The 57671-nt window shown below is 67.2% G+C and carries 51 protein-coding genes and 3 tRNA genes (1 of these 54 running past the window's edge); 25 read left to right on the top strand and 29 right to left on the bottom strand.

What is annotated here, in order from left to right; all coding sequences use genetic code 11:
- From MT347_RS12525 to MT347_RS12515, 3 genes are all read right to left on the bottom strand, one after another.
- On the bottom strand, nucleotides 1-685 hold the 5' end (the start) of the coding sequence (locus tag MT347_RS12525; RefSeq protein ID WP_243501519.1) for an aldehyde dehydrogenase family protein. Its footprint begins 866 nt before the window's first position; the window shows 685 of its 1551 coding nt (coding positions 1-685); it begins with the start codon at nucleotides 683-685; the stop codon falls past the left edge of the window.
- Nucleotides 686-1193: 508 nt separating this feature from the next.
- Entirely contained in the window at nucleotides 1194-1718 is a 525-nt protein-coding gene (locus MT347_RS12520) for a hypothetical protein (RefSeq protein WP_243501518.1), read from the bottom strand.
- Between the two features lie 81 nt (nucleotides 1719-1799).
- Entirely contained in the window at nucleotides 1800-3086 is a 1287-nt protein-coding gene (locus MT347_RS12515) for a GAF domain-containing protein (protein ID WP_243501517.1), read from the bottom strand.
- 195 nt (nucleotides 3087-3281) lie between these two features.
- On the opposite strand from MT347_RS12515, the gene MT347_RS12510 reads away from it, so the two are divergent.
- Nucleotides 3282-3641 (top strand): PadR family transcriptional regulator, encoded by a 360-nt coding sequence (locus MT347_RS12510; RefSeq protein WP_243501516.1) that lies wholly within the window; start codon nucleotides 3282-3284, stop codon nucleotides 3639-3641.
- Nucleotides 3638-4768: a hypothetical protein gene (locus tag MT347_RS12505; protein WP_243501515.1), complete on the top strand. Its 1131-nt coding sequence runs from the start codon at nucleotides 3638-3640 to the stop codon at nucleotides 4766-4768. The genes MT347_RS12510 and MT347_RS12505 overlap by 4 nt, the downstream gene beginning before the upstream one ends.
- A gap of 180 nt (nucleotides 4769-4948) precedes the next feature.
- Here the strand turns inward: MT347_RS12505 and MT347_RS12500 are convergent, their stop codons facing one another.
- Nucleotides 4949-6376: a CCA tRNA nucleotidyltransferase gene (locus tag MT347_RS12500; protein WP_243501514.1), complete on the bottom strand. Its 1428-nt coding sequence runs from the start codon at nucleotides 6374-6376 to the stop codon at nucleotides 4949-4951.
- Between the two features lie 145 nt (nucleotides 6377-6521).
- Nucleotides 6522-8033 carry a methyltransferase gene (locus tag MT347_RS12495; protein WP_243501513.1) on the bottom strand — a complete coding sequence of 504 codons (1512 nt, stop codon included), beginning with the start codon at nucleotides 8031-8033 and terminating at the stop codon, nucleotides 6522-6524.
- A gap of 100 nt (nucleotides 8034-8133) precedes the next feature.
- Here MT347_RS12495 and MT347_RS12490 point away from each other — a divergent pair, with 100 nt between their 5' ends.
- The 4 genes from MT347_RS12490 to trxA all read left to right on the top strand — a co-directional run bounded on the left by MT347_RS12490 (nucleotide 8134) and on the right by trxA (nucleotide 13379).
- On the top strand, nucleotides 8134-10341 hold the full coding sequence (locus tag MT347_RS12490; RefSeq protein WP_243501512.1) for a DUF6049 family protein: 2208 nt from the start codon (nucleotides 8134-8136) through the stop codon (nucleotides 10339-10341).
- Entirely contained in the window at nucleotides 10338-11933 is a 1596-nt protein-coding gene (gene murJ / locus MT347_RS12485) for a murein biosynthesis integral membrane protein MurJ (RefSeq protein ID WP_243501511.1), read from the top strand. Before MT347_RS12490 ends, murJ begins: the two co-directional genes overlap by 4 nt.
- Nucleotides 11934-12006: 73 nt before the next feature.
- A complete protein-coding gene (gene trxB / locus MT347_RS12480; protein ID WP_243501510.1) occupies nucleotides 12007-12993 on the top strand; it encodes a thioredoxin-disulfide reductase in 987 nt (328 codons plus the stop codon).
- 62 nt (nucleotides 12994-13055) lie between these two features.
- A complete protein-coding gene (gene trxA, locus MT347_RS12475) occupies nucleotides 13056-13379 on the top strand; it encodes a thioredoxin (protein WP_243501509.1) in 324 nt (107 codons plus the stop codon).
- A gap of 392 nt (nucleotides 13380-13771) precedes the next feature.
- Here the strand turns inward: trxA and MT347_RS12470 are convergent, their stop codons facing one another.
- From MT347_RS12470 to rpmH, 9 genes are all read right to left on the bottom strand, one after another.
- The gene (locus MT347_RS12470; protein WP_374206535.1) at nucleotides 13772-14119 is read right to left on the bottom strand and encodes a tryptophan synthase subunit alpha; all 348 of its coding nucleotides are present in this window, start codon (nucleotides 14117-14119) and stop codon (nucleotides 13772-13774) included.
- Between the two features lie 82 nt (nucleotides 14120-14201).
- Nucleotides 14202-15179 carry a ParB/RepB/Spo0J family partition protein gene (locus MT347_RS12465; protein WP_243501507.1) on the bottom strand — a complete coding sequence of 326 codons (978 nt, stop codon included), beginning with the start codon at nucleotides 15177-15179 and terminating at the stop codon, nucleotides 14202-14204.
- A complete protein-coding gene (locus tag MT347_RS12460) occupies nucleotides 15179-16105 on the bottom strand; it encodes an AAA family ATPase (protein ID WP_308194234.1) in 927 nt (308 codons plus the stop codon). The genes MT347_RS12465 and MT347_RS12460 overlap by 1 nt, the downstream gene beginning before the upstream one ends.
- Before the next feature lie 4285 nt (nucleotides 16106-20390).
- The gene (gene rsmG, locus MT347_RS12455) at nucleotides 20391-21020 is read right to left on the bottom strand and encodes a 16S rRNA (guanine(527)-N(7))-methyltransferase RsmG (protein WP_243501506.1); all 630 of its coding nucleotides are present in this window, start codon (nucleotides 21018-21020) and stop codon (nucleotides 20391-20393) included.
- 7 nt (nucleotides 21021-21027) lie between these two features.
- Entirely contained in the window at nucleotides 21028-21531 is a 504-nt protein-coding gene (locus tag MT347_RS12450; RefSeq protein ID WP_374206534.1) for a protein jag, read from the bottom strand.
- 15 nt (nucleotides 21532-21546) lie between these two features.
- Nucleotides 21547-22623 carry a membrane protein insertase YidC gene (gene yidC / locus MT347_RS12445; RefSeq protein WP_374206537.1) on the bottom strand — a complete coding sequence of 359 codons (1077 nt, stop codon included), beginning with the start codon at nucleotides 22621-22623 and terminating at the stop codon, nucleotides 21547-21549.
- Nucleotides 22623-22979: a membrane protein insertion efficiency factor YidD gene (gene yidD / locus MT347_RS12440; RefSeq protein ID WP_243501503.1), complete on the bottom strand. Its 357-nt coding sequence runs from the start codon at nucleotides 22977-22979 to the stop codon at nucleotides 22623-22625. The genes yidC and yidD overlap by 1 nt, the downstream gene beginning before the upstream one ends.
- A complete protein-coding gene (gene rnpA, locus MT347_RS12435; protein WP_243501502.1) occupies nucleotides 22976-23314 on the bottom strand; it encodes a ribonuclease P protein component in 339 nt (112 codons plus the stop codon). Before rnpA ends, yidD begins: the two co-directional genes overlap by 4 nt.
- Nucleotides 23315-23322: 8 nt before the next feature.
- Entirely contained in the window at nucleotides 23323-23460 is a 138-nt protein-coding gene (gene rpmH / locus MT347_RS12430) for a 50S ribosomal protein L34 (protein WP_013584598.1), read from the bottom strand.
- A gap of 27 nt (nucleotides 23461-23487) precedes the next feature.
- Between rpmH and dnaA the strand changes: the two genes are divergently transcribed.
- From dnaA to MT347_RS12380, 10 genes are all read left to right on the top strand, one after another.
- Nucleotides 23488-25182: a chromosomal replication initiator protein DnaA gene (dnaA, locus tag MT347_RS12425; protein ID WP_374206533.1), complete on the top strand. Its 1695-nt coding sequence runs from the start codon at nucleotides 23488-23490 to the stop codon at nucleotides 25180-25182.
- Nucleotides 25183-25634: 452 nt separating this feature from the next.
- Nucleotides 25635-26786 (top strand): DNA polymerase III subunit beta, encoded by a 1152-nt coding sequence (dnaN, locus tag MT347_RS12420; protein WP_243501500.1) that lies wholly within the window; start codon nucleotides 25635-25637, stop codon nucleotides 26784-26786.
- A gap of 45 nt (nucleotides 26787-26831) precedes the next feature.
- A complete protein-coding gene (recF, locus tag MT347_RS12415; RefSeq protein WP_243501499.1) occupies nucleotides 26832-27986 on the top strand; it encodes a DNA replication/repair protein RecF in 1155 nt (384 codons plus the stop codon).
- On the top strand, nucleotides 27979-28467 hold the full coding sequence (locus tag MT347_RS12410) for a DUF721 domain-containing protein (RefSeq protein WP_243501498.1): 489 nt from the start codon (nucleotides 27979-27981) through the stop codon (nucleotides 28465-28467). Before recF ends, MT347_RS12410 begins: the two co-directional genes overlap by 8 nt.
- Nucleotides 28468-28586: 119 nt before the next feature.
- Nucleotides 28587-30623, top strand: coding sequence for a DNA topoisomerase (ATP-hydrolyzing) subunit B (gene gyrB, locus MT347_RS12405; protein ID WP_243501497.1), 2037 nt, complete (start codon nucleotides 28587-28589; stop codon nucleotides 30621-30623).
- Between the two features lie 34 nt (nucleotides 30624-30657).
- Nucleotides 30658-33282 carry a DNA gyrase subunit A gene (gene gyrA, locus MT347_RS12400; RefSeq protein WP_243501496.1) on the top strand — a complete coding sequence of 875 codons (2625 nt, stop codon included), beginning with the start codon at nucleotides 30658-30660 and terminating at the stop codon, nucleotides 33280-33282.
- Nucleotides 33279-33680, top strand: a complete 402-nt coding sequence (locus tag MT347_RS12395) for a DUF3566 domain-containing protein (protein ID WP_243501495.1) — start codon at nucleotides 33279-33281, stop codon at nucleotides 33678-33680. The genes gyrA and MT347_RS12395 overlap by 4 nt, the downstream gene beginning before the upstream one ends.
- A 68-nt stretch (nucleotides 33681-33748) precedes the next feature.
- Nucleotides 33749-33822, top strand: a tRNA-Ile gene (locus tag MT347_RS12390).
- A gap of 13 nt (nucleotides 33823-33835) precedes the next feature.
- Nucleotides 33836-33908, top strand: a tRNA-Ala gene (locus MT347_RS12385).
- Between the two features lie 62 nt (nucleotides 33909-33970).
- Nucleotides 33971-34402: an NUDIX hydrolase gene (locus tag MT347_RS12380; protein WP_243501494.1), complete on the top strand. Its 432-nt coding sequence runs from the start codon at nucleotides 33971-33973 to the stop codon at nucleotides 34400-34402.
- A gap of 3 nt (nucleotides 34403-34405) precedes the next feature.
- On the opposite strand, the gene MT347_RS12375 is transcribed toward MT347_RS12380, so the two are convergent.
- Nucleotides 34406-34879 carry an aminoacyl-tRNA deacylase gene (locus MT347_RS12375; protein ID WP_243501493.1) on the bottom strand — a complete coding sequence of 158 codons (474 nt, stop codon included), beginning with the start codon at nucleotides 34877-34879 and terminating at the stop codon, nucleotides 34406-34408.
- Nucleotides 34876-35448, bottom strand: coding sequence for a DNA helicase (locus tag MT347_RS12370; protein ID WP_243501492.1), 573 nt, complete (start codon nucleotides 35446-35448; stop codon nucleotides 34876-34878). The genes MT347_RS12375 and MT347_RS12370 overlap by 4 nt, the downstream gene beginning before the upstream one ends.
- Nucleotides 35449-35548: 100 nt before the next feature.
- On the opposite strand from MT347_RS12370, the gene MT347_RS12365 reads away from it, so the two are divergent.
- Together MT347_RS12365 and MT347_RS12360 are read left to right on the top strand one after the other, a co-directional pair.
- The gene (locus MT347_RS12365) at nucleotides 35549-36106 is read left to right on the top strand and encodes a peptidylprolyl isomerase (RefSeq protein ID WP_243501491.1); all 558 of its coding nucleotides are present in this window, start codon (nucleotides 35549-35551) and stop codon (nucleotides 36104-36106) included.
- 18 nt (nucleotides 36107-36124) lie between these two features.
- Nucleotides 36125-37051, top strand: a complete 927-nt coding sequence (locus tag MT347_RS12360) for a rhomboid family intramembrane serine protease (RefSeq protein WP_243501490.1) — start codon at nucleotides 36125-36127, stop codon at nucleotides 37049-37051.
- Between the two features lie 51 nt (nucleotides 37052-37102).
- On the opposite strand, the gene MT347_RS12355 is transcribed toward MT347_RS12360, so the two are convergent.
- Nucleotides 37103-37342: a cell division protein CrgA gene (locus tag MT347_RS12355; RefSeq protein ID WP_243501489.1), complete on the bottom strand. Its 240-nt coding sequence runs from the start codon at nucleotides 37340-37342 to the stop codon at nucleotides 37103-37105.
- A gap of 54 nt (nucleotides 37343-37396) precedes the next feature.
- On the opposite strand from MT347_RS12355, the gene MT347_RS12350 reads away from it, so the two are divergent.
- Genes MT347_RS12350 through MT347_RS12340 form a run of 3 tightly spaced genes read left to right on the top strand, consistent with a single transcriptional unit; the run spans nucleotide 37397 to nucleotide 39014 of the window.
- Nucleotides 37397-38206: a class E sortase gene (locus tag MT347_RS12350; protein ID WP_243501488.1), complete on the top strand. Its 810-nt coding sequence runs from the start codon at nucleotides 37397-37399 to the stop codon at nucleotides 38204-38206.
- The gene (locus MT347_RS12345; protein ID WP_243501487.1) at nucleotides 38206-38361 is read left to right on the top strand and encodes a hypothetical protein; all 156 of its coding nucleotides are present in this window, start codon (nucleotides 38206-38208) and stop codon (nucleotides 38359-38361) included. Before MT347_RS12350 ends, MT347_RS12345 begins: the two co-directional genes overlap by 1 nt.
- Nucleotides 38358-39014, top strand: a complete 657-nt coding sequence (locus MT347_RS12340) for a gamma-glutamyl-gamma-aminobutyrate hydrolase family protein (RefSeq protein ID WP_243501486.1) — start codon at nucleotides 38358-38360, stop codon at nucleotides 39012-39014. The genes MT347_RS12345 and MT347_RS12340 overlap by 4 nt, the downstream gene beginning before the upstream one ends.
- On the opposite strand, the gene pknB is transcribed toward MT347_RS12340, so the two are convergent.
- Genes pknB through MT347_RS12305 form a run of 7 tightly spaced genes read right to left on the bottom strand, consistent with a single transcriptional unit; the run spans nucleotide 38986 to nucleotide 47890 of the window.
- Nucleotides 38986-40686 (bottom strand): Stk1 family PASTA domain-containing Ser/Thr kinase, encoded by a 1701-nt coding sequence (gene pknB / locus MT347_RS12335; protein ID WP_243501485.1) that lies wholly within the window; start codon nucleotides 40684-40686, stop codon nucleotides 38986-38988. The two genes, MT347_RS12340 and pknB, sit on opposite strands and share 29 nt — an antisense overlap.
- Nucleotides 40687-40713: 27 nt before the next feature.
- The gene (locus MT347_RS12330; protein ID WP_243501484.1) at nucleotides 40714-42468 is read right to left on the bottom strand and encodes a serine/threonine-protein kinase; all 1755 of its coding nucleotides are present in this window, start codon (nucleotides 42466-42468) and stop codon (nucleotides 40714-40716) included.
- On the bottom strand, nucleotides 42465-43919 hold the full coding sequence (locus MT347_RS12325) for a penicillin-binding protein 2 (protein WP_243501483.1): 1455 nt from the start codon (nucleotides 43917-43919) through the stop codon (nucleotides 42465-42467). The genes MT347_RS12330 and MT347_RS12325 overlap by 4 nt, the downstream gene beginning before the upstream one ends.
- Nucleotides 43920-43968: 49 nt before the next feature.
- Nucleotides 43969-45372: an FtsW/RodA/SpoVE family cell cycle protein gene (locus MT347_RS12320; protein WP_243501482.1), complete on the bottom strand. Its 1404-nt coding sequence runs from the start codon at nucleotides 45370-45372 to the stop codon at nucleotides 43969-43971.
- Complete coding sequence (locus tag MT347_RS12315; protein WP_243501481.1) at nucleotides 45369-46607, bottom strand: PP2C family serine/threonine-protein phosphatase; 1239 nt, start codon at nucleotides 46605-46607, stop codon at nucleotides 45369-45371. Before MT347_RS12315 ends, MT347_RS12320 begins: the two co-directional genes overlap by 4 nt.
- A gap of 9 nt (nucleotides 46608-46616) precedes the next feature.
- Complete coding sequence (locus tag MT347_RS12310; protein ID WP_243501480.1) at nucleotides 46617-47156, bottom strand: FHA domain-containing protein; 540 nt, start codon at nucleotides 47154-47156, stop codon at nucleotides 46617-46619.
- Nucleotides 47153-47890 (bottom strand): DUF3662 and FHA domain-containing protein, encoded by a 738-nt coding sequence (locus MT347_RS12305; RefSeq protein WP_243501479.1) that lies wholly within the window; start codon nucleotides 47888-47890, stop codon nucleotides 47153-47155. The genes MT347_RS12310 and MT347_RS12305 overlap by 4 nt, the downstream gene beginning before the upstream one ends.
- A gap of 154 nt (nucleotides 47891-48044) precedes the next feature.
- Here MT347_RS12305 and MT347_RS12300 point away from each other — a divergent pair.
- Nucleotides 48045-48128 (top strand) — tRNA-Leu (locus MT347_RS12300).
- A 381-nt stretch (nucleotides 48129-48509) separates the two neighbouring features.
- On the opposite strand, the gene MT347_RS12295 is transcribed toward MT347_RS12300, so the two are convergent.
- Entirely contained in the window at nucleotides 48510-48752 is a 243-nt protein-coding gene (locus tag MT347_RS12295) for a hypothetical protein (RefSeq protein WP_243501478.1), read from the bottom strand.
- 193 nt (nucleotides 48753-48945) lie between these two features.
- Nucleotides 48946-49284, bottom strand: a complete 339-nt coding sequence (locus tag MT347_RS12290) for a hypothetical protein (protein WP_243501477.1) — start codon at nucleotides 49282-49284, stop codon at nucleotides 48946-48948.
- Between the two features lie 269 nt (nucleotides 49285-49553).
- Between MT347_RS12290 and MT347_RS12285 the strand changes: the two genes are divergently transcribed.
- The 3 genes from MT347_RS12285 (at nucleotide 49554) to MT347_RS12275 (ending at nucleotide 54079) form a co-directional block, all read left to right on the top strand.
- On the top strand, nucleotides 49554-51680 hold the full coding sequence (locus tag MT347_RS12285) for a hypothetical protein (RefSeq protein WP_243501476.1): 2127 nt from the start codon (nucleotides 49554-49556) through the stop codon (nucleotides 51678-51680).
- A gap of 334 nt (nucleotides 51681-52014) precedes the next feature.
- Nucleotides 52015-52959 carry a DUF4238 domain-containing protein gene (locus MT347_RS12280; protein WP_279391318.1) on the top strand — a complete coding sequence of 315 codons (945 nt, stop codon included), beginning with the start codon at nucleotides 52015-52017 and terminating at the stop codon, nucleotides 52957-52959.
- Between the two features lie 736 nt (nucleotides 52960-53695).
- Nucleotides 53696-54079, top strand: coding sequence for a hypothetical protein (locus MT347_RS12275; RefSeq protein ID WP_243501474.1), 384 nt, complete (start codon nucleotides 53696-53698; stop codon nucleotides 54077-54079).
- Here the strand turns inward: MT347_RS12275 and MT347_RS12270 are convergent.
- The 3 genes from MT347_RS12270 to MT347_RS12260 form a co-directional block, all read right to left on the bottom strand.
- The gene (locus MT347_RS12270; RefSeq protein WP_243501473.1) at nucleotides 54076-55200 is read right to left on the bottom strand and encodes a hypothetical protein; all 1125 of its coding nucleotides are present in this window, start codon (nucleotides 55198-55200) and stop codon (nucleotides 54076-54078) included. The genes MT347_RS12275 and MT347_RS12270 overlap by 4 nt on opposite strands.
- Nucleotides 55197-56222, bottom strand: a complete 1026-nt coding sequence (locus tag MT347_RS12265) for an ImmA/IrrE family metallo-endopeptidase (RefSeq protein ID WP_243501472.1) — start codon at nucleotides 56220-56222, stop codon at nucleotides 55197-55199. The genes MT347_RS12270 and MT347_RS12265 overlap by 4 nt, the downstream gene beginning before the upstream one ends.
- Nucleotides 56223-57421: 1199 nt before the next feature.
- The coding region (locus MT347_RS12260; protein ID WP_243501471.1) for a histone-like nucleoid-structuring protein Lsr2 at nucleotides 57422-57671 on the bottom strand (250 nt) is incomplete at its 5' end.

Raw genomic sequence — 57671 nt, 5'->3', positions numbered from 1 at the left:
CGAAGCCGTTGACGATGTTCACGACACCGGCCGGAAGCAGGTCGCCGATGATGTCGAACAGGAAGAGCAGGGATGCCGGAGTCTGCTCGGCCGGCTTGATCACGACGCAGTTGCCCGCCGCGAGGGCCGGGGCGAGTTTCCATGCCGCCATGAGAATGGGGAAGTTCCACGGGATGATCTGTCCGACCACACCGAGCGGCTCGTTGAAGTGGTACGCCACGGTGTTCTCGTCGAGCTGGCTGAGCGAGCCCTCCTGCGCCCGCAGCACGCCCGCGAAGTAGCGGAAGTGGTCGACGGTCAGCGGGATGTCGGCGGCGAGCGTCTCGCGCACCGGCTTGCCGTTCTCCCACGTCTCGGCGACGGCGATCCTTTCGAGGTTCTCCTCGATCCGGTCGGCGATCTTGTTCAGGATGACGCTGCGCTCGGCGGGCGTCGTCTTCTTCCAGGTCGCGAAGGCCTTCCAGCCAGCCTCGACCGCGCGATCGATGTCGTGCGCGTCGCCGCGCGCGACCTCGCAGAAGGGCTTGCCGGTGATGGGGGTGATGTTCTCGAAGTACTCCCCGCTGTGCGGCTCGAGCCACTCCCCGCCGATGTAGTGCCCGTACCGCGAGCGGTATTCGGCGACGGATCCGCGGGTTCCGGGGGCGGCGTAGACGCTCGAGACGCCTTCTTCGACGATGGTCATGCGTGTCTCCTTCGACGGTCATGAGTCGCCGCGTCTGCTCCGGGCGGCGATGCGCCGACGCTACGCCGAGGGAGGTTGCATCGAGTTGCACGAGGTGCGCGGGTGCCGGGCTGAGGTTCTCCTGAGCTCGCAAAATGGCGCGATCCTCGCAAGTTCCGGCAGCGGTCTTGCGAGCCCCCCTTGGATCTGCGAGCAAAGCGCAGCAGGCACTTCCGCCGCGCCAGCGGGACGAACATGCCGCGACGAGCTCCGTAGCTCGCAAAATGGCGCGATCCTCGCAGATTCCGGCAGCAATCGCGCGTGAAGATTCCGCGGATCTGCGAGCAAGCCGCACAGCGAAGCTCCGCGCACACCAATGGGGAGCCGCACGCCGGCCAGCCGCACGCCGGCCAGCCGCACGCCCAGCCGCACGCGAACCGGACACCGGACACCGGGCGCTCGAACGACGGATGCCACGACCCCGGGGCCGTGGCATCCGTTCTGCGCGCGAAAGGACCGCGCGAAAGGACTACGCGTCGGCGTCGGCCAGCACCGACCGCAGCGGCGGGACGTTCACTTCGTGCAGGTCGACATCGTCGAGGCGCTCGATGCTCTGGACGCGAGGGGCGATCACGCGGTCGTCTGCGACGATCCAGCTGCCGACGAGGAGGAAGCGGTCGTTGCCCGCCGTGATCGGACCGGTGAGCGCGAAGGTCTGGTGCGTCGGGGTGAGGAACGTCACACGGACGGGTGTGCCGTGGGGCAGAGTCGAGGGATCGACGACGTCGGCCTCGAGCGCGGGCTGCGGGGCCTCGATGCCGAGGTCGATGCGCTGGATCTCGGAGCTCGTCGCGAGGATCACGTCGCCGACCAGGGGCTGACCGCCCACGCCGATGCGCACGGTGCCCTCGAGGGCGTAGAGGCCGTATCGCGGCGAACGGACGACCACACGGGCGACGTCGCCTGCCTTGACCTCGGCCAGCGCCTCGCGGATGCGCGCCACGTCGCGACGGGCACGGGCTGTCGAGAAGATGTCGAGCGCGTTTTCGTCCATATGTTCAGAGTAACGAGGGCCTCCGACATCGGGCCCACCGAGGGGTGAACGCGCCCGGAAGCACGGTCGCTCCCGTGCCGTTCACTCGCGCTGCAGCCGCTCGATCCGGGCGACGAGGCCGGCACGCTTCGGCGAACGCGGCGGCAGCATCGACAGGCACAGCCGCAGCACCTCCTCGTCGTCGCAGGCGTCGGCGGTGTCGGCGTAGCCGAGCAGTACGTCGACACCGGCCTCGGCGATCAACGCCTCACGCAGGGCCGACCGCACCGATTCGCGTACCTCCACCACCCCCGGCGCCTCGGACTCGGGCAGCACGGGGCCGGAGTACGCCGCGAGCGCGACACGGTGGGCTCCGCGGTCGAGCAACGAGAGTACGTGCTGCGCGTCGGTCTCGAGTCCCTCCAGCAGGCGATAGGGACGGGATGCCGGAACCAACCGCGAAGCGAGCGGAACCAGGGCGCGACGCAGTCGCACCATCTCGGGGCGCAGGGTCTCGACGGCGGAATGGCCGTAGACGGCCTCGCTCAGCGCCTCGGCCGAGAGGCCCTCGCGGTGCACGGCGAGCAGGAGGAGGATCTCGGCGTGCCGCGCGCTCAGCTCGAGCAGCGACCCGCCGACCTCGAGCACCGCGCGATCGCGGCCGAGGATCCGCAGCACGGCTCGCGCCGGTGCGGATCGGCGCGGGGGAGGGGGCTGCTGCGCGCGCAGGCGGGCGACGAGCAGTTCGCTCTCGATCGCCCGGGCGGTGGCATCCACGAGCAGCTGCGCCTGCGGGGTGACAGCCTCGGACCCTCCCGTGACGTCGATGACGCCGAGCAGACGCCGGGTCTCGGGATCGTGCACGGGCGCCGCGGTGCACGACCAGGGCTGCACGAGCCGGTTGAAATGCTCGGCGCCGCGGATCTGCACCGACCGGTCGAGGGTCAGCGCCGTTCCCGGGGCCGATGTGCCCACGGCATCCTCCGCCCAGTTCGCCCCCGCAACGAAGCCCATGTCGCCCGTGAGTGTGCGGATGTGCCGGTCGCCCTCGACCCAGAGCAGGCGACCCGCGGCGTCGCCGACGGCGACGACGACGCCCGACTCCTCGGCGGTTCCAGGAAGCAGGAGGGCGCGCACCATGTCCATGACCCCGGCAAGGGGATGAGCCCGGCGGTACGCCTCGAGTTCCTCCGACGCCAGCTCGAGCGCGGGGAGTCCCTCGGGCCCGACGAGGGATGCCATCGACCGCCGCCACGACTCGGTGACCAGCGGACGCACGTCATCGAGGCGTCGATCCTCGTTGCCGGCGAGGAGTTCGTCGTGGGCGCGCGCGATCAGCAGTCCCGAGGTCTCGGGGGAGATCGCGGGTCGCGACCAGGAGGAGGGCACAGGACTCCCATCGGCGGTGACGGAGGTGGATCTCAGTGTAGGTCGGCGGATGCGGCTGAGGCGCGGTTTCGCAGGCCGCTCGCAGGCATGGCATCGCTCCGACCCGGGGAGTCCGGACATGCGGGAATTATCCGCACTACGCACTACCGCGCACTGCGTGGTACTGTCCCAGGCAGACAAGCGAAAGGGGGGCGCGTGGACACGACGCAGCTATTGAAAGGGGTGCTGGACGCCGCCGTGCTCGCGGTCGTGCAGCACGACGACGGATACGGGTACGACATCGTGCGACGACTGCGCGAAGCAGGCCTCGGCGAGGTGGGAGACGCCTCGGTGTACGGCACACTGCGGCGTCTGTATTCAGCGGGGGCGCTGTCGAGCTACGTCGTGCCCAGCGATGGGGGACCGCACCGCAAGTACTACGCCATCAACCCGCAGGGTCGCGAACTGCTCGACACGCAGCGTGCGAGCTGGACGCAGTTCTCGTCGGCTATGACCAGCCTGCTCGACGACACCACCCACTCGAAGAAGCTGCGCACGATCGGAGACGCACGATGATCACCACACCCGTCCGTGACGATATCCGCGCCTTCGCGTCCGAGGTGCGCGCGCACCTCGACGACCTGCCCGCCGACGAGGTCGACGACCTGCTCGACGGTCTCGAGGCCGATCTGTCCGATCAGGCCGCCGAGGCCGGCGATGGTTTCGAGCTCCCGGATGCCACGACCTACGCCGCGGAGCTGCGGTCGGCCGCGGGGCTCCCCGAACGCAGCGGGACCTCCCGCGCCACGCGGACGCCGGTTGCGCAACGCCTCGCGCGACTCGGGCGCTCCATCGACACCCAGGTGCGACGAAACCCGGCTGGCGCATGGACCCTCGATCTGACGGCATCCCTCCGCCCGCTGTGGTGGATCCTCCGCGCGGTCGTGCTCTACCTCGTCGTCGCGCCGTTCTTGTGGTCGGGCTACGCATGGATGACGGGTCCGCTCGCGTATCTGATCGGCGCCGTGCAGTTCCCCGGAATCGTGCTGATGGGGGCTCTGCTTCTTGTCAGCGTGCAGTGGGGGCGCGGGCGCTGGGTGCCGAATCGGATCCTGCGCAGCATCCGCACCGGTGTGAGTGTCGTGGCACTGCTTCTCACCCCGTTCACGCTCATCGCACTCATGGGGAGCCTGCAGTCGACGGTGTGGAACGCATCGAACAACATCTCGGCGGTCATCCCCTACACCCCCGGCCTCGCGGTCGACGGCGAACGGGTCCGCAACATCTACGCCTTCGACGCCGAGGGCAATCCGATTCCCGCGGTGCAACTCTTCGACCAGGACGGAGATCCGCTCACGACCGTCGGTCGCGATGAGGGACCGCAGCGGTACGACTCGTACTTCTTCGGGGGAGGTGGTCCCGTGCCGGTGCCGTACCTCATCCCGGGTGGCAGCGACGCGTGGAACGTGTTCCCCCTCCGGGAGATCCCAGACGGCCAGGTCACGTGGAACGAAATGGACGACCTCGCCAAAGCCGCGCAAACATCGTTCCCCTTCCTGCGGGTGCAGCCGCTGCCCGCGGATACCGTGCCCTCCTCGACCCCGTCGATGGATGCCGCCGCGGAAGGCACCGTGACACCGGCGCCGACGCCCACCGTGGGAGAAACTCCGACGCCGACCTCGGACGAGGTGGTGACCCCGTGAGCGACGAGCCGCGCATCGTGAGCATCGACCTCACCCACCTCGTCATCGACGCACTGGAGCAGTCACGCGACGCCGAGGAGTAGGCCACGGAGACTCGGGGCGTGATTCGGCGAGTGGGGGCGCACGAATCACGCCCCGTCCGCACGATTCACGACCCGAACATCGGGCGCGGGCGCGGGCTCAGCCCCGCGCGGCCCACCACTCCCGAAGGCGCTTCTCGGCCTCGTCCACGCCGACGACGCCCTCGTCGAGGCGCAGGTCGAGCAGGAAGCGGTAGGCCTCGCCCACCTCGCGGCCAGGCTTCACCCCCAGCACCTCCTGGATGCGGTTGCCGTCGAGCTCCGGGCGGATCGAGTCGATCTCCTCCTGCTCGCGAAGGGCGATGATGCGGTTCTCGATGTCGTCGTAGGCGGATGCCAGGCGCTGCGCCTTGCGCTTGTTACGCGTGGTCACATCGGCGCGCGTGAGGATGTGCAGGCGCTCCAGTTCGTCGCCGGCGTCGCGCACGTATCGGCGCACCGCGGCATCCGTCCACGCTCCCTCGGCGTAGCCGAAGAATCGCAGGTGCAGCTCGACGAGGCGCGTGACGACCGTCGTCGTCGCCGCGTCGAAGCGCAGCGCCTGCAGCCGTTTGCGGGCCATCCGAGCGCCCTTGATGTCGTGGTGGTGGAAGGTCACACCGCCGCCGTCTTCGAGACGCCGCGTGGCGGGCTTACCGATGTCGTGCAGGAGTGCGGCCAGGCGGAGGGGCACGTCGGGAGCGGCATCCGGATGCCGGCTCTTCTCGAGCGAGATGGCCTGCCGCAGCACGGTGAGCGAGTGCTCGTAGACGTCTTTGTGGTGGTGGTGCTCGTCGACCTCGAGACGCAGGGCCGGCACCTCGGGGAGGAACTCCTCGATCAGCCGTGTCTCCACGAGCACGCGGATGCCGCGGACCGGGTCGTCCGTCTGAAGGAGACGCACGAGCTCGGCCTGCACGCGTTCGGGGCTGATGATCTCGAGCGATCCGCGGAGCTCGGCGATCGCGTCGAGCGTCTCGGGGTCGACGGTGAAGTTGAGCTGCGACGAGAACCGGGCGGCGCGCAGCATGCGCAACGGGTCGTCGCCGAAGCTGACCGCGGGGTCGATGGGGGTGCGCAGACGCCCGGCGATGAGGTCTTCGACGCCGCCGGTCGGGTCGACGAGCGCTCGCGCGGGCACGCGCAGAGCCATCGCGTTGACGGTGAAGTCGCGGCGGCTGAGATCGGCCTCGAGCGTGTCGCCGAACTCGACGGTGGGCTTGCGGGTGACGCCGTCGTAACTGTCAGCACGGAACGTGGTGATCTCGACCTGCTCGCCCCGGATGCGGGCACCGATCGTTCCGTAGGCGCGCCCGATGTCCCACTGCGCCGACGAGACGGGCGTGATGAGCGCGAGGATCTCGTCGGGTCGAGCGTCGGTGGTGAAATCGAAGTCGTGGGTGGTGCGACCCAGCAGGGCGTCGCGCACGGGACCGCCGACGATCGCCAGATCGCGCCCCGCATCGGCGAAGACGCGGGCGACGGTGGCGACGACGGGGTGCGCGGCGAGCTCCTCGAGGCGCGCGAGACCCTCGGCCATGTTCAGCATGCCTTCGAGCCTATCCGCGGCCACCGACAGCGACCGGCCGCTCCGCCACCACCCCCGCGAGTGTCCAGAACACACGGAGGCCGCCGTTCGACATCCGGGTGTCGGGAACACCGGAACTGCGAGCCGCGCGGCCGCCGCCGCAGCCTCAGTCCGCGAACGCCACGAACCCGGTCATCAGCATCTCGCGCACGCGCGGGAGCAGGTCGGCGCGCAGGTGCGCGGCATCCACTTCCATCAACTGGGCGATCGCGTCGATCAGCACCCCGACGGCCAGGTCGCCGTCGCAGGCGCCCACCAGGGCGGCGAGGGCCGGATCGACCTCGATCCGCCGCGCGAATCCCCCGCCCTGGTGCAACTCGATGACCGACGGATCACCCTCGCCCGGGCGGTGGTGCCGCGCCTCGGTGACGTCCGGCGCCACCTGCAGCACACTCGCCGCGAGATCGTCGTCGTCGAGCATCGCCGCCCGGTCGTGTGCAGCGAGGCAGGCGGCCAGGTGCGGTCCGAACGCAGCCTCCCCGCCGCCCGCGACACGCTCGTACCGCATGAGCGTCGGGCCGCCGGCGAGGGGCTTGCGCAGGAGCACGTACCCGAAGCCGACGGCCGTGACGCCCCGACCGGCGAAGTCCTCCAGCCACGAGTCGATCAGCCGCGCGTACGCGGGCGTACCGGGCACGGTGCCGCCGTCGCGCACCCACAGCTCGGCGTAGGCGAGCGGGTCGAGCACCTCCCGCTCGATCACCCAGGCGTCCATCTCCTCGCCGACCCACGAGCGCACGCGATCGAGGCCCGGTTCCCCCTCGCGGTACTCCCAGTTGCCGAGCGACTGCGCGACGCCGCCGGGAGACAGATGAGCCGCGACACCGCCGATCACCGCCGACACCAGCGCGTCCCCTTCTAAGCCGCCGTCGCGGTACTCGTATGCCGGCACTCCCTCGACGCGGGGCGTGATGACGAACGGGGGGTTGGATGCCACCCGGTCGAACGTCTCGCCCACCACGGGGTCGAAGAGAGACCCGTGCCGCGTCTCGATGCCGTCGACGCCGTTGAGCAGCGCGTTCAGCCGCGTGAACCGCAGCGCCCGCTCGGAGATGTCGGTCGCGACGACGTGATCGACCAGACGACGCAGTCGCAGGGCCTGGATGCCGCACCCGGTGCCGACGTCGAGAGCCGTCCTCGCGCGGCGGGTCAGCTGCAGGCGAGCGAGTGTCTGGGAGGCGCCGCCGACGCCGAGCACGTGATCCTCGGGGAGCGGACCCTGCAGGGCGGCCTCGTCGAGGTCGCTCGCGATCCACCACTCGACCTCGCCGGCGTCGTCGGAGAACGCCTGCGGCCGCACGATGACGGCGGGGTGCACGGCGTCACCCTCGGTGCGCGCGAGTCCGAGGGCGACCGCCCCGTCGACACCGAGGCTGGGGAGGGCGGCCGCCGCCTGCTCGGGGCGCACGGTGAGGCCGAGTCCCCACAACCGCCCCAGCACCGCGAGGGCGTCGGTACGGTCGCCGAGTGCCCGTTCCGCGGGTCGACGCAGGCCCCGGGCCACGGCGTCGTCCGCCTGGGGCCCCCAGGCCTCGCGAAGAGCGACGCTCGTGTAGCCCGCGGCACGGAGGTCGGCGGCGAGCGCGTGGCACAGGCGGGGTTCGGGTTCGGGGAGCACCGGTCCATTCAATCGTCTGCGCGAGGCTATCGGGGGGCTTCAAGGGACGCGGGCCTAGACTCATCGCGGTGCGAGGCCGCCTCGCGCCACCGACGCTCGTATGACCGTAACTTCCCCGCCTTCGGGCTCACCCGTGCTGCGGCGCCCCCTCGCGCGCCGGCTCCTGGCGACCCTCGCCGCGGGTGCCCTGGCCCTCGGCGTGGTCCTGCCGTCGGCCGTCGCGGTCGCTGCGACCCCCGATCCGTCGCCGTCGGCCGAAGCCTCGTCGCTCTCGGCCGCGCCCGCAGCGAACGGCATCCTGCGCCCGGGTGAGCCCCTGTCGGTCGTCGTCACCCTCTCGGCCGGGTCCTCGGCCGTCTCCCCGACCCCGGTCGCCCTCTCGATCGGGTCTGCGCCCCTGGGCGACGACGCCTCCCTCGACCGGTGGCTCGGCGGCGACGCGACGGGACAGACCCTGCGGCAGGTGGCGACGGCGACCGTGGATGCCACCGCCTCCGGCGCCCAGAGCTCGAGCACGGTGACCGTTCCCGCGGCCGATCCCGCCCTCTCGTCGCGCGGCGCCGGGGTGTACCCGGTGCGGGTGACCGCGGCGGGCCTGACCGCGTCGAGCGTGGTCGTCGTCCCGGCCGACGGCCCGGCGACCCCGGTCGCCCTGGTCGTGCCCATCACCGCGGCCCCCCTGACGCGGGGACTGCTCACCGGCAACGAGCTGGCGGAGCTGACGGCCGTCGACGGTGCGTTGTCGGCTCAGCTCGACGCCGTGGACGGCACCCTCGCCACCCTCGCGGTGGACCCGGCGATCCCCGCCGCGATCCGCGTGCTCGGCTCCGCGGCACCGCCCACGGCCGTGGCGTGGCTGCAACGCCTGCTCGCGCTCCCGAACGACCGGTTCGCCCTGCAGTTCGGCGATGCCGACATCGCCGCACAGTTACAGGCCGGCCTGAGCGCCCCGATGGGTCCGATCTCGCTGCAGTCCTACATGTCCGAAGCCGACTTCACCGGTCCCGCGCCGGCGGTGTCCACGGTCTCGAGCCCTCAGCCGGTTCCCTCCACGAGCCCGGGGCAGACGACCTTCCCGTCGCTGTCCACGCTGGTCGACATCGGCTCGGCGACGCCGAACATCTTCTGGCCGGCGACGGGGTCGGCAGGAGCCGAGACGGTGGCGTCGCTGGCAGCCCTGGGTACGCCCGAGGAGCCCACCCGTGTCCTGATCGCTTCCACGAGCGTGGCCGGCGGCGCCCGGCCCGTCGCCGCGACGGTCGGGGGAGTGTCGACCCCGGTCTACGACGCCAAGGTGTCACGCGTCCTCGCCGCCGCGGCCGGCCAGAACGACGCGACCCGCCGCGGAGCGTCCCTGGCCGCCGCCCAGGGGTATCTGGCGATCGCCCGCGCCGCGGCCGGGGACCAACCCGTTCTGGCCATGCTCGACCGCGGCACCGACCGCTCGCGCGGGAGCCTCCGCGCCACGCTCGGCCTGCTCTCGTCGGCGCCGGGGCTCACCGCATCGACCTTCGCCGAGGTCGCTGGCCGGCCGGCATCCGAGATCTCGTTGGCCGGGCCCACCGTCGACGCGACGCGCGTGGCCGAGGTGGGCGAGCTGGTCTCCGACGAGCAGGCGGTCGACCGGTTCGCGACGATCCTCGAGCAGCCCGAGCTGCTCACCGGCCGCGAGCGAGCGGAGCTGCTGCAGGTCATCAGCGTCTCGTGGACGGGGGATGCCGCCCGCCAGGCCGTCGCCGACCACCGCGCCGGCACGCAGACCACGTTGGACTCCGTCGGCATCCTGTCGTCCGATTTCCGGCTGGTCAGTTCGAGTGCGCCGCTGCGGCCCTGGGTGCGCAACGACCTGCCGTGGCCGGTGACGGTGGTCCTCGCCGTGCGCCCGGACGATGCGCGCCTGCGCGTGCAGGACCGTACGACGATCGAGGCGCAGGCCGCGGCCAATACTCGTGTCGAAGTGCCCGTCGAGGCCCGCATCGCCAACGGTGAGGTCAGCGTCGACTTCCAGCTCTACAGTCCCACCGACGAACCGGTCGGATCGCCGCAGCGAGTCGATGTCGAGGTGCGCGCCGAGTGGGAGAGCATCGGGCTGATCGTGATCGTCGTGCTCGTGGTCGGCTTCCTCAGCCTCGGCGTGGTGCGGACGATCGCGCGTCGCCGCCGCACCCGCGCCGAGGGCGAGAACTCGGATGCCGACACCCCCACCGACGGCATCGGGGTCAAGGACCCGGATGCCGACGGGCGCAGCCCGGCCGAGTCCGCCGACGAGTTCACCCCCGCACCCGACGATAAGGACCTTCGCCCGTGAGCAGTATCGGACGGGCGAGCGTGCTCATCGGAGCCGGCACCATCGTGTCGCGCGTGATCGGCCTGGTGCGCGGCATCGTGCTGGTCGCGGCCATCGGCACGATCGGCGGCGCGGGCGACGCGTTCGCCGTCGCCAACCAGCTGCCCAACAACATCTACGCGATCATCTCGACGGGTCTGCTGACGGCCGTCGTCGTCCCTCAGATCGTCAAGGCGGCCGCGCATGCCGACGGCGGTCAGGCCTTCATCTCCAAGCTCTTCACTCTCGGCACCGTCGGACTCATCGCCGCAGCGGTGCTCGCCACGATCGCCGCGCCCCTGCTCGTGCAGGTGTACGCGAGCGAGTTCACCGACGCCCAGCTCGCGCTGTCGACGGCGTTCGCCTACTGGTGCCTGCCGCAGATCTTCTTCTACGGTCTCTACGCGCTGCTCGGCGAGATCCTCAACGCGCGACGCGTGTTCGGCCCGTACACGTGGGCCCCGATCGTGAACAACGTCGTCTCGATCGCCGGATTCGGCGCGTTCATCGCCCTCTTCGGCCCGCAGGCCGAGGTCGAGGCATGGACGCCGACGATGATCGCCGTCCTCGCCGGAACGGCCACGGCGGGCATCGTCGTCCAGGCCGCCGTGCTGATGTTCTTCTGGCGACGAGCGGGCCTCGCACTGCGTCCCGACTTCCGGTGGAAGGGCGTGGGGCTGCGCGACATCAGCCGTTTGGCGGGCTGGACGTTCCTCATGGTGGTCGCCGGGCAGCTCGCCGGCATCGTCCAGTCCAACGTCTTGTCCAGCGCATCCGGCGAGGACCCCGCGATGTTCGCGTCCCAGAACGCGTGGCTGCTGTTCATGCTGCCGTATTCGATCATCGTCCTCTCGATCGGAACCCCCTACTTCACCCAGCTGAGTGAGCATGCGTCCGCCGGCAGGGACGATGACGTCCGCACCGACATCTCCCGCAGCATCCGCACCCTCGGGTTCTTCATCGTCGCCTCCACCGCCGCCCTCGCCGCCGCCGCCGTGCCGGCCAGTCGCATCTTCACCCGCTCCGCCGACGAGGCCGCCGCGGTGGCACCCGTCCTGCTGTGCTTCCTCGTGTGCCTCGTACCCCTCGCCGTCCTCTTCGTCGTGCAGCGCACGTTCTACGCCTACAACGACACCCGCACGCCGTTCTCCTTCACGGTCCTGCAGTGCGCGCTCGTCGTGGCGGGTGCTCTGCTCGCCGGGGCGGTTCTCCCGCGCGGTGAGCTGGCAGCGGGGGTGGCGTTGACCCAATCCATCGCCAGTGTGATCCAGGTCGTGGTGGCGACGGTGCTGCTCCACCGCCGCCTGGGAGGCATCGGCGCGGCATCCTGGCTCCTCACTCTCGGCAAGTTCGCCGTCGCCGCGCTTCCGTCGGCAGCGGCCGGCTGGGGCGTGTGGATGCTGCTCGGAGCGGATGCCGGATGGACACTGTCGAACCCGCTCGCCGGTGCGCTGGGGGCCGGGATCATCGGCGTCGTCGTCCTCGCCGTGTACGTCGGCATCCTCGCCCTGTTCCGCACTCCCGAGCTCGCGCCGGCGCTCGCGCTCGGCCGGCGGTTCCTCCCCAAGCGCTAGCCCCGCGGCCGTGGAATACCCCGCGGCTAGCATGGGTTTCATCCGACGGAATCAACGAGAGGAAGGCGCAACCGTGCGTCACGTCATCATCATCGGGTCGGGCCCGGCCGGCTACACCGCCGCCATCTACGCCGCCCGAGCGAATCTGGAACCCCTCGTCGTCGCGAGCTCCGTCGAAGCCGGTGGAGACCTCATGAACACCACCGAGGTCGAGAACTTCCCCGGGTTCCCCGACGGCATCCAGGGTCCTGACCTCATGGCCAAGATGCAGGCCCAGGCCGAGCGTTTCGGCGCCGAAGTCCTGTACGACGACGTCGTCTCGCTGCAGCTCGACGGCCCCGTCAAGACGATCACGCTCGGCAGCGGCAAGGTCGAAGAGGCCGTCTCGGTCATCTACGCCACCGGCTCCGCCTACCGCAAGCTGGGTCTTGAGGGCGAAGAGCGTCTGTCGGGCCGAGGTGTGTCGTGGTGCGCCACGTGCGACGGCTTCTTCTTCCGCGACCGCACCATCGCCGTCGTCGGCGGCGGTGACTCGGCGATGGAAGAGGCGAACTTCCTCACCAAGTTCGCGTCGAAGGTCTACGTCATCCACCGCAAGGACTCTCTGCGCGCCTCCAAGATCATGCAGGAGCGCGCCTTCGCGAACCCCAAGATCGAGTTCATCTGGAACAGTGCGGTCGACGAGATCCTCGGTGAAGATGCCGTCAACGGCGTGCGTCTGCGCTCCACCATCGACGACACGACGAGCGAGCTCCCCCTCGATGGGCTGTTCGTCGCGATCGGTAACGACCCGCGCACCCACCTGGTGCACGACAAGCTCCAGCTCACCGACCAGGGCACCATCTGGGTCGACGGTCGCTCCTCGCGCACGTCGGTCGAGGGCGTCTTCGCCGCCGGCGACGTGATCGACCCGACATACCGTCAGGCCATCACCGCCGCGGGCAGCGGAACTGTCGCGGCCCTCGACGTGGAGCACTTCCTCGCCGCGCGCGGCGAGGCCGGCGAGCCCGCCGTGTCGGAGAGCCCCCTGGAGGGGCTTCCGGACGCCGCCGTCGTCTGAGGAACAAATCCACGCTCACCGGCGTTTTCACACACTGAAGCTTCCAACTAAGGAGATATGCAATGACCGCCAAGGCGACGACTTCTGCCACGTTCGAGCAGGACGTCCTGCAGGCTGAGGGACCCGTGCTCGTGGACTTCTGGGCCGAGTGGTGCGGACCCTGCCGCATGGTCGCTCCGGTGCTCGACGAGATCCAGAACGAGAACGCCGGCAAGATCACGGTGCTCAAGCTCAACGTCGACGAGAACCCCGACCTCGCGATGAAGTACCAGATCACCTCGATCCCCGCGATGAAGGTGTTCCAGGGCGGCGAGGTCAAGACGACCATCATCGGCGCCAAGCCCAAGTTCGCGCTCGAGCAGGACCTCGCCGCGTTCATCGGCTGACACGTGTTTTTTCGAAAGCCCCGACTCCGTACGGATTCGGGGCTTTCGGCATGTTCGAGCTTCTCGGATGCCGCGTCTCCGGCTGATCCGGAGTGTTCCCCGACAGGGATGCCGCTTCCTCTACCGGTGCGCCCGGGCCGCCGGCGCGGTTCATCCGGCTTCGCCACGGACGGCGGAGCGCCATCACCCGCGCGACACCGCACGGCCGTCGTCCGCGGGCGCGACCGCTGGCCTCGTGGTCCTGCCCTGCGTTCCCGGGTGCGACGGTCCGGGGTTCGAGGCCGCCGTCACGTGAAGGGGAGAGACGCCGCCACACCCCCCTTCCCGCGGCCCTTGGGGGCACGCCTGCTCGTGGCGGGGGGCCCACCGAACCGGCGGCGTGCTGAGAGCCCTCAGGACGCGTCGAGGCGCACACTGGTGTCCCAGCGGCGGTGAGGCTCTTCGTCGCCCAGGATGCGCCACACGGCACGTGTCAGGGGCGGGTAGTCGAGCGAGATCTGGCGGAGCACACGGTAGTTCCGCGACCGGTTGGGTCGCTGACCGCCGTTCTCCGCGATGTTCTCCGCCCGCAGGGTGAGGACCACAAGCTCATCGACGGTCGGGAGGTCTTCCATGAAGTCCCAGGGGTCTTCACCCCCGCGGAGACGTTCGTGGACGAGCACGGCCAACTCATCGGACGCCTCGGCGCGCAGCAGCTCGAGGCTGGCGCGGCGACGTGTGGTGTCGTCGTTCGCTGTCACCATTCCAGCGTACGTTGAGCCGTCGGCACCGGCGTCGCTCGGTTGTTCGCCGACCGCGTGACGCGCCCGCCGCGATCGGCCGTCAGCCCGTGTACCCCTCGTCACCGAGGGTCGCGAGGATCCGATTCAGGTCCTGGATCGAGGAGAAATCAATGCTGATCTGCCCTTTTTTAGCGGTCAGCGAGACTCGTACCTTTGTGTCGAAGCGATCGCCGAGTCGCTCGGCGATGCTGTCGAGCCCCATCTGACGTGCTCCGGCCTGGGGCTTGTGACGAACGGGCACCACGCCTGGCATCTTCGCGGCGGCCTCGGCCGCGCGGACGGAGAGATCCTCGTTGACGATCTTGTCGGCGAGCTTCTGCATCTCTTTCGGGTCGTCCAGCGAAAGGATGGCGCGAGCGTGGCCCGCGCTCAGCACGCCCGCGGCGACGCGCTGCTGCACCGCAATCGGGAGCTTGAGCAGACGAATGGTATTGCTGATCTGCGGCCGTGAGCGTCCGATGCGGGTCGCCAGTTCTTCCTGGGTGATACCGAAGTCCTCGAGCAGCTGCTGGTAGGCCGATGCCTCTTCCAGCGGGTTGAGCTGCGAACGATGCAGGTTCTCAAGCAACGCGTCGCGCAGCAGATACTCGTCTTCGGTCTCGCGGACGACCGCGGGGATGGATGCCAGCCCCGCTTCGCGGGAGGCCCGCGTGCGACGCTCACCCATGATGAGTTCGTACGTTCCATCGCCCTTGTCGCGGACGACGACAGGCTGCAGCACACCGAACTCACGCACGGAGTGCACGAGTTCTGCGAGATCATCGGAGTCGAAGTGCGTACGCGGCTGACGAGGATTCGGCACGATCGACGCGGGGTCGACATGGATCAAGCGCGCGCCCGGAACGGTGACGAGTTGGTCACCGTCCGCGGGAGTCGACGCGTCCGGAGACGGTGACGAGTGCGCCTTGTCCGCGGAGGATGCTCCAGGGAAGAAGACGTCGACGGGCCGCGCCTCCGACGGTTCGGCGGTGGGGATGAGCGCGCCGATACCGCGGCCCAGACCGGTCCTCTTGGCCATCAGGATTCCTTTTCGGTGGTGTCGCGAGCGACGATTTCGACCGCTGCTTCGCGGTAGGCGATGGCGCCCGCTGACTGGCCATCGTACGCGATGACGGTCTGACCGAAGCTCGGCGCCTCGGACACGCGTACTGACCGCGGGATGACGGTGTCGAGCACTTCGTGACTGAAGTGGGAACGGACCTCTTCGGCGACCTGCTGAGCAAGACGTGTGCGACCGTCGTACATCGTCAGCAGGATGGTCGACACGTGAAGCTTGGGGTTGAGATGCTTCTGAATCATCTGCACACTGCTGAGGAGCTGACTCAGTCCCTCCAGCGCGTAATACTCGCACTGAATCGGAATCATGACCTCGTCGGCCGCGGTGAACGCGTTGATAGTCAGCAGACCCAGCGATGGTGGGCAGTCGATGATCACGAAATCGAGGTGGTTGTCCTTGATGTCGAGGTACTCACGCAGAGCGCCGCGCAGGCGGTGCTCGCGGGCGACTTGCGAGACGAGTTCGATCTCCGCGCCTGCCAGGTGAATGGTGCTGGGCGCGCAGAGGAGGTGAGGGGACTCGGGGCTCACCTGAATGATGTCGACAAGTGCGACGTCGTTGATGAGGACGTCGTAGATGCTCGGAGTCTCAGCGTGATGCGCGACACCGAGGGCCGTCGATGCATTGCCCTGCGGATCCAGATCAACCACGAGAACGCGAGCCCCCAGAGATGCGAGAGCTGCTGCCATGTTGACGGCGGTGGTGGTTTTTCCCACGCCACCCTTCTGGTTCGACACCGTGAAAACCCGAGTGCGTCCCGTAAGAGTCACTTCAGTTGCCTCCAGGGCACGGCGCCGTGCCGAGAGATCAGCGATCTCGCGAGCGATAGGAGAGTCGTCGAGCGAAAAAGATGAGGATGCCTCACCGGACTGTTTCACGTGAAACACCTCTCACCGTCACGAACCCTCTCAGTCTACCCGCGGGGTGCGACATTCCCCTTCGTCGCCGGAGCCCCGCGTATAGGAGCGGGTGGTGAGGAAGGCTGGGGGGGCGGGAACAGGGCTACGGGTTGGTATGCGGGACAGGGGTTGGTCCGGGGACGGAAAGGCTGTCCGGGCACGCGTGGACACCTCGGGGACACCTCGGGGCGTTCTGCCATAGGCGTGGGGCTCGGGAAAGGTGAACAGTTCCAGGAGAGGATGTTTCACGTGAAACACCGCGTCGACGAGCTGCGTCCTTGACGTCTCTCGCGTCAGAGTGGGGCCCTCCGGCTCGAAACGGTGTGGGGTAGAGGGTTCTGATTGTTCGGTTTGTCGGGAGGCTATCGTGACGCCTCTGAACGTCGCCCGATTGGGACCGTTCATTTCGCCTCTTATCGGCGGTGGGTGCGCCCTCTCGCTGCCCAACGGGAGAGCGGGACGGCGGATCAAGCACAGCTTCGCCTCATGCGTCGATCGGTCGCGTGAGATTGTCCTACGGACGCTCTCGTGCCCATGCGCTCCACCCAAACCGGTCCTGCCGACTCCACTACCGTCGACCGATATCGGAGCGCGCGGGTGGCCCGCATCGGGAGCTCGTTCCCCAGGCCTGTGGTGTGCGTCTGAAACTTGCTCCACGGCCTCTCGGTCGGCGCCTCGCACACGGGGCGCCTCAGAGTCTGCCCCGTCCGACGTGGGTCATCCAACGCCCCCCGGCTCCCGGCTTTCCCGAGGAGTTCGTGGCCGCTCGCCGCGGGCGATACACCGCCATCCGTAGCTCGAGACCGGGCAGTCTGGATTCCGTCGCCGGCAGCCCCTCATCCGGATCCACACCCCCGGGACCACGGAACGCCGACGACGAACTACGAGTCGCCGACCACGGACCACCGACCACGGGCCTCCACACCCCGGGCCGTATACCCGTATGGCGAGGGAGCATCATGGACCCCGCATCCCTGACGTGGCGACCGGATGTCGCATCCAGCACCAGGCGTCCGGCATCCGTCATCCCACGCCCCGCACGCCACACGCCGCGCAACCCGCCCGCCGTGCGCCGCTCTCCGGACCCTGCCCCCATGTTCCACACGACTCACCCGGACCCGGACGTCGCACCCCGCGCACCCGAACCCACATCCGATGTCACCCACCGCGCACTCCGGGCTCGCGCTTCGCCCCCCCCGACGCGATCCCGCATCCCACATCAGACACCGACACCACCAGGCTCCACATCCAGCGCCGCCACACACCACCGCTATCGGTGATGCATCTCTCACGACGTGGGCACGGAGCCTCACGCGCACGTGCGGCCACAGTTCACGCCTCGCGCCCGCGCCCTTGTGCCTTAACGTGCGTCCCGCACAAGCCGTGCCCGGGTCCTTCGCCGCTCGCCACCCGCCACGTAAGCGCTTGGCGGAATCTGGGTGCGTTCGGAGGCGCCGCAGCGACGGTCGATCCCGCCAACTCCGACCAAGCCGTCCAGCGTTCTGGCCGAGCGCCAAACTGCACCGCTACTTATGTCCTGCGCTCTGCCTGCAACCTCGCCTCGCGCAATCCTGCGTTGAGCCGCTCGCTTGTACCCCGGGCAGTCGAGGCGTCATGGGCGTCGCGAGCCGCGTTTCAGTCGATGTTCCACGTGAAACGCCGCGCACGGCAGGTAGCCCAGACAGTAAGACTGCAGGCTTGCATGGGTGAAGCCACTCTGGCGACGCACACCCGCACGCCACGAGCGGTCAGCACCCTGGGCCCCGGACTCTTGACAGAGTTTGGATGTGTGCGGCGGCGAATCGAACCATGGCAGGCCATTGCGTCGCTCGTCCCCAGGCATTGCTTGGAACGCATGCCGCCAAGACCTTCGTTCCATGCCGGGAAGGGATCTTCGGATGACGCCGCCGATTGTTCCAAGGATGACCCATTTCGCCGTCCGCCACCCGCTGGGTCGCCTGTCTTGTTCGTCGACTGCGTGGTCATGACCTCGCAAGGCTTCGGCGTCCTACACTCGCACCTACGCACCACATGGTGCCATTCCGTTCGCGCGACCACTGATGCGCTCGATATCGACCGACGCTGTACTCCGATGGAGGCGCCCACAAGGTCGGGGGAGCGGGCTTAGTGCACACTCTCCGATGCTCCCGATGTTTCACGTGGAACAGTGCGCAGAATGGTCACGTCCGTCATCTGGAGAGTGCGTCGATCAACGCCAGGTCAGCTGAGGCTCCACATCCACAGGCAAAGCCGTCAGCTGGACGGCGCACCCCCACTTCCGCTGCTTTTGCCGGCCGACCTCGTCTACGTCGTTGCGTCAATGTTTCACGTGAAACGCGCGATGGTCCGAATCTGCCTCCCCATCTGACCCCTGCCGGTGAGTAGGACCCACTGTGGAGCGTGAACTGATCGGTGACTTGGCCCTGCGTTACACGTTCATCGAGGATTCGGCATGCCACCACTCGTGCAGACGCCCCGTCGTCACCCGGGTCCATGGACATGCGCGAGACCGCAACTGGTACTCGTGCGTCGCCCTCGACCCTGCATCTCGACCGAGCAGGGGGGGAGCTGCTTACGAGCGCTGCACGATCACTGACCGGTACACGAGGGCAAGGGTCGGTCACTGAAGCCCTCATTGTGAGCTTCACCGCCCCCCATACCTCCCGCGCTTGGATCAAGCACCCAGCCCACCCCACACGGTCGTGGGAGACACACGATGGCAACTCCACGATGTGAACCATGCCGAGTACTTCGTCGATCTACTTGACCCCGTAACGGGGAAGATCATCGGCGATTGACGTGGTGTCGACGCGTCCCACGTGCGGCGAGCGACGGCCTGGTACGCGCTCTTCGCCCCGCGCGCTCCGTCAGCAGCTGCGCTTGGGCGGGATCATCCCCGTCGTCTCCGGACCCTCGAGTCACAGCGCTGCAGCGCCGACGGGGGGTCCGGCGGCAGGTGAGCTCTGACCGTGACGGTCGCGTCGTGACCACACCGTCATCGATCGCGGGCTACCACGCTGCATACGTCGGACGGACTGACAACACGGTCCGAGCAGCTACAGCATTCCGTGTGGGTCCGGCACCCGCGGCGAACGTCGTCGCGTGCATGCGCCACCATCGCGCTCACCCTTGCCGAACCTCTCACTTTGCGTTCTGTGCTGAACCTCTCCCACGCGAGTTGTCGCGCGAGCGATCGCCGAGAATCCACCGAGGACGCATGGGGAGGCGCGTCCTCATGCCGCGATAGTCACGCGACTGGCTCGAGTCAGGCCACGATTGATCCGCGTCGGTTCTAACAAGGAATCCACGCCGGGAGGCTCCAACGAAGAGAAGGCGCGCGAACGCGTCAGGACCTCCCGACCAAGCGCGGGAAGTGTCGGAACGGCCCCCACCCATCATCCATTCAGAACATGACGCCGTTGATGAGGACGGACACTGCGCACGAGCTCCGATCCGCTGGCGCATACCGCCACAGGACACAACCGCGGTCACGCTGCGCGCGCAAGTGTGCGCACCGGTAGACCGACGGCACGGGTGGATCTCGGGGGAACACCACGAGAAACCGGATACCCTGGCGGCCATCCCCTCGACACCATTGCCGCAGATAACACTCTCAGCGCGGCGAGGCGGCGAGGTCGTGGGGACTTTGTCATTGACGCTGAAACACCCGTCACATTCGGGCCGGGTAGGCGCCACGTCTCATCGATGCCTTGGGTCCACCGTTCCCCGAGCTATCGACACCAGGCAACTCACTGACTGACCGTCGTTTGTTTCACGTGAAACACAGGGAGACGTGACCCGCCTCACCAGGATCGCTACAGTCATGAACGGATTGCGCCTGTCAGCGATCAGGTGCCCTCGGTCGAAGGGAAACTCGCGCGACACTCATTGCCAGCTCACAAGCTACGCAATCGAGCCTCAGGACCCGACAAGTCGCCGATCGGGATCCCTCAACGGCATGCCATGCAGAGCGCCCTGGACGGTACTCGACGAGAAGCCTCGGGGACCATTTCCAGATCACCGCCACACCGTACCGCGCTCCCCGCACACGACTACGCACCACACGGCGAGGTCCTCACCGCGGACATCCACGCGCACGAGCGCGGGTCACTCATGACGCACAGCCGACGAACCGCTCGTCGATCTCACTCGCAAGGCCATCCGACCCCATCCCCGGGAGCCCGGGTTGAGCGTACGACTCGACGCGGCGGGAGGACTAACCCGGTGACGCGAACAAAAATCCGCCACGCGCGTTCACATGTATACGTGTCTACTAACGCGAGACCGTCGCTCGGAAGATCCGGGTGGGCTCATCCAAGACGCCCTCGCCGACGATCTGTACGGTCACGTCCGTCAGCCCGTACGACCGGATCTGCTTTGCTGCCGCATCGATCTCGGCAGCGACGTTCGCTCCCTTCAGGAAGACGAGCGTTCCTCCCGGTCGCACCAGGGGAGCGGTGTACGGGAGCAACGTGCGCAGGGCGCTCACAGCGCGCGCCGTGGCTACGTCGAACACCCGACCCCGCGACCATTCCTCACCGCGCATGCGCTCGACCGTCACGTTGGCGAGGCCCAACTCCGCCACTTGCTCCGACAGCCACGTCGTCCGGCGCTCCATCGGCTCGATGAGCGTCCACTCGACGTCCGGCCGAGCGATGGCCAGGACGAGTCCCGGCAGTCCCGCGCCCGATCCCACGTCGACGGCCGCACCGCCGAAGAACGGCGCGGCGATCGCGCTGTTGAGGATGTGACGCGTCCAAAGCCGCGGTACCTCCAGCGGCCCGATCAGCCCGCGTTCCTCACCATGCGCGGCGAGGTTCGACGTGAACTGCCGCGCCACGCTTATCCGTCCGCCGAAAAGCTGCGCGGCGGCGGCGGGCTCCGCTTCGAGCTGTTCGGGCATGCGGGCCTCAGCCCCGACGCAAGACGGTGTGGCGATCGGCACCCTCGCCGAACGACTCCGAGGCATACCCGCGATCCGCCGCGATGTCGTGCACGAGCTTGCGCTCGTAGCTCGACATCGCCGGCAGCGATGCCTGGGAGGCACCCTCCTCGAGACGAGTGATCGCGCGATCGACGAGGGTCTCCAGCTGTCGCTGGCGAGCATCGCGCGACCCGCCGATATCGAGGATGAGCCGCGAGAATCGACCGGTTGAGCTCTGCACCGCCAGACGCGTCAGCTCCTGCAGCGCCTGCACGGTGTCGGGGTGCGAGAGGCTGGACAGCGAGTCGGCGTCATCGGCCTCGACCGACACGTACGCGCGACCCGCGCGTACGTCCATGGCAAGATCGCCGTCGATGTCCGCGATGTCGAGCAAGCCCTCAAGGTAGTCGGCGGCGATATCACCCTCTTGCTCGAGCTGCTCTTCGGTGGCAACGGTCTGCTCGGGGGCAATCTGATCGGACGTCGTCATCATGATCTCCGGATGTCAGGAGGTGGGTGCGGACCCGGCGCCACCGGGGGATTTGCCCGCGGCTCCGGTGTTCTTGGGGGACTGCTGCTTCTTCGCGCGCTGCTTCCCCACGGGCTGCTGACGCTTCGGTGCGGCCGCGCGTGCGCGCTCGGCCTCCTCGAGAAGACGCTGCTGTTCCGCCTGGTACTTCTCCATCGGCACGACCTTGCCCGAGGCGTCGATGGCCTTGCCCTTGCGGGCGAGGCGTTCTTCGCGAGCGAGCGCCGCGTCGGAGCCGGGAGTCGGCATCTCACGGATCACGATGAACTGCTGAACCATCGTCCACAGGTTGCTGACGAACCAGTAGATCACGACACCCAGCGGGAAGAAGACACCCGAGAAGATGAAAGCCAGCGGCAGGATGTACAGCATGATCTTCTGCATCTGGTACGCCTGACCGGTCTTGGCCTCGGGCGACAGGTTCTTCGAGATGATCTGCAGCTGCGTGAAGAACTGCGACGCGATCATGAGCACGACGAGCGCCAGAAGGATGACGACCGTCACCTGACCGTCGGGCTGACCCCACGCGGTCACCAGGTTGACGTGCATGGACGCCACGTCGAACAGACGGGCATCGTAGAACTCTCGCGTGAGTTCCGGGGTGAGGAGCCCCACACCACCCTGGTTGCTGTTCGCGTGCTTCGACACGTCGTTCAGCACGCTGAAGAGCGCGAAGAAGATCGGCATCTGGACCAGCAGCGGGAGGCAGCTCGACACCGGCGTGGTGCCGTGCTTCTTGTACAGCGCCATGGTCTCGCGGCTCATGGCCTCTCGAGAGAGCTGGTCCTTCTTGCCGCGGTACTTCTCTTGGACCTTGCGCAGCTCCGGAGCGATCTCCATCATCTTGCGCTGGCTCTTGATCTGCTTGACGAAGAGCGGGATCAGGGCGGCACGGACGATGAGCACCAGGCCGACGATCGACAGCACCCACGTGAGACCGGCTGCGGGTGGCATCCCCACCGCGGTGAAGAGAGAGTGCCACCCCACCAGCACGAGCTCCACCGCCCATTTCAGCGGCCACAGGATGGTCCCAATGAGATCGAATTGCACGATCAGTCCTTTCGGGCGGGCACGACGAATCCGTGCCGAGTGAGTTCGTGACGGAAGGCCCGGTGAGGACGGACGTCGTCGATGCCACCCTGAGCCCAGGGATGACACCGTGCGAGACGGGCGGCGGTGTACGCGACGCCTTTCACGAGTCCATGCTGCTGCACGGCGCCCACCGAATAGGCGGAGCAGGAGGGGTAGTACTTGCACACGTCGCCGTAGACGTGCGAGATCGTCGACCGGTACGCGTGGAGCACAGCGAGACCGGCGTTGCGGGGGAGGAGTGGTACGGATGCCATGACGGCGCCGGCCGTGAGCCGGCCGGACCCGGTGGCCGACATCGGCAGTGTCGAGGCACTCATGCCGACGCTTTCCGCTCGAGACAGCGCACCACATCGGCGCGGAGAGTCGCGTAATCGGTCGTCGCCGCGGAGGGAAGAGCGCGGATGACGATCGAGGCGCCCCCGCGAACAGACGGGAGCGCCTCGGCGCACACCGCCTTCAGACGGCGGCGGATGGTATTGCGGGTGACGGCGGAGCCGACCTGGCGACTCACGATGAAGCCGAAACGCGGTACGCCGGTCTCGAGCGACGTCCCGACGTAGGTCACGGTGTGCGCTCCGGCACAACGAGAACCCCGTCGGACTGTGGCTTTATAGTCCGATCCGCGGGTGAGTCGGTTCGGCTTCGCGAGCACCGGGTCTGTCAGGCCGAGAGCTCGGTGCGGCCCTTGGCGCGACGCGCCGCGAGGATGCCGCGGCCGGCACGGGTGCGCATGCGGGCACGGAAGCCGTGCTTCTTGGCGCGGCGGCGGTTGTTGGGCTGGAAGGTGCGCTTGCTCATGGGTCACTCCGGAGGTGGTGTCGCCCGATGCTCTTCTGCCGGGGACGGGGTCGGGACTGCCGTATAGGCATAAGTCAACCGACTAAGGCTACGTCGCGAGCGGCGTTAACTCAAACCGGGAAGGCGACCGCCCATTATCCCCAGGCGTTGTCCACAAGCATGGCAAAGACACGCGGCCGGGTCTTACAGTGGATTTTGCTCCGTGAGAGCCGCGAACTAGCGTGGCCCCGGAAGTTATCCACAGGTTCGACGCGACTCGTCGATCACCCGTCGCGTCTAGATCCCGGAGGGGATATGTCTTTGCACGAAGTACCGGATGTCCCCGTCTGGTCGGCCGTGCTGGACCAGCTTCTCACCGACGACCGCGTGACCCCGCAACTGCACGGCTTCTTGAACCTGGCCGTTCCGCAGGGCGTCATGGGCGGCACGCTCTACCTCGACGTTCCCAACGATCTCACCGCTGCACAGTTCAACAAGCGCATGCGCGCCTCGATCCTCGAGGCCCTCGCGCAGGTGCAGGGCAGCGATCCCGATGTCGGGACGTTCCGCGTCGTGGTCAATCCCGACATCGTCGAGTCCCACCGCGCACCGAGCGCTCCCGCCGGGGACCGCAGCCCGTCCTCGCCGACGATCGCCGTGCACTCGAACGTCATCGACCAGGCACCTGAGCCGATCGTGCCCGCGTCGCGCAACGACACGCGCCTGAACCCGAAGTACACCTTCGACAACTTCGTCATCGGCCAGTCCAACCGCTTCGCGCACGCAGCCGCCGTCGCCGTCGCCGAGGCCCCGGCAAAGGCGTACAACCCGCTGTTCATCTACGGGGACTCGGGCCTCGGAAAGACACATCTGCTCCACGCCATCGGCGACTACGCCGCGAGCATGTATGCCGGCATCCGCGTGCGGTACGTCTCGAGCGAGGAGTTCACGAACGACTTCATCAACTCCATCGCCAACAACCGCGGCTCGGCGTTCCAAGCGCGGTACCGCGAGGTCGACATCCTTCTGATCGACGACATCCAGTTCCTGCAGGGACGCGCCGAGACCCAGGAAGCCTTCTTCCACACATTCAACACGTTGCACGATCACGACAAACAGGTCGTCATCACGAGCGATCTCCCGCCCAAGCAGTTGACCGGGTTCGAAGACCGCATGCGCAGCCGCTTCGAGTGGGGTCTGATCACCGACGTTCAGGCGCCCGACCTCGAAACACGCATCGCGATCCTGCGGAAGAAGGCGCAGAGCGAGCGACTGCTCATCCCCGACGACGTCCTCGAGTACATCGCGACCGTGGTGTCGTCGAACATCCGCGAACTCGAGGGTGCGCTCATCCGGGTGTCGGCGTTCGCCAGCCTGAACCGTTCGACCCTCGACATGTCGCTCGCGCAGACGGTCCTGCGCGACATCATCGACCAGGACGACGCCAACGTCATCTCGCCGACCGACATCATCACCGCGACGGCGCAGTACTTCAAGCTGTCGGTCGACGACCTCTACGGGTCCAGCCGCTCTCAAGCGGTGGCGACGGCTCGACAGATCGCCATGTATCTCTGTCGCGAGCGGACCAGCCTCTCTCTGCCCAAGATCGGGCAGCTGTTCGGCAACCGCGATCACACCACCGTGATGTACGCCTACAAGAAGATCAGCGACCTGATGAAAGAGCGTCGATCGATCTTCAACCAGGTCTCGGAGATCACGAGCCAGCTCGGACGCATGCGCTGAGACGCCATCTCCCGACGGGGTTCGATTCACTGACGTGAATCGGGCCCCGTCTTCGTTTTCGCCGTCTCATCGGGCTTATAGCCGTTGTAGGAGGGGTGTTCCCAGAAGGTTCTTCACAGTGTGGAAAACCTGTGGATAACTCCTCTTTCCTGCGGACGACATGTGTACGACCGGCCTGACCCTGTGGAGGAGCCGACCGACCGCTGACGGACTCGCTCTGTTAACACCACACACTTTCCGCAGCCCCTCCACAGGGCGGAGACGCTCGCTTCCCTGCTGTTAACACGGATCCCGAGAGTTATCCACAGTCTCCACAGCGGTTAACAAGATGAAGACTCCATCTCTTTGTTAAGGCACATTCGATGACCTTGCCGTGCAGGAAGCGTCCGACGTGGCGGCCGCGAAGGGGGCACTAGCATGGGTAAGCCATACCCGCCATCAAGGGAGCACCCGTGAAGTTCCACGTCAATCGCGATGTGTTCAGCGATGCCGTCTCGTTCGTGGTCAAGCTCCTGCCCCAGCGCAACCCGCAGCCGATCCTCGCCGGCGTGCTGATCGAAGCCGGCGCGCAGGGACTGACACTCGCCGCCTTCGACTACGAGGCGTCCGCACGGACGACGATCGAAGCAACAGTCGACGAGCCGGGCACGATCCTCGTCCACGGTCGGCTCCTGAGCGACATCGCCAGCCGTCTGCCGAATGCGCCCATCCAGATCACCGTCGACGACGACGGAGGAATCCTGTTGTCCTGCGGGTCGGCGCGGTTCACTCTCGCGTCCATGCCGGTACAGGAATACCCCGCGATCCCGGAGGTGACGGGTGAGTCCGGCCTCGTCCCCGCCGACGACTTCGCCACGGCCATCGCGCAGGTGGCCTTCGCCGCGTCGCGCGATGACGTCACCCCGGTGCTCACCGGCGTGCAGCTCGAGGTCACCGGCACACAGCTCAGCCTCGTCGCGACGGACCGTTACCGCGTCGCGCTACGTGAGATTCCCTGGGACGGCGGCGCCGCCGCATCCGATGAGACGACCACCGCTCTGGTCCCGGCTCGCACCCTGCAGGAAGTCGGCAAGACTTTCGCGCACGGCGGCGACATCTCGATCGCGTTCTCCGGCTCGGGGGACCGCGAGATCATCGCGTTCTCGTCGGGCAACAAGACGGTCACCTCGCTGCTGATCAAGGGCAACTTCCCGCCCGTGCGCCGCCTGTTCCCCGCGCAGACCGAGCACCACAGCGTCGTCAACACCGCCGAGCTCGCCGAAGCCGTTCGCCGTGTCGCGCTCGTACTCGACCGCTCGGCACCGCTGCGCTTCACCTTCGGCCCCGACGGCGTCTCGATGGATGCCTCCGGCACCGAGCAGGCGCGCGCGACGGAGTCCGTCGATGCGACGCTCGTGGGCGACGAGGTCACCCTGGGACTCAACCCGCAGTACCTGCTCGAGTCTCTCGGCGCCGTCCGCAGCGAGTTCGCGCGGATCACTTTCACATCGAGCGACAACGCCAACAAGCTGAGCCCGGTGCTGGTCACCCCGCAGACGTCCGTCGACAAGGGCGGCGAGGGTTCGTTCAAGTACCTGCTGCAGCCCAACCTGCTGCTGCGCTGAGTCGGGCCCCGCTGCCGTGTCCGAGCTGGCGGGTAGTCTGACTCGGTGATCGTGGAGCAGCTCGGACTGAAGGACTTCCGCAATTACGCGGGCGCCGATGTCGCGCTCTCCGCCGGGGCCAACGTGTTCATCGGCCGCAACGGTCAGGGCAAGACCAACCTGGTCGAAGCCGTCGCATATCTCGCCACACTCGGCTCGCACCGCGTGTCCAGCGACGCGCCCCTGGTTCGAGACGGCACGGATGCCGCGATCGTGCGCGCGCGGCTCGTCCACGGTGAGCGCAGCGTTCTCCTCGAGTTGCAGCTCAACCGTCAGGGGGCGAACAAGGCCCGCGTCAACGGCGTCAACGTCCGCACCACCGAGCTCCCGCGCTACGCGCAGGTGGTGCTGTTCGCTCCCGAAGACCTCCAGATCGTTCGCGGCGATCCCTCGGCTCGACGCCGCTTCGCCGACCAGTTGATCGTGCAACGCACACCGCGCATGGCGGCAGTGCTCGGCGATTACGACCGCGTTCTGCGTCAGCGCAGTGCTCTGCTGAAGTCCGCACGGGCTCGTGGTCTGCGCGGCGACTCACTCAGCACGCTCGACGTGTGGGACGACAAGCTCATCACCCTCGGCACCGAGGTGATCGAGGCGCGGCTGGCATTGGCATCCGCTCTCTCCGAACCGGTCGCCCAGGCCTACGCCGCCATCGCGGGCGCCGATCACGAACCGCATTTGTCCTGGGCGTTGTCGGTGGGCGGCGGAGACCCCGAAGAGGGTGACTCCGCGGCAGGCGGTGGCTCTCCAGGGCCCCTGGCCGACCAGTTCCGCGCCGCTCTGGCTGCGCGGCGCTCGGCGGAGCTGGAGCGCGGGCTCACCCTGGTCGGACCGCATCGCGACGATCTCGTGCTCGAGGTGCGCGGGCTTCCCGTCCGGGGATACGCCTCGCACGGGGAATCGTGGTCGGTGGCCCTGTCGCTCAGATTGGCCTCCGCCGAGATTCTGCGAGCGGAGTCGCGACTGGGTGACCCGGTGCTGATCCTCGACGACGTGTTCGCCGAGCTCGACGCCGGCCGAAGAACGCGTCTGGCAGAGCTCGCGGGCGGATACGAACAGGTGATCGTCACCTCGGCTGTCGAAGAAGACGTCCCGGATGCCCTGCGGGCGCACGTGGTGCGGGTCGACGCCGGCCGCATCGTGGAGCCGGGCGATGAGTGACGAGTCCGAACTGCCCGAGACGATGTCGACCTACCTGCGTCTGCGCGGCCTCGAGCCCAGCCCCTACCGCAAGAAGAAGCGCCGGCGGCGTGCGGACGACGGCGAGAACGCGCCCTTCACCCCCGGTCGCGACCCGCGTGGACTCGGCGACGTGCTCTCGGCGCTCACGCAATCGGCCGGGTGGGAGCCCCAGCTGTCGCGCGAAGACCTCGTGCGCACGTGGGACGAGGTGGCGGGCGTCGATACGGCCGCACACACCCGACCGGTCGCACTGGATGCCGGCATCCTCACCGTTCAGGCCGACTCCACGGCATGGGCGAAACAGCTGCAACTGATGCGCGCGCACATCCTTTCCGAGATCCTTCGACGCTTCCCCGAGGCGGGTGTCGAGGCGATCCGGTTCGTCGGGCCGGACGTCCCCTCTTGGAAATGGGGGCCCAGAGCCGTTCCAGGGCGCGGTCCGCGCGATACCTACGGCTAGGCCATGATCCGTCCCGACTCGGTTCGATTTCTGCCCGCGTTGGGCCTCACACACCGTTTCGAGGGTCCCGGCGCGATAAGATGGAGGTTCCGACGAACCGATCTGGAGCGCGCGAACCCATGACGTCCGAAACCCCCGACAGCGTTTCCGAGGAACCCGAAGCGAAGACTCCCGCGAAGGTTCCCAACGAGTACGGGGCAGACGCCATCCAGGTGCTCGAGGGTCTCGAGGCCGTCCGTAAGCGCCCCGGCATGTACATCGGCTCGACGGGCGAACGCGGGTTGCACCACCTCGTTCAGGAGATCGTCGACAACTCCGTCGACGAAGCGCTCGCGGGCTACTGCGACACGATCGATGTCACGATCCTCACGGACGGCGCCGTCCGCGTGATCGACAACGGCCGCGGCATCCCGGTCGACATGCACCGCACCGAGGGCAAGTCGACCGTCGAGGTCGTGCTCACCGTCCTGCACGCGGGTGGCAAGTTCGGCGGCGGCGGCTATGCCGTTTCGGGCGGCCTGCACGGCGTCGGCTCGTCGGTGGTGAACGCCCTGTCGACACGTCTCGAGGTCGAGGTGCAGCGGCAGGGGCACGTGTGGCGGCAGTCGTTCCGCGATGGCGGTACTCCTCTCGCCCCTCTCGAGATGGGTGAAGAGAGCGAGAAGACCGGCACGACGATCACGTTCTGGCCCGATGCCACGATCTTCGACACCGTCGACTTCGACTACGACACCCTTCGCACACGCTTCCAGCAGATGGCGTTCCTCAACAAGGGGCTGCGTCTCAGCCTCCGCGACGAACGGCCGCAGTCCGTGATCACCGAGGGTGAACCCGGCGAGGAGGTCACGGGGGCCCGCCACGACTCGTTCCTCTACGAGCGGGGTCTCGTCGACTACGTCGAGCACCTCAACCGCGTACGCAAGGCCGACGTGGTCAACGACGAGATCATCGAGGTCGAGTCGGAGGACACCACGCGTCACATCGCGCTCGAACTCGCGATGCAGTGGACGACCGCCTACACCGAGAACGTCTTCACCTACGCCAACACGATCAACACGCATGAGGGCGGCACTCACGAAGAGGGCTTCCGTGCCGCGCTGACGACTCTCGTCAACCGCTACGCGCGAGCGAACAACCTGCTGAAAGAGAAGGACGACAACCTCACCGGCGACGACATCCGCGAGGGTCTGACCGCCGTCATCTCCGTGAAGCTGTCCGAGCCCCAGTTCGAGGGACAGACCAAGACCAAGCTCGGCAACACCGAGGCACGTGCCTTCGTGCAGAAGGTGGTGGGCGACAAGCTCGGCGACTGGTTCGATCGCAACCCGGGCCAGGCGAAGAACATCATCCGCAAGGCGGTCGACGCCGCCACCGCCCGTCTGGCCGCGCGCAAGGCGCGCGAGACCGCCCGACGGAAGAGCGTCTTCGAGTCCGCGGCGATGCCCGACAAGCTCAAGGACTGCACCTCGAAGGATCCCTCCATCAGCGAGATCTTCCTCGTCGAGGGCGACTCGGCCGGCGGCTCGGCCGTGCAGGGGCGCGACCCGCACACCCAGGCGATCCTGGCGTTGCGCGGCAAGATCCTGAACGTGGAGCGGGCTCGCCTCGACCGCGCACTCGGCAACAAAGAAGTCCAGGCGATGATCCAGGCCTTCGGCACCGGGATCGGCGAAGACTTCGACATGACCAAGGCTCGGTACCACAAGATCGTGCTCATGGCCGATGCCGATGTGGACGGCCAGCACATCACCACGCTGCTGCTCACGCTCCTTTTCCGCTACATGCGCGGACTGATCGAAGCGGGCTACGTCTACCTCGCCCAGCCGCCGCTGTACCGCCTCAAGTGGTCGAACCACGCGCACGAGTACGCCTACAGCGACCGGGAGCGCGATGCACTGATCGTCGACGGGCAGGCGTCCGGTCGACGCATCCCGAAGGACAACGGCATCCAGCGCTACAAGGGTCTGGGCGAGATGAACGACCACGAGCTGTGGGAGACGACCATGGATCCGCAGACGCGCACGCTGAAGCAGGTCACGATCGACGATGCCGCCGCGGCCGACGAGATCTTCTCGGTGCTCATGGGGGAGGACGTCGAGTCGCGACGCAGCTTCATCCAGCGCAACGCAAAAGACGTCCGCTTCCTCGACATCTGATCTCGCACGACGACGCACACGAAACTGAGAACCCATGGCTGACGACACCACTCCCGAGCCCGACGACGTTCGCGACGCGCCCGCACACAACCACGGTCGGATCGACCAGGTCGACCTGCAGCTCGAGATGCAGCGGAGCTACCTCGACTACGCGATGAGCGTCATCGTCGGACGCGCGCTGCCCGACGTCCGCGATGGCCTGAAGCCCGTGCACCGCCGTGTCATCTACGGCATGTACGACGGAGGTTTCCGCCCCGACAAGTCGTTCTCGAAGTGCGCTCGTGTCGTCGGTGAGGTCATGGGGCACTACCACCCGCACGGTGACGCTCCCATCTACGACGCCCTCGTGCGACTCGTGCAGCCGTGGTCGCTGCGCTACCCCCTTGCTCTCGGTCAGGGCAACTTCGGCTCGCCCGGCAACCAGGGCGCCGCAGCCCCCCGGTACACCGAGACCAAGATGGCCCCTCTCGCGCTCGAGATGGTGCGCGACATCGAAGAGGAGACCGTCGACTTCGAGGACAATTACGACGGCCAGACGCAGGAACCGACGGTCCTACCGTCGCGCTTCCCGAACCTCCTGGTCAACGGCTCGGTCGGCATCGCCGTCGGCATGGCCACGAACATCCCGCCGCACAACCTCCGCGAGGTCTCCGCCGGCGCGTTGTGGGCATTGGGAAACCCGGATGCCACGCGCGAGGAGCTGCTCGAGGCGCTCATGGAGCGCATCCCGGGCCCCGACTTCCCCACCCGTGCGCAGATCCTCGGAACACGCGGCATCAAGGATGCGTACCGCACGGGCCGCGGATCGATCACGATGCGCGCCGTGGTCAACATCGAAGAGATCCAGGGCCGAACGTGCCTGGTGATCACCGAACTGCCCTATCAGGTCAACCCCGACAACGTCGCGGTCAAGATCGGCGACCTGGCCCGCGAGGGCAAGATCACGGGCGTCGCCGACATTCGCGACGAGAGCTCCGGCCGCACCGGCCAGCGCCTCGTCGTCGTGCTCAAGCGCGACGCCGTGGCCAAGGTCGTGCTGAACAACCTGTACAAGCACACGCAGCTGCAGGAGAACTTCGGCGCCAACATGCTTGCGATCGTCGATGGAGTGCCGCGCACTCTGTCGCTCGACGGATTCATCAGTCTGTGGATCGACCACCAGGTCGAGGTCATCGTGCGGCGCACGCGCTACCGCCTGCGCAAGGCCGAAGAGCGCATGCACATCCTGCGCGGGTACCTGAAGGCGCTCGACGCGCTCGACGACGTCATCGCCCTCATCCGTCGTTCGCCGACGGCGCAGGATGCCAACGAGGGCCTGCAGAAGCTCCTCGACATCGACGACATACAGGCGCAGGCCATCCTCGACATGCAGCTGCGCCGTCTGGCGGCTCTCGAGCGGCAGAAGATCGTCGACGAGGCGACCGACCTCGAAGCCCGCATCGCCGACTACAACGACATCCTCGCCACACCCGGGCGCCAGCGCACCATCATCCGCGACGAGCTCACCGCGATCGTCGACCGTTTCGGCGACGACCGACGTACCGAGATCCTGCACGGGTTCGACGGCGACGTCTCGATCGAGGACCTCATCGCCGAGGAAGAGATGGTCGTCACGGTCACTCGCGACGGCTACATCAAACGCACGCGCAGCGACAACTACCGCTCGCAGCACCGCGGCGGCAAGGGCGTGAAAGGGGCGCAGCTGCGCGCCGACGACGTCGTCGAGCACTTCTTCGTCACCACCACGCATCACTGGCTGCTGTTCTTCACCGACAAGGGCCGCGTATACCGCTCGAAGGCGTACGAGGTTCCCGAGGCCGGTCGGGATGCCAAGGGGCAGCACGTCGCGAACCTTCTCGCGCTGCAGCCCGATGAGGAGATCGCCCAGATCCTCGATATCCGCGACTACAACGTCGCCACCTACCTGGTGCTCGCGACGCGCAATGGTCTCGTGAAAAAGACGCGACTCACCGAATACGACACGAACCGTCAGGGTGGCGTCATCGCGATCAAGCTCCGCGGCCAGGGCGGCGACGAGGGCGATGATTCCGAGGGTGGGACCGCCGACGAGCTCGTCAGCGCCCTGCTCGTCGACGAGGGCGACGACATCCTGCTGATCAGCCGTCACGGCATGTCGCTGCGTTTCTCCGCGACCGACAGCACACTGCGTCCGATGGGTCGTTCGACCTCGGGAGTGAAGGGCATGGAGTTCCGCGAGAACGACAGTCTGCTCTCGGCATCCGTCGCCAAGGACGATGAATTCGTCTTCGTCGTCACCGAGGGCGGCTACGCCAAGCGCACCGCGGTCACCGAGTACCGCATGCAGAACCGCGGCGGACTGGGCATCAAGGTGGCTCGTCTGACCGACGATCGAGGCGTGCTGGCCGGCGGGATGATGGTCTCCGAGGGCGACGAGGTCCTTGTGGTTCTTGCCAGTGGCAAGGTGGTACGCTCCTCCGTGGCCGAGGTGCCCGCCAAGGGACGCGACACGATGGGTGTCGTTTTCGCCCGTGCAGGAGGCGATGACCGCATCATCGCGATTGCCCGGAACGCGGAGCGGAACCTGGCCGAGACGACGGAGACGACTGCGGAGCCCGCCCTTTCGGACGAGGCCGGTGCCTCCGCTCCCGAGACCCCTGAGGAAAGTACTGACGCATGAGCACGGTAGCTGACAAGCTGGCGAAGAAGTCGACTCACAAGACCCCGGCCAAGCAGGTGCGACTGCGCCTCGTCTACATCGACTTCTGGTCGGCCGTTAAGCTCTCGTTCCTCGCCGCGGTGGCCATGGCCATCGTCACCGTGGTGTCGTACCTCCTCATCTACCTGGTGGTGCAGGCGACCCTGCTGCCTCGGCTCGACGAGTTCTTCGTCAGCTTCACCGACGGCAGCGCCAACCTGTCGCAGTACATCGGTCTGCCGCAGGTCATGGCGTTCGCGGCGATCATCGCGATTCTGAACCTCGTGGTCGTGACCGTGCTCGGTGCGGTCATGGCGGGGATCTACAACCTCGCGGTGAAGGTGACGGGCGGCCTGCTCGTCGGGTTCACCTCGAACTGACGTCGATTCGTGAAAACCTCGGGATTCCGGTAAAGTCTTCGAGGTTGACGACATCACGTCAGCGAGACGGGGCTATAGCTCAGGCGGTTAGAGCGCTTCACTGATAATGAAGAGGTCCCAGGTTCAAGTCCTGGTAGCCCCACCCCTTCCCTCGCGGGGCCTTAGCTCAGCTGGTAGAGCGCCTGCTTTGCAAGCAGGATGTCAGGAGTTCGAATCTCCTAGGCTCCACAACATCGAAGAGCCGGTCCCTGCGGGCCGGCTCTTCGCTTTCTCTTCGCTAGAGTCTGCTCATGGACATGCGGGTCGCCGCGTACGCCGTCATCACCGACGCCGATGATCGCGTGCTGCTCGCCCACTGGATCGACGGGCGACGTGCCGCGTGGACGTTGCCCGGCGGCGGGCTCGAGGACGGTGAGGATCCGGTGCAGGCGGTGCGCCGCGAAGTGCGCGAGGAAACCGGTTTCCGCGTCACCGTCGGCGACCTGCTCGGCATCCACTCCCGCGTCATTCCCGCCGAGGCGCGCTTGGCCACCGACTCGTCAGGACCCCTGCACACCCTGCGCATCGTCTATCGTGCGCGGATCGTCGGCGGCCGTCTCCGCAACGAGACGGACGGATCGACCGACCGAGCGGAATGGTTCACCCTGCCCGCGGCGCGGAAGCTCCGCCGAGTGCAGCTGGTCGACATCGCCCTGCGGATGGCGGGCCTGCGCTCCGGATGACCCTCAGGGCCGATCTGCGGTGATGTCGGCGACGACCGCGTCGTAGGCGGAGATCAGATCATCGGCGTCGACGAACAGGCTGTAGCCGTGTGCCCCGGCCCCCATGGCGATCCGAGTGCCCACGATGCGTTCGTCGGCGTAGATCGGCCAGGCCGTCGAGCTACCGATCGGCACGATGGTGCCGCGTTCGTAGCCCGTTGCCTCCCGTGCCCGTTCGGGCTCGGGCAGCCGCAACTTGTTGACCCCTACCACTGCGCGCAGCTTCGGCCACGAGATCGCACGGTCACCCGGGACGAGGGCGAAGAGGTAGGTATCGTCCGAACGTTTCACGACGAGGGTTTTCACGATGGAGGCCGACGGGATGCCGAGGAGCTCCGCCGCCTCGTCCAGGCTCGACGCTGCAGGACGTTCCCGCACATCGACAGAGAGGCCGCGCTCGCGCGCGGCCTCTCTGACTCCGATGGTGGGATCGCTCACGCGTCCGGCGCACGCAGCGGGTCGTCGGCCACCCACAGCTCGTCGTCGGCACGCAGCGTCTGCCACGCCGCGTACGCGACGCCGGCAGCGGCGACGACACCCAGGATGATGGCGATGACTCCACCGGCACCGATCCCGTCGTGCTGCGACGGAAGCTTCTTGGCGAGTCGCTTCGACGCCTGCTTGCCGTACTTCTCGGCACGCTTGGCGTACTTGTGGGTGTCGAGCTCGAAGCCCTTGCCCTTCGCGAGGCGATCGCGCGTGTCGCCCGCAGCGTCCCACACGGACAGTGCCCCGCCCACGACAGCGCCAGCGGCCGGGACCACCTTGTTGCTGAGGAAGCGGTTGCTGTACTTCACGCTCTTGTCGACGTACGGTGCGGCGTACTTGCTGTACCCGTCCTGTACGGCGGGGACGAGATCTTCGCGGCTGAAGCGACCGAGCTGGTGGCCGGCTTCACGAGCGACCTTCCCGCTCTCGCCCAGCAGCACCTGCTGCGACTCCCACACCTTTGCGGCGTGCTTCTGGAGCTTGCGCAGTTCCTTCTTGCTCTTGCGGCTGAGGCCCACGGCTCATCCTCCCTGTCGTTGGGATGTACGTCCTGTCATCTTGCCAGAACGGGCCGCTCGCCCCGCCGACCCTTGCAGATAACTCTGAGAGAATGTACCCATGGCCAACCACACCGCCGTCGCGACCCTGCACACCAACCACGGCGACATCGTCGTCAACCTGTTCGGAGACCACGCTCCCCGAACCGTCCGCAACTTCACCGGTCTCTCGGATGGCACCCAGGAGTGGACCGACCCGGCGACCGGCGCCAAGGGTGAGGGTCCGCTCTACACAGACGTCGTCTTCCACCGCATCATCCCCAACTTCATGATCCAGGGCGGCGACCCGCTCGGTCAGGGCATCGGTGGCCCCGGCTACAACTTCAACGACGAGATCAGCCCCGAGCTCGACTTCACCGCTCCGTACAAGCTCGCCATGGCCAACGCGGGTCTTCGCCGCAACGCCATCACGGGTCAGCCCGAGGGCACCAACGGCTCGCAGTTCTTCATCACCACCGATCCCACCCCGTGGCTGCAGGGCAAGCACACGATCTTCGGCGAGGTCGCCGACGACGCGTCGAAGGCCGTCGTCGACGCCATCGCGTCGGTTCCCACGGCCGCCGGTGACCGCCCGATCGAGCCCGTCGTGCTCACCTCGGTCGACGTCGTCTCGGTCTGAGGCCACGGGCGGCGGCGGGTGTCCACCACCGAGGAGTTCCGTCGCAACAGCGACAACTTCTGCTACCGGCATCCCGACCGGCAGAGCTTCGTGCTGTGCCAGCGGTGCATGCGCACCGTGTGCTCGGAGTGCCGCACCCCCGCCGCCGTCGGCGTCATCTGCCCGGAATGCATGGCCCAGCAGCAGTCTGCTCAGACGCCCGCCCAGAAGAAGGCGGAGCGACGCTGGTCCTCACGCTCGATGACCGTGGTCGCCGCGGGGCGCCCGCGGGTGACGCTCACCATCGTCGCCATCACGGGGCTGGTCTACATCATCGGCCTCATCCCCGGTGCGCGGGGGTTGATCTCCAACCTCCTCGCCTTCAACAGCTACTACCTCATTCCGCAGGCGGGCGTGTTCCAACCGTGGCGGCTGTTGACTGTCGCGCTCGTCCATGACGGGTTCTTCCACGTCGCCCTGAACATGCTGGCCCTGTGGTTCATCGGGCGCAGCCTGGAGCCCCTGCTGGGACGCGCCCGCTTCCTCCTGCTCTATCTGTTGGGCGCACTGGGCGGCTCCGTGGCCGTGGCGTTGCTCGCCCCCGGAGTCTGGACGGTCGGCGCATCGGGGGCGATCTTCGCGCTGTTCGGGGCACTGCTGGTCATCGGGCGCCACATCGGCGCCGACATTCGCGTCATCGGCATCCTGATCGCCGTCAACTTCGCGTGGCCATTCGTTCTGGCCGCGATCAACGCGATCAGCTCGGGCGACTTCCTCGGCTCGCTGACCGCCGTCGGCATCTCGTGGCAGGCCCACCTCGGGGGTCTGGTAACCGGCGCACTGGTCGGACTGATCTACGCGCGCACGCGCACGCCGGCTCTCCGCGGCGCGCAGATCGGTCTGCTCGTGGGGCTGAGCGTCGTGCTCATCGCGCTTCTCGCGATCCCCGCCGTCATCTTCGGGTAGAAGTTATCCACAGGTTCATCCACAGATGGGGATGAATTACACGGGTGTAAGTCAGCGCCACCGCGTGGTCATGAGGAAGCCCACGAAGGCGATTCCGAAGCCGATCACGAGGTTCCAGGCGCCGATGCCGGGAATCGGGAAAGTGGAGTTGCTGAGGTAGAAGACCAGCACCCACACGAGACCGACCAGCATGAGACCGATCATGATGGGCAGGAACCACACCGGGTTCGGAGCCGAGTTACCGTCGTTGCGTTCAGCGATCGGGTCGTCGCCTTTGCCAGTTCGAGCCATGGGCCACAGTCTAATGCTCAGGTGCGGTCGAACCCACGGAACTAGACTCACCCCGTGCAGACCGACACGCAGCCGCAGACCCGCCGTGCCCGGCGCTCGGCGTCGGCGCCCGCACCGGCGCCGCGTCCGCGTCGGCGCGTGTCCGTCGTCGGCGTGATCGGAGACCTCCTCGTCACGGCGGGTGTCGTCGTGCTGCTGTTCGTGGTCTGGCAGTTGTGGATCGGTGACGCGATCATCGGGGCCCAGTTCAAGGACGAGGGCAAAGAACTGAGCCAGCAATGGGCGGCCGACCCCGTGGCCCCCTCTCCCACCGCGTCCGTCGTGCCGGGCCAGCCCACCGGACCTCCGACCACAGAGCCTCCCGTGCTCGGACAACCGGGCGATGCCGAACGTTTCGGTGTGGTCTACATCCCGCGTCTCGGGCCGGATTATCACTTCACTGTCGCGGGCGGCGTCAGCGCGTCGCGGACTCTCGACCCGATCGGCCTCGGACACTACCCCGATACCGCGATGCCCGGCCAGGTGGGCAACTTCGCGATCGCCGGCCACAGGGGAAGCCACGGGGCGCCCTTCGCCGACCTCCCGTCCCTCCGTGTCGGCGACGCCGTGGTCATCGAGACCCAAGAGGGCTGGTTCACGTACCGCTACCGCAATCTCGAGTACGTGCAGCCCGACGGCGTCAACGTTCTGCTGCCCCTTCCGCAGCAGCCCCAGGTCGAGGCCACCGACCGCATCATCACGATGACGACCTGCAGCCCGCGCTACGGCTTCTCGGAGCGGGCGATCGCGTACGGCGTCTTCGAGTCGTTCACGCCGCGCACCGATGCCGGCCCACCGCTTTCCCTTACTACTGGAGCAGCCTGATGTACGGAGCCCTCTGGCGAGTCCTGCCCGGTCCGTGGTGGGTGCGTCTGCTCATCGTGCTCGTCCTGCTCGCCGCGGTGCTGTACGGACTGTTCTTCTCCGTCTTCCCCTGGGTGAGCGACATCGTCTATCCCCAGGAGGTCACGGTCGAGTGAGGGCGTGGCGCGTCGCGATCGTCGACAATCGCGACAGCTTCGTCCACACCCTCGCCGGCTACGTGCGCGACCTCGGTGCCGAAACGGTCCTGAGCGCGGCGGATGAACCCGGGCTGGCCGATCGGATCGTCGGGTCCGCCGATGCGATCCTCGTGTCACCCGGCCCGGGACATCCCGACGACGCCGGCGCGTCCGTCGAGGTCGTGCGTGCCGCGTACGCCGAGGGCGTTCCGCTGTTGGGCGTCTGCCTCGGGCACCAGGCGATCGCCACCGCCTTCGGGGCGCGCGTCGGGCACGCACCCGAACTGCTGCACGGCATCACCAGCGTCATCCATCACGGACGAGCCGGGGTTTTCCGCGACCTGCCGGACCGGTTCGTCGCCACCCGGTACCACTCGCTGGCCGTGGAGCCCGGCTCGATCCCCGACGAGCTCGAGATCACGGCGTCGACCGAGGGGGGTGTCGTGATGGGCCTCCGACATCGTCGCGCGCCCATCGAGGGCGTGCAGTTCCACCCCGAGAGTGTGCTCACGGAGGGCGGTCACCTCTTGCTCGGGCGGTGGCTCGAGGATGCGGGACTCTTCGGAGCCGCGGCGCGCGGCAGAGTGCTTCACCCGCGCGGGGTCAGGAGCCCGAGCACACCGTCAGCGTGATCTCGCTGTGCACGGGCACCTCGCCCGGTGCCAGCGACTGCGTGGCGACGGTCGGCGGCGACGCGGCGGGGCATCCGGGATCGTCCTGTCGCCTCACCGTCAGTTGTTTCTCGTAGGACTCCAGCTCGCGTTGCGCGGCCTCGAGGGTATAGCCGGTGTAATCGACGATCACGACCTGACCACTCGCGATGACGAGGTTGACCGTCGTGCCCTTGGCGACCGCCGTCCCCGTCTCGATGCTCGAGGAGATCACCGTCCCCTCCGCGAGCGCGGGGTCGTTCTGGCGGCGGATGGACCCGATCGAGAGACTGGCGGCCTCGAGTGCCGAGCGCGCCTCGTTCTCGTTGATGCCCTGGAGTGTCGGAACGGTTGCGGTGTCGGGACCCGTCGAGACGTAGACGGTGATCTTCTGCCCCGCCGCCACGCTCGTGCCCGCTTCCGGGACGGTGCTCACGACGTTGCCGGCAGCGACCTTCTCGTCGGACTCGTTCACTCGTGCCGTGGTCAACTGCTGTTCGGTCAACGTCTCGGCCGCACGGTCGTACGACATGTCGACGACGTTCGGCACCGTGAGCGAGGTCGTCGGTACGTCGTTGTTCGGCTGGATCTGCATGACCCAGATGAGTACGGCGACGAGCAGGACGGCGAGGACGCTGACGCCGGCCCAGATCCACGCGACGGGCGGCCCCGCTTGCGTGCGGCGCATCGTCGTGTCCGTGCTGAGCTGGCGGAGTGAGCGGGCCGTCTCGGCTGCCTGACGGGGATTGGGTCCGTACAGTTCGTTCGACAGCGCCGACATCTGTCGTTTGGTGGGCGCCTGGCCGTCGGCGGTCTCGTCGAGCGCCTCGCGGAAGCTCGCGGCATCCTGCGGTCGCTGGAACGGGTCCTTGGCGAGGGCGCGCAGCACGATGGCATCCAGGGCCCGAGGGATGGACTCGACGATCTCGCTGGGCGGGAGCGGTGCTTCGCTGACGTGCTGGTACGCGACGGCGACCGGAGTGTCGCCCCGGAAGGGCGGCCGGCCGGTGAGCAACTCGTACAGCACCACGCCGGTGGAGTACAGGTCGGCCCGGGCGTCGACCGATTCACCCTTCGCCTGCTCGGGCGAGAAATAGGCGGCCGTGCCGACGATCGCCGTCGTCTCGGCGACGGTCGATGAGGAGTCAGACACCGCGCGGGCGATGCCGAAGTCCATCACCTTCACGCGACCGGAGTCGGTGATCATGACGTTGCCGGGCTTGATGTCGCGATGCACGACGCCCGCTCGGTGCGAGTACTCGAGGGCTTCGAGGATGCCGTCGACGTAGCGGAGCGCGTCGTCGGTCGGAACATCGCCCTGCGCGATGACGTCCTTGAGCAGACGCCCGTGCACGAGCTCCATGACGATGTACGGCACGGGGCGCTCGACCCCGTCGATGCCGGTCTCGGCGTCTTCGCCCGCATCGAACACCCGCACGATGGTGGGGTGCGCCATGCGCGAGGCCGCTTGCGCCTCCAGTCGGAAGCGCGTTCGGAACGCCGCATCGCCGGCCAGATCGGCCTTCAGGATCTTGATGGCCACGGTGCGGCCCAGCGTCTGGTCGTATCCGCGATAGACGCTCGCCATCCCGCCGCGACCGATGAGGTCGTCGACGCGATAGCGCCCGGAAAGGACGCGCGTCTCAGTGGTCACGGATGGATCTCCTGGCGTGGGGGGTGGTCAGCTGCTGGGCGATGCGGTCGGGGTGGGCGTGCTGTTGCCCCCCGTGATCGACGCCGACGCCTCGCCGGACGGTCCCGCCTGACGGTCGGGGCTGCCCGAGCAGCTCACGGTGTAGGTGACCCGGAGCGACTGGCCTGCGGAGTTGCTGACCTTCAGAGCGGCGTTACGTGCCTCGGGCGGGAAGGACGCCGTCGACTGACCGTTCGTGTCGAACGTGCCGTTGGTCGCCGTGAAGTTGTAGGACGTGACCGAACCGGTGCCCGACGGGCAGGTGTACTGCTGCCACGCCACCTGGATGTCGCTTCCGGCCGCGACCGATGCTCCGGGGAGGGTCGGGGTGCCGGGCGCCTCGAGAGGCGTCTGCTCACCGTAGAACCGCACCGTGATGGTCGTTCCCGATTCGACGCCGCCCGTGGGGTTCACGTTGTAGATCAGGCCGACGTCACTCGCCTGCGTCGCCGCATTGCCCGCCTGGCAGTCGGCGACGAGCTCGTTGTCTTCGAGGATGGCCCGAGCCTCATCGCAGGTCTTACCCTCGAGGCCGAGCGACGACACCTCGACGCGCTGCGCGGTGGGCGTGGGCGTCGGCGTCGCCGACGTCTGCGAGGGTGTGGGCGTCGGGGTCGGCGTGGCGCTGGTCGGAGCAGGCTCGGGCTCGCTCTGATTGGAGATCAGGTTGAACAGCGTCACACCCAGCACGAGGGCCAGCAGCGCGATGAGGGCGATGAGAGGCCACGTCCAGCGCGAGCGCTTCTTCTGCGGCGCGACGTCTTCTTCTGCGTGCTCCTCGGTCAGCAGCGACGTGGCCGCAGCAGGCGTCGGCATCAGGCGAGTCGCTGCGGCGGTCTGGCCCGCGGTCAGCAGCTGCGTGGCGTCGTCGGCCACCGCGGCACCCGCGGCGACGGCCGGAACGGCGGCGACGGCGGCGGTCAGGTCGCCACGGCGGAGAGCCGTCGCCGCGCGGGACACGGCGGCCGAGGAGGCCGGACGGTCGTCGGGCTTCTTGGCGATCATCGCCATGACCAGGTTCTGCACGGGAACCGGGACGGTCGGCGGCAGCGGCGCAGGCTGCTCGTTGATCTGCGCCATCGCGATGGCGACCTGGGACTCGCCCGTGAAGGGCCGCTTGCCCGCCAGGGACTCGTACGCCACGATGCCGAGCGAGTAGGTGTCGGTCGCCGGGGAGGCCGGGTGACCCGACGCCTGTTCGGGCGAGAGGTACTGCACAGTGCCCATGACCTGACCGGTGGCGGTCAACGGCACCTGGTCTGCGATGCGCGCGATGCCGAAGTCGGTGATCTTGACGCGACCGTCGGGCGTGATGAGCAGATTGCCCGGCTTGATGTCGCGGTGCACCAGCCCCGCGGCGTGCGCGGCCTGCAGTGCGGCCGCTGTCTGGGCGACGATATCGAGCGTCTTGTCGGTCGAGAGAGACCCGTCGCGCTCGAGGATCGTGGACAGGGCCTCGCCGGGGACGAGCTCCATCACGAGGAAGGCGCTGCCGTCTTCTTCGCCGTAGTCGAACACGCTGGCGATGCCCTCGTGATTGACGAGGGCCGCGTGCCGGGCCTCGGCGCGGAAGCGCTCGAGGAAGCCCGGGTCGCCCATGTATTCGTCTTTGAGGATCTTGATGGCGACGGTTCGTCCGATGACGTGGTCGGTCGCCTCCCAGACCTCACCCATGCCGCCGATCGCGATCCGCGAATCGAGCTCGTACCGCCCGCCGAAGGTCACACCCTGTGTCGGTCTCATGTACCCAGCACCGCCTCCATGACCTTCTTCGCTATCGGGGCGGCGATCTCGTTGCCGCTCCCGTTCTGCCCCTGGCCTCCGCCGTTCTCGACGACGACGGCGACGGCGACCCGGGGGTCGACCGCCGGCGCGAAGCCGGTGAACCAGAGAGTGTAGGGACGGGAATCGTTCTCCGCGGTACCGGTCTTACCCGCTACCTGAACCCCGTCTATTCTTGCATTCGAAGCCGCGCCGTCCTGGACGTTCGCCGTCATCATCGACACCATCTGCGACGCGATGTCGGCCTCCAACGCTCGGCCGAACTCGCTGCCGTTGCCTTCGCGCGCAACCGACAGGTCGGGTTTGATCACCCGATCGACCATGCGCGGGTTCATCACCACGCCGCCGTTGGCGATACCCGCCGACACCATCGCCATCTGCAGGGGTGTCGCGCGCACGTCGCCCTGTCCGAAGCCGCTGAGAGCGGTCTGCGGTGCGTTGGGCGAAGCGGGGTAGGTGGATGCCGCGGACTGCAGCGGCATCGAGAACTGCGTGTTGAAGCCGTACTTCTCGGCTTCGGCGCGGATGGCGTCGTCGCCCAGGTCGACGGCCAGCTCCGCGAACGGGATGTTGCAACTCAGCCGGAGGGCGGTCGCGATCGTGACGGTATCGCCCTCACCGCAGGTGCCGCCGCCGGCGTTGCTCACGACGTTCGTCGACTGCGGCAGGGTGTAGGCGGCGAGGTTGGGAAATGCAGAGTCGGGCGTGTATCGACCGGATGCCAGGGCCGCCGAGGCCACCACCAGCTTGAACGTCGACCCGGGAGGGTTCAGGTCTCCCTCGATGGCCCGATTGTCGAGCGGCTTCGAGGGGTCGGCGACGAACTGTTCGTACGCCGCGTTCACGGCATCCGTGTCGTGCGACGCGAGGGCGTTGGTGTCGAAACTGGGCGTGGACACCATCGCGAGGATGCGGCCCGTGGCGGGTTCGATCGCCACGACGGCGCCCTGCAGGTCGCCGAGCGCGTCCCAGGCCGCCTTCTGCACCCCGGCGTCGAGCGAGAGTTCGACGTTGGAGCCGCGCGGAACCTGGCCGGTGATCGCGCGATCGATGCGCGAGAAGTACTCGTTGTTGTCGGAGCCGCTGAGCACGCCGTTCTCGGTCGCCTCGATGCGGGTCTTGGAGTCGAGGATCGGATTCATGTAACCCGTCACGGGTGCCCACATCGCGGCATCCGTGTACTGGCGCTGCCAGCTGTAGACGTCGTCCGACGGGACGGATGACGCGATGGCGGTGCCGCTGACGATGATCGATCCGCGCTGGACTTCGTAGGAGTCGTACAGGGCGCGGGTGTTGCCGGCGGTGTTCGTCAGACTGCCGGCCTGGACGACCTGGATGATGCTCGTCGAGGCGAACAGGGCCAGGAACATCGCGAGCATGACGATGCTGAGGCGTCGGAGCTCTTTGGTCACGGGGCCTCCTCCGTCATCGGGGTGTCTGCGGTCGGGGACGTGTGCGTCATCAGCCGATCACCACCCGGGGGCGGCTGCGGACCGCGTCGGAGATGCGCAGCAAGAACGCCACGATGATCCAGTTCGCGATGAGCGAGGATCCGCCGGCGGCGAGGAAGGGGGTCGTCAGACCGGTGAGCGGGATGACGCGGGTGACGCCGCCGACCATGATGAAGACCTGCAGCGCGATGGTGAACGAGAAGCCCGTGGCGAGGAGCTTGCCGAAGTCGTCTTGACCGGCGAGCCCGATGCGGATGCCGCGGCTGGTGAAGACCATGTACAGCGCCAGGATCGCGAACAGGCCGACGAGACCGAGCTCTTCGCCGAGGCTGGGGACGATGTAGTCGCTCTGCGACAAGGGCGTGATGGACGGACGCCCCTGACCGAGACCGGTTCCGAAAAGTCCGCCGTGCGCAAGGCCGAAGATCCCCTGGACGAGCTGGTAACTGCCGCCCGGTCGGTCGATCACCTCGGGATCGAACGCGCCCAGCCAGTTGGCGAAGCGTCCGTTGACATAGGGGAGGACACGGGATGCCAGGAACGCACCGCTGGCGACCAGCACGAGACCGATGAAGACCCAGCTGGTCTTGCCTGTGGCGACGTAGAGCATCGCCACGAACATGCCGAAGATGAGCAGGCCCGTACCGAGGTCGCGCTGGAGCACGATGATGCCGAGCGAGACGAGCCAGATGATGAGCACCGGCCCGAGCTCGCGAGCGCGCGGCCACGTCATGAAGAGGAAACGCGTGCCGGTGGAGGTGAGGCTCTCGCGCGTACGGACCAGGTACCCGGCGAAGAAGATCGCCAGGCAGATCTTGGCCAGCTCTCCGGGCTGGAACGAGACGAAGCCCAGTGAAACCCAGACGTCGGCGTTCTGGTCGGTGCCCAGGCCCGGCACGAACGGCAGGAGCAGGAGCAGGATGCCGACGAGGCCGAACAGATACGTGTAGCGGAAGAGCACGCGGTAGTTGCGCACGAAGATCAGCACGGCGAGGGCGGCGACCATCGCGATCACGGCCCAGGCGATCTGGCGGTTGCCCGTGGCATCCCATCCGCTCGCCTGGTCGGCCAGGTCGATGCGGTAGATCATCGCGATGCCGAGACCGGTGAGGACGGTGGCGATGGGGAGGACGAACGGATCGGCGTCGCGGGCGCGCAGGCGCAGCACGACGTGCGTCACCAGCGCGAGGACCGCGGGGATGCCGGCGAGGATGAGGAAACCCGTCTCGACGGCGCCCGTCGCTCCCAACTGCACGAGGGTGACGGCAGAGCCGTAGACGGCGATCGCGAAGACGAGCAGGCCCAGCTCGCGGTTGCGCTGCGTGGCCGGGACGCGGATCTTCTTGAGGGCGCGCATGACGGCCGTATCGGTGGACACGGCGTCCGTCGATCGGGTGAGCTTCTGGTCTGTCATCCGCTTGCCCCCTCCGCGGGTCGCAGGCGATCGACGATGCGCTGAGCGTCGGCGAAGGATCCCGCAGAGATGGTGGTCTCGATCGTCTGGCGATCGACCTCCGACAGGTCGGCCAGTGCGATGTCCGTGTCCTCGTAGACCGTCGAGAGCGACAGCGGTCCGATGGACTGCTGGATGCCGCGGTAGATGACGACCGAGTTCTCATCGGCGCCCACGTAGTACCGCGTCTGGGTCCAGTTGTAGCCGGCGTACAGGCCGAACCCGATGCCGGCCAGCACGATGAGCAGGGCGGCGAGCCAGCCGAAGCGGCGTCGGCGCGCGCGGCGTCGGTCTTCTTCGATGAGCTCCTCGAGGAACTCGGCGGCGGGTTCGAAGTGGGTGGGCTCGTTTGCCACCTGGCGGGCGTGGTGCAGCCAGCCGGACCGACCCGAACGCGCTGCGGGGACGACGACACCGCTCGGATTCGACGCCGATCCGACGATCGTCGGGGTGCCGATGAACACGGGATGCTGACCGCCCACGTCGACGATCACGACGGTGACGTTGTCGGGGGCGCCGCCGTCGAGCGCCTGCTTCAGCAGTGCGTCCGCCGTGCGTGCCGGCGGCATGCCGAGGGCGAGGGTCTTGGCGGTGTGGTCGTCGTCGACGACGCCGGACAGGCCGTCGGAGCACAGCAACCAGCGGTCGCCGTCCTGGGTCGGCATGATGAAGCTGTCGACCTCGGGGTCGGGGTCCATGTCGCCGAGGACGCGCATGAGCACCGAGCGACGCGGGTGGTACCTCGCCTCTTCGGGGGTGATGCGACCCGAGTCGACCAGACGCTGCACGAAGGTGTGGTCGGCGGTGATCTGGGTCAGAGTGTCGTCTCGGTACAGGTAGATGCGCGAGTCGCCGATGTGCCCGATCACGGCATAGTCGTCGACCATCACCAGAGCGCTGACGGTGGTGCCCATCCCCGCGAGCTCAGGGCGCCGGCCCACGGTGTCGATCAGCTCGGTGGCGGTGTCCGACAGGGCGTCGCGGATGGCGTGCTCCGCCTCGGTCGGCGAGCGGAACGGCTGGTCGAGTTCGGTGAGACGACCGATGGCCAGGCTCGAGGCCACGTCACCACCGGCGTGTCCGCCCATGCCGTCGGCGACCACGAAGAGGTTGGACCCGGCGTACCCGGAGTCCTGATTGTTGGAGCGCACCTTGCCCGTGTGGGAGATGGCGGCGCTCGAGCCCTGGAAGACCATGAAGGTGGCTTACGTCCTCAACTCGAACGTCGTGGCGCCGACCTTGATGGGTGCGCCGACCTTCACCTGTACGGGAGCGGCCACGCGCACGCCGTCGTGAGAGGTGCCGTTCGTGGAGTCGAGGTCCTGCAGCATCCACTGGTCGCCCCAGAGGACGAGGCGGGCGTGGTGGCTCGAGGTGTAGTCGTCGCGGATGACGAGACCGGACTCGCTCGAGCGACCGATCGTCAGCGGCTCGGTGCCTAGCGGGAGCTCGAGGCCCGCCTTGGGCCCGCTGGTGATCACGATGCGCGAGACGGCCGAGGTGGTGGCGAGACCGCCGACCCGCGCCGGAGCCGGGGCGGGGGGACGCTTGACCTGCGTGGTGACGGCGTCGGGCGATGCGACCGGGGTCGCGGCCGCCGGAGCGGGGGATGCCACGGGCTCGGGAAGCTTTCGCACCTTGACGCCGAAGAGGTCGGCGCGCAACGAGTAGACGACGCCGAAGACGAAGAACCACAGCAGAACGAGGAACCCGCCCTGCAGCAGGAGAAGAGTCAACTGACTCATGAGTGGGGTCCCCGTTCCCGGACGTCGAAGATGCTCGTGGCGTCGGGCGCCTGCGGGCGCCGCGGCGGCTGCGCCTGCGCGACCACACGGAACACGATATTGGTGCGACCGATCGAGATCGTCGAATCCGGCGGCAGCGCGGCCTCGGACACCTTGCGACCGTTGAGCGTCGTGCCGTTGGTGGACCCCAGATCGCGGACCATCGCGCGCTCACCGTCCCAGAGGATCTCGACGTGCTTGCGGCTGGTGCCGGCGTCGGGGATGGTGATGTCGGCGTCGCTGCCGCGGCCGATGACGGTGCGGGCTCCGGTGAGCGGATGCCGCGTGCCGTCGATGTCGACCACGCCACGCCAGGCGATGCGCCCCTCGGTGGTCTGCGAGTCCACACGCAGGGTTCCGGTCGACAGTGAGCCGTCGCGCTCGATCGAGATGGCCACGGGACCGGCGAAGGAGTAGCCCTGCGTGCGCGCGTGCTTCTTGACCAGGGTGTCGAGCTCGGAGACGAGGGTCGAGCCGAGGGCGCTCATCTTCTCGTCGTCGGCGGGGGAGAGGCGCACCGAGAACGTATTGGGTGCGAGGATGCGGTCGCGAGTGACGACCACGGCCTTCTTGTCGAGCTCACTGCGGAGGGCCGAGGCGATCTCCACCGGCTGGATGCCACTGCGGAAGGTCTTCGCGAACGCACCGTTGACGGCGCGTTCGAGACCTTTCTCGAAACTGTCGAGTAGTCCCACGAGACTCCTTCGGGCAGGCAGACCAGTAGGCACATCGTAGTCAGCACGGCTGGACAGGTCATGGATGCCGGTTACGGGGCCTGCGTTTCGTGACGCGGTGGCCGCCGTGATATTCTCGGGAAGTTGGTCGCGTGGCATCCTCGGTGCCGCGCACGCGCGAGTGGCGGAATAGGTAGACGCGCTGGCTTCAGGTGCCAGTGCCTTCACGGGCGTGGGGGTTCAAGTCCCCCCTCGCGCACACAACGAAGAGGGCCCCGGGTTCATCCCGGGGCCCTCTTCGTTGTGTGCGGGAGGGTCGGCCTTGTAACCCGTTCTGGGTTGGGCCCCAACCGCCGGAGGCTCCGCGCGCCGCGGAGCGGCGTGTGGAGGGGCGGTAGGGAAAGTCCCCCCTCGCGCACACAACGGCCCTCTTACTTTTTGTGAGAGTGGCCTCTCAGGAAATGTGCGAAAAGGGCCGGCCGAGGTGAGAAACCTTGGCCGGCCCTTTGTTTTGAGGCCTGCGGTACAGGCCCGATGAGGTCGCCCGCGCCAGTTCGGCCACCCGCGACATGCCGGACCGACACGAATAGCCCCTCGCGGGGCAGTTTGTCGTTTGTTCGGTTCTGAGGTGGGGGGGCGGCTAGACCTGCTGCACCTCGGCGGCATCGCGGGGCGCGAGTCGGTTGTCATGCTCATCGGTGCGACGGCGGGCGCGCGTCCCCTTCCTCGGTACCTCGCGGTCCACGGCGTTCTTCAGGAACGTGACGACGCGGCGCATGTTGGATACGGTCGCCACGACGACGACGGCCAGCGCCTGGTAGGCGTAGCCGTGGGGGCGACGTTGAAGCCGGTTGCCGAGGTCATCGTGCGCGTCGTCCTTCATAAACTGGTTGTTCGCTTCGACGTGGTTACGTGCTCGGGCTGGCGCGGCCGTGTACAGAGTGACGTCTGACGGTCGCGGGGCGGCCACCCCAGCGAGCCATCAAGGCTGGCGTCGCCGACAATACATTCACCGCGCAAACGGCGAAGTGGCCGGGCGGCACCCGCGCGCCCGGCCACCTGCTACTTACCACCTGCTAGCACCGAGGGACACCCGACTGATTCGTGACGAAGGATGAGTGAACGTACAGCCACATCGGGTTGGGGCGGCTGCCGATGTTGACGTACGCCAGGAACCATCGGTTGCTCGAATAGTTGCCCGTCGCCCATCCGCCGTCCGTGTAGCACTTCACCCACGAGCTCTGACCCTTCGGGTTCCTCCAGCCGTCGGAGGTAACCCAACCGACCAGGTTGTTCGGGTAGACCCCAGCGTCCCAGCGGGCCGCGGCTCCCGCCTGGACCGTCATAGTGGCGTAGCCGGCGGCGCTGGCGGGGGCTGCGACTCCGAGCGAGCCGGCCATCACCAGTGCGGCCATCACTGCGACGGACGCGAGGCGGCGGCGGCTACGCGCAGGACGGACGGGCGTCTTCAGTGCAGTCCGGCTGGCGTCGCACTCGCCTGTCCCCCGCTGAAGCATCGTGTTGATCGACATTGGCTTCCCTTTCCTTTGTCGACGCCGGCTGGCGCCTGGAGACCAGAATCGAGGCCGCGCTCGCGCGAGCGAAGCGCTCGCCAGCGCGACGCACAGAACTGTCAGTACTGTTCGAGACACCGCAGAACGCTTGACAACCCGGGAGGACCCAAATGTCCGAGATTTCGTCGGTGGACGCGACAAACCTCGCCGCTCGCTTCAAGCTGGCGATGTCCCAGGGAACCTTCGACGCGGACGTCTCCGAGCTCGGAGCCGCCGCGAAGCTGATGGTCGACTCGAGCGGCACCCCACGTCGAGACGGGTTGGCGTTAGCTACAGTCTTCCTGCGAGAGAGCGTGAAAGCCTTCCAGGCCTCGACCACCGCTTGGTTCAATGCCCCGCACACGGCAACTCAGGTCGCTGACACCGTCTCAAGCCTGTGGGGTATCAACTCGGCGCCCCTGACCACGCGGCAGCTCGGAGCGCAGCACGGGGTTGCACCTGTGACCGTGCGGAGATGGGCGTCGACGGTGTTACATGACGATGCGTTCTTGAGGCGCCTCGCTGAGGTGAGCGCCCAGATTCCCGCGCTCCCCGCGACACCCCACAGAGCGTCCCTCTTTCCATGGTCGGGCTCTGCAAGCACCTGGCCCCCTGCGCACGCTTGTCAGGCGATGGTCTCGCGCACTCGAACGATGATGAAGTGGCCGGTGGGCGAGGTAGACGACGCGGGCATCGTTGAGATACTTCGCGAAGCCGTGATTGCGCGGCTGCACGACTACTACGCGAGCCCCCAGCACGCGCTCGAATTGCGGCACTTTGCCACGAAGTACAAGAATCCATGGGTATCGACGACCAGTACGTTGATACCGCAGCGGCCCCCAGTGCTCGCAGCGGATGCCTCGACCGAGCGTCGACGCCTTGTCGACTCGGTGGCCCTAGTCGTTCAGACGACGTTCTACCTGCTGCTAAGGAACGCACCGGAGGAGCGGACGCTCCTGCACGCGGTTAACGAACAGCGCCGGGCTACGGCGCGCACTCTTGAGATCTTCTCCCACGCCCCCGTGCAGCCTCGGGCTGGTGTGGCCAACCCTTTGACGCATTCTGAGATCGCAAAGGCGGAGGAAGAGGTAAACGCGAGGTCGTTGACCAGGGGATCCGACCGCCTTGCATCGGTTGGATCTCGACCCAGCGCGTCGGAGCTTTTGGCCCTCGCCAACGAAATCCGAGGTCTGTCGCGCGCTGAGCGGGTGAAGCCGGTGAATGACTACCTGGCATTGCGCGCGCTTGTGGAGGATGAACACACATCCGAGACGGATGCCCTCATTCTCGCGCTCGCTGATCAATCTGTGCACCACGACGTCATGGAACTCGGTAACTACGCTCTGCTGCGCCACGCCAGTGCTCTCGCAGACCGAAATCATAGGAGTCGGGCGCGGTGGGCATACGCGATCCTTGATCTCCGGAACCTCTCCTTGCACATCAAGAAGGGCGGGGACTACCGAGGGGCGTTAAAAGCACTCCGCGCTGCGTACGAACGCATGATCTACCTGCTTGATCGGTATCGCGATTTCCAGGAGGGACGCCGGTTCGTCGAGGTCCACCAGCAGGTCGCTCTGGCGCTGGCCGGTTTCTTCATCAACCTGAGCGAGCTCCTTCTCGCGACCGGCGCCGCTCCCGCACTACTGAGACGAAGCCTTGAGCTCGGACAACGATGGGTGGGCACCGCCCGCGCCGAATTGGAGGTCCTGGAACACGGCGGGCTGCCCGACGTTCGACATGTTGACCACCACATCTCATCAACCTCCTGGCGTGTACAGACAAGAGTGATGCATGTGCGAGTCCTTCTTCTCCGCCACATGGCAGGGGAGTCGGGAAGTCTGGGAAGAACCCCCGTCGACCAGCAAGTGATGCTGCCAGATATCGAACCCTTGTTTCGTGAGCTTCTCAGACTCTCGGATCTTCGGCCGGGGGCCGCAGCGGAAATCGTGAAGCTCGCGATGTGGTGGGCATTTCTCGACGACGGTTGGGTCCCGGCGGAATTTGGCCTGTCGGACGCCCTGCGCCACCTGTGGTTCATCGACGGTGACCCTGCGACCCTCGGGCTTCACGGGGACAGCCGGACCCGTGTCAACCTGGACGAAGCCACCGCCTGGTTGGACTTGAGAGGCCAGGACGCGGGCGTCGTCAGACACCTCGACGAGTCGGGCGCGGCCTATCACCTGTTGGAGGAAAGAAGCGGTCGTCGCTTCGGTGCGTGGAGGAGGGGAAACCCTCCGGCAAAGTCGTTCCCCGGATGACCTAGCCTGGTCAGCCCCGCGGTGCGCTCCTGCTCGCGTTGTGCGATTTGAACTTTCGTCCTCGCCTCCCGATGCGGTTCGACCAGTCCACGGTCACCTCGAAGGTGAACTCCCCTACCGTCACCTTCGCGCCGTCCAATATTTTCCTGCATGTACCGCCATACGAGGCTGCGGCCGACGAGTTCTTCTGATCCAGGGGGGCCTCGGACTCTTCATTGCGGTTGCTCCCCGGCCAGGATCTTGTGCCTGTCGAAGCGCGGGTGTTGTCTGTTTCTTGGATGGCCGCGCCGTCACGTAAAGCCGCGAGCGTACCCCGAGCAGCCAGTCAAGATCTATGACGAATCGCCAGTCTCGGGCGGCAAGATTCGCTGGAGAGCACAAGGTTGATTCGAAGGGGGCAACTACCGTGCGCCGACGCCATCACACTGTTCCGCAGATGTACCTGCGGTTCTTTGCCGATGAGGCTGAGCAGGTTCGCTTGGTGTCGCGGCACGATCCGAGCCGCTCACATCGTTCAGCGCTACACAACGCCGTAACGGAGGCCGGTTTCTACCGCATCGAGGTGGCCGAACTCGCGCGCGAGGAAGATCGCGCGACATTCGACCCGGAAAGTGTGGAGGAGGGTCTTAGCGGCTTGGAAGGGGCGGCAAAACCGACCCTCATGAAGCTTGTTTCCTCCGGGCTGACGCACTTTGAAGACGCCGACTGGTATCGGCTCTATCAGTTCGTTGCGCTCCAAACGGTGCGAGGTAATCGATGGCGGTCACAGCTCAAGGCGGCTCTGACCCGACCGATTCGGGACCACTACGTCGCCACGGGCTTGATCTCAGGGGCGGAAAAGTTCCCCCTCGTCGTCCCGCCCAAGGCAATGCTCGTTCAAGAAAGTCTGAAGATGGCGCTGGGAACTGGCGAGGACGGCGACATGGGGCTGCTCCGCTTTCTCGCAGACAAGAACGTCCGTCTCATTCGCCCCGGCGACACCGCCGTCCTCACCAGCGACGAGCCGGTGTGTTGGTGGGCGCCAGGTGAAGAGGAGCCCGGCTACGCCCACGCGGCGGTGGTCTGGTTGCCCTTGACCCCACGGTTGATAGTGCAGTTTCGCGCGCGCAGCTTTGACGCTGCGGCGGGCGGGTTGCCCACAGGGGACGACGAACTGGCGGCGTTCATAAACGGAAGGGTCGCGTCACAGGCGGAGCGTTGGATCGTCCACCATCCCGCTGACACTCCTCTCGCTGGGGTTACGCTGGCGCCGAGTTCGGACACCCCCTCCGCTGGCTGAGGGGGCGCGCATGCACACGACAAGCGACGGACGGTTGGCCTTCGTAGGCTCGCTACCAAAGACACACTCATCACCAGCCTCCGAGGAAGCCAGCTCAGCGGCGCGGCTGATTACCGTGTTCTGGTGACCCTCATTCCATTGTCCTTCGTGGAGCGCCGCCCGGTGAAGAAACGCACACGGTGGCACGTGTTCGAGCCATCGGATCAGTTCGTGGAGCCTTGGTGGGAATCTCAATATTCAGTTCACGATTTCGAGCATTGGATCTCTGCCTACCGCGAATCTCATGAGGTGGCGCGTTGCAAGTTTGTTTTCGACGTGCGCCCCCAGTCTCACCCCCTTCTCGGGGAGATGCCGCACGGCCAGCTAGACATACTCGCCCTCGAGGTTGCGGTCCGGGACCGTGGTCGGGGCACTGGTCGGGAAGTGGTTCGCACGATCCGCAGGATGTACCCGCTACCCCTGTTGACTGCGCTCAACGACACCGACGAATCGCGCGGGTTCTGGGACAGCATGGGGTGGGCGAGACGCGAGCACCCGCACCCGCTCTTTCGCTCCGAACGCGTCACCTACTCCGAGGGGTAGGACGGTTCCTCGGGCCTTCGGGCAGGGGCGCGCTCGACCGTGACCCACGCATGCGCATATGGAATCGGGCGCTCATGAGACAGCTGGACGCGCGTTGATGCGACCGATGTCGGACGGGTCTGAAAGCCTGGTGTCAGACTGGTATCGTCCCGGGGTGGTGAGTGATGTGAAGAAGGTCCGAGAGGTACCGCGGTTCCGTGCCCGCCTGCGCGGCGAAGACGTGTTCTGCACAGTCCGTCTCGAAAGCCCCGACGCTCTGAGTGTCGCCGTCGAGACTGCCGCGACGTCGCTCAAGGAGGGCCTGCGGGCCGTCTCGAAGTTCGCCGGCTACTGTGAACGCACCCTGATCCTCGATAGCTGGGAGGAGGCTGCATGGGCCGAGGTCATGGCGTCCTACTTCGGGTTCGGTCTCACTATTGCGAACAAGGGTGTTCGCTGCGAGGTCATGCCCCCCCCGACGAGCTCAGACTCCAAGATGACGGGTGCCCGTCGCCAGTTCATCCGGCGGGTCATCGAGCAGCAAGAAGCGAATAGCTAGCTCGCCGCCCACGCGGCCACGTCGGTCGGCACGTTCCAGGGGCGTCCGATGGTGGCACCGGTCATCTCGTGCGCGACGACCGCATCCTGAGCGAGCGCCCGCCACCTACTGGGCCGCTCTTTCACCGGAGTATGCGCGAGAGTGTTCGCGTACCAGGCGATTACCGCGTGACTGTGCCGCGCTGCCGCCGCGTGGTCGTTTTCGGTGAACCGGTCGATGGGGGCGCCATCGCATTCGAGGCAGCCGCACGTCGGTGACGGTGCGCCCACGTAGATCTCTTCGCGCATCGCCCGAGTCTTCATCCAGTGCATGTGTCCGGGGATGAGGACGTACGGAGTGGCGTCATCCGGCCGGCGCGCGTGCCCGGAGGCGTTCGGTGGAGTGAATCGGCGGGTGCTGGGGGCAGTGCCGATGGCGGTACCCATCCCGCCCGATGCGAAGGCTGCGAGGCCTGCCAGGTCCGTTCGCCAGCCGAAGGCGTGGGTCGCTGAGGCGATCTCGCGGTACAGCTCCTGCCTGCCCTTGCCGTCGAGCGGGTTGGTTGACGACCCGAACGCGAGCAGCACGGGGTGAACGCTCTCGTTGAGAGCCGCGATGAGGAACTGCTTGTGTTTCTTTCTCAACCAACCGGCGGCAAGGTACAGCGGGAGCGCGATGTCATCGCCCCCGAGCTCGTTCGCTGCGAACACCAGCCCGCGGAGTGCTTCGTGATCCCCTGCTTCGACGAAGCCGGCCGGGAGTACGACCACGGATGCGCCGGAGGTTCGCTGCGCGTTGAGGATCTCGCCGAGGTTCGGCGCGGGAATGAGCGCGTCGTCGTCGCTCGGGAGCAGCCACGGAGCGTCCTCGGTGGCGGTGTGGTCTTTGTGGGAGTTGCTTTCGGCGAGGATGACAAGTTCGGGGAACATCTCCCGGAGCTTGCGCACCTTCTTGTGCCGCTCAGCCCCTGTGACCACGAGGCCTTCGTACGTCGGGTCGAGATGCCCGGCCATTGAGTCGGCGGTCTCCCAGTTGATGATGGTGAGGACGCGACCCTCGAGAATGTCCCGGGCGCGGCGCCGGGATGGGGCAACGACCGCCTGTGTCATCACAGCCGTGCCGAACGGGCTGACGGCGTTCATACGACCTCCAAGTACTGGCGTTGCAGTTCGTCGACGGAGATGAGCGCGTCGTCGGCAAGCTGCGAGATGGTTTCGCCTTTGGCGAGACGCTTCGCGATAGCGCGTTCGACAAAGCCGGGCAGTTCTGGGTTTACGTGGACCGGTTCGTTCTTGCGGTAGCCGCTCTGGGACAGTTCGATGTTGAGGCTTCGGTACTGCGAGTCGTTGATGGCGCCGACGTCGCGGGCGCGGCGGGCGAGGGCGGCGATGGATGTGCCCCAGATCGGCTTGAGCGCGGCCAGTCGGGGGAGGGTGGCGCCGACGAGTGCGTCCTTAATGTCCTTTCGAGGCATGAGGAACTCGGAGGCGAACTCGTCGGCCTGTCGCTCGCAGTCAGCGCAGGGAACTGCGTGCATGACGGCGTGACCGAGTTCGTGCGCGACCGTAAAACGCAGCCGGTCGCCGGGTGCGCGCGAGCTGAGCAAAATCACGGGTGTCGCGTCGTCAGGCCAGCTGGCGATGGCATCGACTCGCGCTGACGACACGTCCCACATCAAGCAGGGCACGCCGTGCGATTCCAAAAGGTCGACGATGCTAGGGACAGGCCCCGGCGGAAGCCCCCACATCTTGCGCACCTCGCGGGCGCGGTCTGAAGGTGTGTACAAGCCGTTCTCCGGCAGGGGAAGGTGTGGGATCGACGATCCGAGATCGTCGTCGCGGAGGAGGCGGCTGAGTCGAACGTGAGCGAGAACCATGTCCGCGTGCAGCTTGTGGGATGCCTTCGCTGGGAGAGACGCCTGCTTGCGGTGGAAGACCCGCGCATGGGGCGCGGACATCGTCGTGCCGTCGATGAGCGAAACCGGCACGCCAAGCGCCTTCGCCAACGCGCTCATCCTGGCCGGGTCCGGCGTGAGGTTCCCGCTCTCCAGTTTCGAGATGACTCCCTGGGCCACCCCCGACGCTGCCGAGAGTTCCGCCTGCGTCAGCCCATGCGCGACGCGCGACGCTTCCAGGAGCGAAGCTGAGGCGGCGGTGGAGAACATGTCCACGACGCTAACACATACCGCATTCAATATTGCGAATAATTCCGAATATTGAATGATCGATTGCGGCCACGCTGGCGACCGCGGGCATGCACCGCCCACGGCGTGGGCTGACCGTCCGACGTATCAAGCCCGTCTTGCGTAGGTGCTGGTGTCATCAGCTCCATCCTCCCGATGAGCATCAGAGACGACTAGCTCCGCGTCGGCATGGAGCGCGGGTCTCCCGCCCACCGTCCGTTGCTGGGGTGGCGGAGCCGTCCGTTCACAGCGCTTCCGTCTCACCGACGAGCTCCGCGCCTCGCCTCGAACGCGACGAAGCAATGCGCACCGGCACGTTCAGTAGAAGCGCGGGCCGCCTGCGTCAACTGTTCACTCTCCCCATCCCGGCCGAGGTTCGCGCGACACAGTAGGCCCCTGCGTCTTCGCCAACGCTCGCGACCCCAACACCTGAGGCTGATGTCCGAGGTGCGCCGTAGGGTTCACAGCGTCGTCGAGTTCTTTGAGCGGGTCGTCGCTTAGCCAGGTGTCCTCGAACTCATGGGTCACCGCTGAATCCTTGCGTGTCGTTAGTGGGGAACCTCGCGGGACAAGCGCGCCCGCCCGGCTTACGGCCCGGCTGTCGGCACAGAAATCTGCCGACAGCCGGGCCTGGCGAGGCCCCAGGGAGGCTTCGAGCCCTCAAGGACGTCGTCGTCGACGCTCACCTCAAAAAATGCCTCCGATCGGGGAATGAATGGGTGACGTGGAAAATCTTGGGGCTTACGGCGGAAAGGTGGCGGAACGGTCTGCGAGGAGCCCTTGAACCGTAAGGGGTTGGGGATTTACTGATAGCGCCACATAACGAAGAGGGCCCCGGGTTCATCCCGGGGCCCTCTTCGTTGTCTGCGGGGTACATCCACCCCGCCAGGGGTGAGCTCGACGCCGTCCGGGACTCCGCTCGGCGGGTGAGCTGGAACGCCCGATGGGCGCCGCCGAACCGCCCGACGACGGCGGCAGGGCACCGCACACGCCATGCGCGCACGACACCGCCGCATCCACTCTCCGAACGCGCCGGCATCCGGGCTGAGCACGCGTGAGGCCTGAATGTTCCTCACGCGGGCCCCGATCGCTCCGGCGTCGTACGAGCACGCTGATCGCATCCGCGAGCACGCGCGCGCGGCGACGCCTCGGACGCACCCCGTGCACCCGGGCGGTGCGACTCAATACCGAGAACGCGCGCCCGATGCTTGCGACGCATAGGCGTCGAGGACGGCGTCGCTGATGCGACCGCGGTCGGACACCTCGAGATTGTTCGCCCGAGCCCAGTCGCGGATCGCGCGACGCTTCATCGTGCGCTGCGACCTCGTCAGATGGTGTGCGTGTTCGAAGCCCTCGGTCCTGGCGGCGGCGATGAACGGCGCCAGGGCCTCACGGAGCTTGTCGGTGTTGGCTCGCGTCAAGTCGATGGAG

It is taken from the genome of Microbacterium sp. VKM Ac-2923, from assembly GCF_022815605.1.
Taxonomy (GTDB): domain Bacteria; phylum Actinomycetota; class Actinomycetes; order Actinomycetales; family Microbacteriaceae; genus Microbacterium.
This window is presented reverse-complemented; position numbering and strand designations above follow the sequence as displayed.

What these genes read in the sequence shown, in the direction of transcription:
- MT347_RS12365 (WP_243501491.1), top strand. Translation starts at nt 35,549, where the DNA reads ATGGCCAACCACACCGCCGTCGCGACCCTGCACACCAACCACGGCGAC.
- MT347_RS12355 (WP_243501489.1), bottom strand. Translation starts at nt 37,342, where the DNA reads ATGGCTCGAACTGGCAAAGGCGACGACCCGATCGCTGAACGCAACGAC.
- MT347_RS12410 (WP_243501498.1), top strand. Translation starts at nt 27,979, where the DNA reads ATGAGTGACGAGTCCGAACTGCCCGAGACGATGTCGACCTACCTGCGT.
- MT347_RS12270 (WP_243501473.1), bottom strand. Translation starts at nt 55,200, where the DNA reads ATGAACGCCGTCAGCCCGTTCGGCACGGCTGTGATGACACAGGCGGTC.
- MT347_RS12345 (WP_243501487.1), top strand. Translation starts at nt 38,206, where the DNA reads ATGTACGGAGCCCTCTGGCGAGTCCTGCCCGGTCCGTGGTGGGTGCGT.
- MT347_RS12310 (WP_243501480.1), bottom strand. Translation starts at nt 47,156, where the DNA reads ATGAGTCAGTTGACTCTTCTCCTGCTGCAGGGCGGGTTCCTCGTTCTG.
- MT347_RS12380 (WP_243501494.1), top strand. Translation starts at nt 33,971, where the DNA reads ATGGACATGCGGGTCGCCGCGTACGCCGTCATCACCGACGCCGATGAT.
- yidD (WP_243501503.1), bottom strand. Translation starts at nt 22,979, where the DNA reads ATGAGTGCCTCGACACTGCCGATGTCGGCCACCGGGTCCGGCCGGCTC.
- trxA (WP_243501509.1), top strand. Translation starts at nt 13,056, where the DNA reads ATGACCGCCAAGGCGACGACTTCTGCCACGTTCGAGCAGGACGTCCTG.
- MT347_RS12450 (WP_374206534.1), bottom strand. Translation starts at nt 21,531, where the DNA reads ATGACGACGTCCGATCAGATTGCCCCCGAGCAGACCGTTGCCACCGAA.
- rpmH (WP_013584598.1), bottom strand. Translation starts at nt 23,460, where the DNA reads ATGAGCAAGCGCACCTTCCAGCCCAACAACCGCCGCCGCGCCAAGAAG.
- MT347_RS12320 (WP_243501482.1), bottom strand. Translation starts at nt 45,372, where the DNA reads ATGACAGACCAGAAGCTCACCCGATCGACGGACGCCGTGTCCACCGAT.
- MT347_RS12465 (WP_243501507.1), bottom strand. Translation starts at nt 15,179, where the DNA reads ATGGCCAAGAGGACCGGTCTGGGCCGCGGTATCGGCGCGCTCATCCCC.
- MT347_RS12295 (WP_243501478.1), bottom strand. Translation starts at nt 48,752, where the DNA reads ATGAAGGACGACGCGCACGATGACCTCGGCAACCGGCTTCAACGTCGC.
- gyrB (WP_243501497.1), top strand. Translation starts at nt 28,587, where the DNA reads ATGACGTCCGAAACCCCCGACAGCGTTTCCGAGGAACCCGAAGCGAAG.
- MT347_RS12395 (WP_243501495.1), top strand. Translation starts at nt 33,279, where the DNA reads ATGAGCACGGTAGCTGACAAGCTGGCGAAGAAGTCGACTCACAAGACC.
- MT347_RS12500 (WP_243501514.1), bottom strand. Translation starts at nt 6,376, where the DNA reads ATGCTGAACATGGCCGAGGGTCTCGCGCGCCTCGAGGAGCTCGCCGCG.
- MT347_RS12285 (WP_243501476.1), top strand. Translation starts at nt 49,554, where the DNA reads ATGTCCGAGATTTCGTCGGTGGACGCGACAAACCTCGCCGCTCGCTTC.
- rsmG (WP_243501506.1), bottom strand. Translation starts at nt 21,020, where the DNA reads ATGCCCGAACAGCTCGAAGCGGAGCCCGCCGCCGCCGCGCAGCTTTTC.
- MT347_RS12315 (WP_243501481.1), bottom strand. Translation starts at nt 46,607, where the DNA reads ATGGTCTTCCAGGGCTCGAGCGCCGCCATCTCCCACACGGGCAAGGTG.
- dnaA (WP_374206533.1), top strand. Translation starts at nt 23,488, where the DNA reads ATGCTCTTCTGCCGGGGACGGGGTCGGGACTGCCGTATAGGCATAAGT.
- MT347_RS12280 (WP_279391318.1), top strand. Translation starts at nt 52,015, where the DNA reads ATGACGAATCGCCAGTCTCGGGCGGCAAGATTCGCTGGAGAGCACAAG.
- gyrA (WP_243501496.1), top strand. Translation starts at nt 30,658, where the DNA reads ATGGCTGACGACACCACTCCCGAGCCCGACGACGTTCGCGACGCGCCC.
- MT347_RS12490 (WP_243501512.1), top strand. Translation starts at nt 8,134, where the DNA reads ATGACCGTAACTTCCCCGCCTTCGGGCTCACCCGTGCTGCGGCGCCCC.
- MT347_RS12290 (WP_243501477.1), bottom strand. Translation starts at nt 49,284, where the DNA reads ATGGCCGCACTGGTGATGGCCGGCTCGCTCGGAGTCGCAGCCCCCGCC.
- MT347_RS12265 (WP_243501472.1), bottom strand. Translation starts at nt 56,222, where the DNA reads ATGTTCTCCACCGCCGCCTCAGCTTCGCTCCTGGAAGCGTCGCGCGTC.
- MT347_RS12330 (WP_243501484.1), bottom strand. Translation starts at nt 42,468, where the DNA reads ATGAGACCGACACAGGGTGTGACCTTCGGCGGGCGGTACGAGCTCGAT.
- MT347_RS12505 (WP_243501515.1), top strand. Translation starts at nt 3,638, where the DNA reads ATGATCACCACACCCGTCCGTGACGATATCCGCGCCTTCGCGTCCGAG.
- MT347_RS12520 (WP_243501518.1), bottom strand. Translation starts at nt 1,718, where the DNA reads ATGGACGAAAACGCGCTCGACATCTTCTCGACAGCCCGTGCCCGTCGC.